Consider the following 57,671-nt stretch of genomic DNA (forward strand, 5'->3'; position numbering starts at 1 on the left):
AGGCAAACTTGATGTAAGAGCAGACGCATCAAAATTCCAGGGCGAATATAAGCAATTAGTTCAAGGATTAAATAGCATATTCGATGCTATTATTGGACCACTAAACGTCGCAGCAGAATATATCGACCGTATTTCCAAAGGCGACGTTCCACCAAGAATCGTTGATGACTACAAAGGCGATTTCAACGAAATTAAGAATAATTTGAATCTTTTAATAGACAGCACTCAAAAAATAGCAGACGATATTTTATCGCTCTCCAAAGGTGATTTAAATGTATCTCTTGCGGTTCGTTCTGAAAACGATGTATTAATAAAATCAATGAAAGTTATTGTAGAGAGTCTCAAAGCCTTAGCAAATGATTCAATAATGTTAGCAAAAGCTGCAAAAGAAGGCAAAATTACTCAAAGAGCCGACGCATCAAAACATCAAGGTGAATTTAAAGCAATTGTTCAAGGAGTCAATGACACATTAGATTCATTAGTTGGCATACTGGATAAATTGCCTATACCATTGATGGGTATTGATAAAGAGTTTAATATCCTATACATAAATAATGCAGGCGCTTCGCTCGACAACAAAACCGGGAAAGACTTCATTGGTAGCAAGTGTTACAATCATTTAAAAACTTCTCACTGCCAAACCAACGATTGTGCTTGCCATCTTTCGATGCAAAAGAAAATACAAGTTGAACAAGAAACAGATGCACATCCTGGCAATTTAGATTTAGAAATCAAATACATTGGTTTCCCAATTCTAAATGAAAAGGGCGAAGCCATTGGTTCGTATGAAGCAGTGATAGATGAAACAAACATTAAAAAATTCCTCAATACAGCAAAGAAAAAAGCTGACTATATGAATGAACAAACTAAAAAAATGATAGTAGCATTAGAAGAATTAGCAGCTGGCAATTTCAATGCAAAAGCTGATTTCGACGAACCAGACGAAGATACTAAGGATAACTTTGAATTATTAGCTCAAATAAGAAGTGCAATTAGAGACTTTACACATACTGTTTTTGCAATAAAAGATGATGTAATCAGACTTGCAAAAGAAGCTGCCGATGGTAATTTAAATGAAAGAGCTGACGAGACTCATTACAAAGGTGAATTTAAAAATATTGTTGAGAACCTCAATCTACTCTTACAAACAATTGTTGAACCGATTACAAAAGAAATAGAGATAATGCAAAAGTTAGCAAATGGCGACTTAACTGAAAGAATGACTGGTGAATATAAAGGTGAATTTAAAAAACTTCAAGAAGCAACAAACCACTCAATTGAAGCCTTAAACGAACTTCTCACCCAGGTTGCTGTAACTGTCGATGAAGTAACTCGCGGCGCTATGCAGGTGTCCGATGCAAGCACTGCACTATCGCAAGGCGCAACCGAACAAGCAGCCTCGCTCGAAGAAATTACAAGCTCTATGTCTCAAATCGGTTCACAAACAAAAACAAATGCCGAAAACGCCAACCAGGCAAATCTACTCACTTTCGAAGCCAAAGAAGCAGCCGAAAAAGGTAACCGCGAAATGCTCCAACTCAATAGCGCAATGGAAGAAATCACCGAATCAAGCCGCAATATCTCGAAAATCATCAAAGTTATCGATGAAATTGCCTTCCAGACCAACTTGCTTGCGCTGAACGCAGCAGTCGAAGCAGCTCGCGCAGGTCGCCACGGCAAAGGCTTCGCAGTTGTTGCCGAAGAAGTTCGCAACCTTGCCGCTCGCTCGGCAACCGCTGCCAAGGAAACCTCCGAACTAATCGAAAACAGTATCAAAGCAGTTGAAAATGGCTCTATGATTGCTGTCCGCACGGGCGAATCTTTGGAAGAAATCAAAAACAGTTCCGTTAAAGTTGCTGATATTGTTGGTGAAATTGCAACTTCCTCTAACGAACAAGCCCTTGCTATTTCGCAAATCAACGAAGGGCTCTCGCAAATCGACAAAGTTACTCAAACCAACACGGCAAGCGCCGAAGAAAGTGCTTCCGCCGCCGAAGAACTTTCCGGTCAAGCTGCTCAATTGAAATCTATGATTGCAAGATTCAAATTGAGCAATGAAAATGTTCAATTCAGTAATTTCGAAAGTTCACATTATGTTTCTGGACGCCGCAGCCGTTCACTTCCTCACCACCAGAGCGAACAACCCAGTCATAGTGAAGTCGATCTCGGCAGCGATATGGATTACACAAGCGACATTAATCCATCGGATATAATTAAACTCGACGAAAATGATTTTGGCCGGTATTAATACATTTAAAAATAATTCTCAAGGCTGTCTCGATAGACAGCCTTTTTTGTATAAAGTAATGCTTGTAATAATCAAATATCTATTATGGTAATTTGGGATAATCTAAGAAATCAAGAAATATTCAAAAATTCTGTCAATAAAAAGACCAAAAGGCTGCCCAATCTTTGAGCAGCCTTTTCTCAATAATCAAAAACAGTTTATTTCCAAAGTTCTTTAGATAACTCTAAATAGCAAAATTACTAATAGCTCATTTTGTTTAATTTTACTTTGCCTCGGAAAATCCAGTATATTGTAAATGTATAAGCCACTACAAATGGCATACCAATTAATGCGATAAGAAGCATAATACCAAGCGTTTTTTGCGAGGACGCAGCATTGTAAATTGTGAGAGAATTTGCTGGATCTGCCGCAGGAACAATGTTTGGGAAAATACCTATCGCAAACAAAGTAAGCAATGCCAAAATCGAAGCACAAGACGACATAAATGCCCGAAATTCTCGTCCGTGATGAATTTCACGTGGAATATTAGCAATAGCAAGCATATTCAACAACGGAACAACAAACAAAAATGGATATTCCTTGATGTTCTCTATCATTTGCGGGAAAAATGTTAATGTTACCATAGTAGTTGAAACATAACAAATCACAAAGAAAATAATTGTATTATTTACCCAGCCACGTACTTTAGCTTGAAGTTCACCTTCGGTTTTCATAACAAGATATATTGCCCCGTGCATCATAAACAATGCAACTGTCGTTATCCCAACAAGGATTGGATAAGGCGTTAGCAAACTGAACAAAGTTGTTCGCAATTCAAAATCTGATTGCACCGGCAATCCAACAATAACATTGCCCATAGCAACGCCCATTAGCAACGCTATCAAAATACTCGAAACCGAAAAAGCAATATCCCAATTACGGCGCCAGGTTTTTGATTCGTGCTTACTTCGGAATTCAATAGCAACTGCACGGAAAATTAGCACAAATAGAAGTATCATAAAAGCCACGTAAAACCCAGAAAAAACTGTTGCATAAGCGTGTGGAAAAGCTGCAAACAAAGCGCCACCACCTGTTACTAACCATACTTCGTTGCCGTCCCAGATAGGCCCGATAGAATTAAGAAGTATTCGCCTATCAGTATCATCTTTCACAAGCAAATACAATGAACCAACCCCAAGGTCGAACCCATCTAATATAGCGTAGCCGGTAAATAATATTGCAATCAGAACAAACCAGACAAAATTTAAATCTAAGAACTCAAACATATATTTTCCTCCTAATTTTTGTCAAAGATATATTTTTGTTGGGAATATACATCATCGGTATCTTCGTAAACATCTGGACCATGCTTGATTTTTCTATCAAGTAAGAACAAAAATAGCAAAAACAAAAGCAAATAAATAGCAGTAAATAAAATTAAGGAGAATAATACTTCGCTTGAGTTAACTGTTTTCGAAAGAGCATCTTTTGTACGCATAATTCCATAAACAATCCATGGTTGGCGACCAACCTCTGCTGCAATCCAACCTATTTGATTAGCCAGATGTGGCAAAAGCACGCTCCAAACTAAAATGTGATGATACCACCGAACATTTTCTAACTTGCCACGCCACCAGAAAAATATTCCAAGATATGCGATCAGTATCAATAGCATTCCAATTGTAATCATAATATGATATGCTTGAAAAACAATCTGAACGGGCGGCCTATCCTCTTTTGCAAATTCATTTAGTCCGGTAACAGGTGCTTTGCTATCTCCATAAATAAGCCATGAAAGCATACCGGGAACTTTCAATCCATACACTTTATTATTTTGTTCATCGACCCAACCGAAAAGATACAGGTCAGCTGGACCAGTTTCATAATGCCCTTCGAATGCAGCCATTTTAGCAGGTTGTGTTTTTGCAACTTGCACACCGCTCGCGTGACCGGTAAATAACTGCAACAAAGTAGCAAAAGCAGCTACAAGTAAGGCAATTTTAATAGATTGTTTTGCAAAAAAATGATGGCGATTTTTAATCAAGTAATATGCACTAACGCTCATTACAAGGAATGCACCAGTAATCCACGCTGCAGAAATAGTATGAGACAGTCTTTCAAGAGTTGATGGATTGAACACAACTTCCCAGAAATTTGTAACTTCGGCTCTTGCCATAGCACCTTCGCCAACAATGTGGAAGCCGGCGGGTGTTTGCATCCAGGAATTTGCTACCAATATCCACACAGCGCTAAGATGTGCCCCAAATGCAACCATAATAGTAGAAATAAAATGGGTTCTTGGTTTGACCTTATCCCATCCAAACACCAGAACAGCAAGGAAGCCCGACTCAAGGAAAAATGCGAATATTCCTTCTGCCGCCAACGCACTGCCGAACACATCCCCAACGAAACGCGAATATGCCGCCCAGTTCGTTCCGAACTGAAACTCCATCACAATGCCAGAAGCCACTCCCAAAGCAAAAATCAATGCAAACACTTTGACCCAGAACTTTGTCATGTTGTGGTAGCGAATATCTTTTGTTTTCATATACATCCCCTCCATTATCACAAGTAACAAGCCAAGCCCAATGCTCATAGGAGGGTAGATATAATGAAAACCAACCGTTAAAGCAAATTGAATGCGAGAAAGTAGTTCTACATCCATTAATTGACCTCCAGAATATTCAAAAATTAATGAAGACAAATTTTTGACGAAATATTCATTAAATTGTTTTGAAAATCGACGAAATTTTAACGAAATTGATAAGAATACTTCCCAAAATATAATTTCCAAAAACCTCGTTGCGTAGAGATGTAATGTATTTTGTACCTATCAAACAAAAAAGGCTGCCTCTATTTTTTCGAGACAGCCATTTTTAAATTAATATTTATTAATCTAAATTTACTTTAATTATTCGGTGCAGGAGTATTGGGAATTTGATTTGGAACTGGTGCTTGTTGCATCGGAACTTCTGTCCCCTCAATTACTGGTTTTTCGATAGTTTCTTTCGGACCGACAAGAAACATATTGATAACAATTACTATTATAGCAATTGCAGCTGCTAAACCTATTGTAATTTTTTGCAATAAATCCATTGCTCGACGACTGCCAAACATCGACGAAAAAGTACCGCTTAATCCTCCTAAACCCGCAATCATATCACCTTTCCCAGGTTGGATAAGCACCACAGCAATAAGCAAAATTGAAATTAAAAGCAATAGTATTGTCAAAAAAGTGTACATTTTTATACCCTTAATTATATTAATCTTATTAAGATAACAAATATAGCAAAAAATAATGAAACAGAAAAATCAATTTTCTCGTGCGCGCAATCCAATAGAATCTTTGAGGAAGTTCATAAATGATAATTCTTTGCTTTTGCTCTCTGTTTCCGGACTTTTCGATTTTTTTACTTTGCTTGCTATTTGTTTTAAATCAATGTTGGTATAATCGAACTCATCTCTTAATTCTGAAATAAGGTTGATACTTTTATCGGTAACTCCAACAAGCAAAGTTTTGCCATCAGCTTCTATCACACACAAAAAACTTTTCTGCCCAAGAGGGAGTTTAGCCACTATTTTTAGTGGGAATTTATTAGGCTGATTTATAAATTTATTCGAATATTTTTTTATAAGTGTAAGCACTAAAAAAACAATCGCCACACTTGCAAGCAAAATAGCAAATGATTTAAGAATAGCGCCATCCATAGCAATCTCCTTCCCTGATTCAAAAAATTAAATTACTTACGCAAGCCGCGTAGTCTATCGGTTGGATCAACCAAAGTTGTAATACGAATACCGAAGTGCTTATCGATAACGACAACTTCACCTTCGGCAACTTTCTTTCCGTTAATCAGAACATCAACTGGTTCGCTGACAAGTTTGTCGAACTCGATAACAGAACCACGCCCTAATCGCAGGATATCGCGAATTAGCATATTTGTCCGCCCCAACTCAATCGAAACTGGCAGTTGCAAATCATACAACAGTTCAAGTTTCGGGTCGAGCGGTGAATATATAGTATCGGCAGAGCCGAGTTTCAGTTCACCAAATTCGGCACTCTCGGCTTCCACTGCCTCTTGCTCTACTTCCGGGGTTTCCTCCGCTTCGATGGCTCCACCGGCAATGAGAGCATCGATTTCTTCCTGGGTCATTGTCATATATTCTATTCCTCAGGTTTATATGAAATATCTTCTTCAACAAGGTCCTCCTCAGTCAATGGACGAGTAACTCTGACAGCGCGTTTGCCATCGACCGAACCCGGACGCCCTGCGAGTTTGCGTTTCCCGCCTACGATAATCTCCATTTCTTCATTAATTCGCTTTTTTAATTTTATTACATCGCCCACCTTCAATTCCATCAAATCACCAACAGTAATGGACGTTTTACCTAATTCAGCAACAATTGGTAAATATGTTGTAGAAATTTGCTGATTAAGAATTTGCATATTTTCTCTCATACGCTTTGGTGACTGCCGCCCAACTGTCGTTGTTACCTGCTGTCGATTGAGCTTTGCAAGCACCTCCTCAAGTGCGAAAGTCGGGAAACACAGGTTCATCAAAAATGTATGCACCCCAACATTCACATCGAACGAAACAACGATTACAATTTCTGATGCAGGTGCAACCTGAACAAAGTCCGCTTCCATCTCTAATCTCTGGAAACGAAAATCTATCTCCGCAATCGAACGCCAAGCATTTCTCAAGTCGTATAAAGCATGCTCAATAATACCGCGAACAACCGCCTGTTCAATTGGTGTGATTGTGCGAGTTTTTGGCAATTGCTCTGCAGAACCACCAAGCAGACGCTCGACTATCGTCAGCGCAAGCTGCGGGCTTACTTCCAAAATACCACTTCCGTCTGTTCCGACTATATCAAACACGTAAAGACAACTTGGGTTCGACACCGACAGAATATATTCGCTATAGAAAAGCTGGTCGACTGATGTAACTGAAATCGAAACAACAGTTTGCAGTTTGGAAACAAGATAATACCCGAACACTTCTGCAAAGCTTTCGTGAACAGAACTTAAAGTACGCACTTGATTTTTTGAAATTCGGTTCGGGCGGCGGAAGTCGTAATTGGTAACATCACCCTTAGTGAATTTTCCACTAAGTACATCATCAACTGCAACTCGTCCACTCGACATTTCGCTGAGCAGACTGTCTATCTCGTGTTGTGATAATACATCCGACATAGTTTATTCTTGTATAATAAATTCTTGTATTGTTACATTTACTAATAGCAATTCATAATCACGAAAAATTGGACGAAGCTCTTTTTTTACCAGTTCAGTAATCTCAGGTCGTTTATTCAACAATTCTTCTTTTGTATATGACGCAATCATATTATTAATCGTACTACGTATTCTTGCCATCATTTTTCTAATAACAGGATGCTCCATATTTACAGCACCTTCATTAACCAGAGTTTTTAATTCTTTGTTCTCTTTATCCATTTTTTTGAACTCAAAGCCGAAATTCACTACTACAAAAACTGATGCTGCCCCTTTTGGATTTGTGGTTATTCGCCCGGTTTCCATTATTGCAATATCTTCCAGTTTAGACAAGTATTCTTCTCCCTCCTCTTCAGCAGTATCAGATTTAGCCACTTTCTCTGTTTTTCCTTTTTCAGGGGCGCCACCCGGATGCTGCACTCCCATAAATTTCGAAGCAAAGAACACACCTAATATAACACCCAGTATAATAATAACCAATATACCCACACCGGCACCAATCATCAAAGGTAGAGAAACGCCCAGTGACTTTTTCTCCTTTTTTAATGGCTCGTGAACAACCTCTTCGCCTCGTGGTTTTTCGTCTGTCATTTTATACCTCCAATTACATTTATCGTCAAATAGTTAAAAATCTTTATTTAGCAATTTTTGTAAGAAAATATAATGCCAAAAATTATTTCAAATTCTGCACTGCTACTAATTCTTTTTGCTTTCTTGCATTTACAACCATCAGCATTATATTTCAACAGTTATTCAATCAATCCAACTGTTTACTATTAGCATTCAAGTCGAAATATATACTTAATTATTTAGACGAAGGACTTTCTATTTTATTCATTTATTGTCGAAGTTAATCAAAGGTAAATGAAATTGCAAAATTATTCATATAATTAGATATGCAACGCTTTGCATCCCTTTTACTTTAAGCTTCGTGGCTATGCTGGTGAGTAAAATTGGTGAAATGTGTTGCAAAAAACAAAAGTGGCTGCTCTCTCGGAACAGCCACTTTCTCCTTAAAATATATAGCAAAATTTTATGCAATATCTTGAGCGACAAATGGCATCAATGCCAAATGGCGAGCGTGTTTAATCGCATTAGCAATTTGACGTTGCTGATATGCAGTAACTCCAGTGATACGGCGGGGAAGAATTTTTCCTTGGTCGTTTGTAAATTTTTGCAAAAGTTTCACATCAAGATAATCTACAACTTTTGCATCTTTCAATGGATTTTGCTTTTTGCGAACTGTACGTTGCTTGTTATTTTTAAAATTGCTGTTTGTTTGCATTGGATAGATTGCGTTCATTTTATTATTTCCTCCTTGCTTCCATCATTGATTTTGATTTTTCGAAACGCTTGTTGAAGCGGTCAACACGTCCTGCAGTATCTACAAGCACTTGCTTGCCGGTATAGAATGGATGCGATTTAGAGTCTATATCCAACACCAAGCGATCTTTATTAATGCAGGAACGAGTTTTAAAAGTTGTTCCATCTGTCATCACAACTTCAACAGTATGATAATATGGATGAATTCCTTTTTTCATTTTCTCGACCTATTTATTTTATTTACTAATATCAATATTATTAATCTGGTCTAACGTATCAACCTTTACGAATTTTTCAAGGAAACGTGTTGTTCCTGCTTCGCTGCGATAACCTTTGATAATTTTCACGCTTATCTTTTCGTCTACTTTCTTTTTCTTAAGTTTATCGCCAAATGTTTGCTGTTTAGCCATTTTTCGTTCTCAATTTTATTATTTACATAATTTTAAGACTACAAATATAAGTTTTTCATTTTATTTTACAAAAGAAAATTTTGTAGGTGTTAATTTTAATTATTATAATTTCTAATAAATTTTCATTATATTTTCATTATTTAAGTTTTAAGTTCAATAAAGTTTCATAATTATGTATGCTTGCTTTAAGCAGAAAAATTATTATCGAACGTGGGATTATTACTGAAATATCTCACTCTGACAATCTGGAAATTACAATTGATGGTCGCACCTTGAAATTCCCGCCAGAGGCTACGGCAGTTGCGGGGTTCGTTGATTGCCACGGTCATATCGCGGGATACGGGATGAGACTATCCGAAGTATCTCTCAAAGACTGCCAAAACATTCAAGACTGCATTGCAAAATTACGAAATACCCAATTATTTCGCGGGGAATGGATTACCGCATTCGGCTGGAACCACGAGAGCTGGACAGATAATTCGCTCCCTACAAAAGAACCGCTCGACGAAGCCTTCCCTGATACTCCTGTTTATCTAACTCGGCAGGATGGTCATTCTGCACTTGTGAATTCAGCCGCTCTCAAAATCGCTCATATCAACGAACTCACCCAAAACCCACAAGGCGGCGAAATTGTTCGCACCTACGATGGCAAGCCAACCGGAATGCTTATCGATAATGCTATGGCTCTTGTCGAAAAACATATCCCAGATTATTCTATCGAACAATACACCGAATTTATCAAAATTGCTCTGGCTGAACTTACTAAATTTGGCATCACCCAAGCTCACGATATGGATACTGAAACTCGCTTCGTACCAATTTTCAACGAACTGGAACTTGCCGGCAAAATGTCAATTCGTGTAAAATCTTTTGTTCGCGCTCAAAATAATGAATGGTTACGCGATTGTGTCCTCCCATACAAAGGTGATTTTTTCAAAGTGCAAGGACTTAAATACTTCCTTGACGGCGCATTGGGTTCTTACGGCGCTGCTCTTACTCGTGGTTACGACGATAACGAAAGGAAAAGCGGTTTTCTCCTGCTTGACGAAAATACACTTTTTAACTACGCCAAACGTGGAATTTTAAGTAATTTCGATGTTGCAATGCATGCAATAGGCGATGCAGCAGTAAATTTAGCTCTAAACGTTGCTGAAAAGCTCCGCACTGATAGTTTGGTCGGTGGTCGTGGAACAATTCGTATCGAACACGCTCAAATGGTCTTGCCAAATGATTTGCCTCGATTTGCCAAATTGAACGTAGTTGCTTCTGTCCAACCTTATCATTACACATCGGACACCAATGGAATGGCTCAGCGAAGAATTGGCTCACGTATGAGATTTTCTTATCTTTGGGAATCCTTCATACAAAATGGAGCAACAATCATCGCTGGTAGCGACTTCCCGATAGAACAACCTTCTGTTATCGACGGTGTTCGCTCGTTTATCACAAGAAAATCATCCCTCGATGGTGTGGTTTACTCTCCGAACGAAAGATTATCCATTTTCGAAGCACTTGACGCATATTGCGTCGCCCCTCACAGAATTCACAATGATATTTCTCTATTCGGTAGTTTAGAAATAGGTAAAATAGCAGATCTAACTATTCTTTCTGCCAACCCACTCCTGTTGCAAAATGATCCCGATATACAGATTGACGTTCTCGCTACTATTGTCGGCGGGAAAGTTGTTTTCTTAAACTCTTAATATTATTTTATATTATTTATAGAATATTTCCATATGTTAATACATTTTGATGTAACAAAATGTAATTCATTTGAATAGTTTTTCAATTCAAATAGTTATGGTTAAGAAATTAATTTAATCCCAACTCCTTTGGTTAGTTAGATAAATATGATTAATTTTGAAATTTATTTTGGCAGATTATTATGACTGATAGATTAGTTACAAATCTCGAACCTGAGCAAATCTTACGAGGGCTGAATGAGCAGCAAGCTGCCGCAGTAAAAGCAAAAAACGGTCCAGTGCTTATTGTTGCAGGTGCTGGCAGTGGCAAAACCAAAGTGCTCACCCACCGGATAGCTTACTTGGTTGCGGACGGTGTTTCGCCAAGAAACATACTTGCTCTTACATTTACAAACAAAGCCGCCAACGAAATGAAGCAACGTATCGCATCACTTGTGGGCGAACGTAATGCTGGATTAATTCGAGCAGGCACCTTCCACTCGATTTTCGCCCGACTTCTTCGTCAAAGTGCAGATTTCACAAATTATACATCTGATTTTACTATCTACGATTCGGAAGATTCTCTAAGCGTAATCAAAAAAATTTTCAAGGAAAAATCCTTGCCAGAAAAACCGCTTAGTCCGCAACAAGTTGCTTCGATTATTTCTAAAGCAAAAAATAGACTACAAACTTGGCAATCGATTTACGATAACGCTCGAAACCCACAAGAAAAGATTTTCGCTGAAATATATAAGCTTTACGAAGAACGCCTTCATGATAGTAATGCAATGGACTTCGACGACCTACTTTGGAACTTCATCCGTCTACTCGAAGAGCATTCTGACGTGCTTGAATTCTATCAGGACACTTTCCGCTACATAATGGTAGATGAATATCAAGACACAAATCACGCTCAATATGTTGCTATTCGCCTTCTTTCAAAAAAATATCAGAACATTTGTGTTGTCGGCGACGACGCTCAAAGTATCTACGGTTGGCGTGGCGCAGACATTCAAAATATTCTTGAATTCAAACGCGACTACCCGCACGCTAAAATTTTCAAACTTGAACAAAATTATCGTTCTACAAAAACTATTTTGGAAGCAGCTCATTCGGTTATTCAGAACAACACTTATCAAATTAAGAAAAAACTTTTCACAGACAATGAAACAGGTGATTTAATTGAACTTGTTGAATGTAGCTCGGACCGTGAAGAAGCCGAATTTGTAGTTTCAAGAATCAGCAAACTTTCCGAAAGCGGCCTCCCGCTTAATGATATCTGCATCTTATACAGAACGAACGCTCAATCGCTCGAATTTGAAAAATCTTGCAGAAAGTATAATATTCCTTATATAGTCGTTGGCGGCATGTCCTTCTATAAAAGGAAAGAAGTTAAAGATGTGCTCGCTTATTTGCGAACGCTTGTCAATCCACGCGATCGCGAGGCAATCCTTCGCATCATCAATGAACCTGCACGAGGTATTGGCGAAACTTCTTTAAAGCATATTAATTCTTATGCAATAGAAAATGGCCTTTCGTTCTACGATGCCTTGAAAAATGCAGCAAATATCGATGACCTTGTCCCAAAATCAAAAAGTGCAATCAAGCAATTCGTTGAGTTTATTGACAGTTACCGACAAAAACTCAACAGCGAAAACTACGCAAGTGTTGTAACTGAATTTATCAAAAAAACCGGGCTCATTGAATTTTATCAAGAAATTGGGACAGAAGAGGCTTACGACCGCATTGAAAATATTGAACAGGTCGTTAGCGACATCACTTATTTCGCCGAGGAAAATCCCGACAGCACTCTCAACGACTACATCCAACAAATGTCTCTGGTTGCCGATATCGACACAAGCGATTTAAACAAAGAACGCCTTCCGATTATGACGCTACATTCTGCAAAAGGACTCGAATTTAAGCATGTTTTCATCGCTGGAATCGAGGACGGAACGTTCCCAATTTCGCGTGCAACTTTCAACAAAGACGAAGAAGAGGAAGAACGCCGTCTTTTCTATGTAGGAATCACACGCGCTAAGGAAAAATTAACGCTTACATATGCACGTAGCAGAATGAAATTTGGCGATATTATTATGCAAAAACCCTCATATTTCCTTAAAGAAATAGACCCAAACTTAATTCGACAATTGGACGCTTCGGGAGCACCAATTAATTCAACAAAGTCAAACTACAGTGCTCAATCCTACAAATCCAATCACTACGAACAGCAAATTGACAACGATTATTCATATTCACAGATAGAAAAAACTGTTTATGACTTTCGCATAGGCGATTTAGTACGACACAACCAGTTCGGAGTTGGGAAAATTACTGGATTAAGCGGCGAGGGTTCAATGCGAAAAGCAACCGTCAATTTTGCGAATATCGGGAAAAAGCTTTTGCTGCTTCAATATGCAAAACTTGAAGTAATCAAACAGGCAGAGCAATGAAGAAAAATGTCGGATACGTGGATTGGCTTATACTAATTCCCGTCGTTGGGCTTATGTTGTTCAGTTTGGCGTTTGTTTATTCGGCAAGTGCAACCATAGCTGAGATGAAGTTTGGGATGCCGGAGAAATTGGTTCTCAATCACAGCATAAGAGTATTCACTGGAATAATCATAATGCTAATCATATCAAGAGTAGATTATCACTTTTGGCAAAAATTCAGTAAGCCACTGCTCATTGCAAGCGTTTTCCTGCTTGTGGTCGTGCTTTTCGCAGGGGAAGCAGCAAAAGGAGCATCGCGCTGGTTGCGACTCGGATTTTTTAGCTTCCAACCATCAGAACTTGCAAAATTTGCGATGGTACTGCATTTTGCTACGCTTCTTACGCGAAAACAAGATGTGATAAAGGATTTCAAGCAGGGATTTTTGCCGTTTATTGTCTGGACGCTTATTATTTGCGGACTTATCGCTTTGCAACCCAATTTTTCTACTATGATTGTAATTTTCTTTATCTCTATTGCGTTGATGTTCATAGGAAATGTAAATCTAATTCATTTATTTGCAATGGGCTTAATAGGCATTGCATCAGCTGGCGTTTATGCCATAAGTGCAACATACAGAATGAACAGAATTAAAGCATTTTTTGGCTTGGGCGGGGACACAAATCCGCTAGAAACAGTAAATTATCAGTTAAATCAAGCGCTTATCGCTATTGGGAATGGTGGGCTATTCGGTGTTGGTCCAGGCCAAAACCGCCAGAGCCATTTATTCCTTCCCGAGTCTTACGGGGATTTTATCTTCTCGATAATCGGCGAAGAATACGGGTTTTTCGGTTTGCTTGTTATTATTCTTGCTTTTGCAATTATTTTTTGGCGTGGAATGATTATCGCAAAAAAAGCACCCGACAATTTCGGTTACTTTCTTGCAGTTGGAATTATTACAACATTTGCCATCTATGTGTTTGTCAATGCAGGAGTTAATACAGGACTTCTTCCGACAACCGGTGTGCCGATGCCATTTATTAGCTATGGCGGAACGGCTGTAATTTTTTATTCGATTGCAATTGGTGTGCTGCTCAATATTTCAGCCCAGGCAGGCGTTTTCCCTAAAACAATAAAAAATAAACCAAAGGAGACCGAGGTTGAATAAATTTTCCGTACTGATTTTTCTTTTCTTTGCAGTTGTTACCTTTCTGCTGCATAGGTTCGAGCTTGCTGCGGCGAACTTTATAGCTTTCATCGGATTTGCAATGTTCGAATACAGGTTCAATTTAGTTGTGCGTTTCCGGCTACAACACATCTGGGAATATCGCTTCCGTCGCATTGGTTTAACTATCGGATATCTTGCCACAACTGCAATATTTGTGATGATTGCTCTTCGTTTTCTAAAAATTTACAACTTTTGATTATGCTTTTCCTTGATTTTTCTGAAATTCCGCAAAATGGTGATTTCTTTCGCAAGTTCATCAAAGGCGACAAATTTGCAAAATCGCGTTTTGCCTCAATTTCGAAAATCGAAGACATATCATACCTTCGCCGAAAAGCTCAAAATTTCGACAATCGGCAAATCACTCGGCGAATTATTTCAGACACAATGCAATCGCTCGATTTGTCCGAAATGCAAAAAAACAACATTTCTCTGGTAATTAATCCGAACACTTTGTTTGTTTCTACAGGTCAGCAGGTCGGATTTTTGGGCGGTGCTCTCTATACTTGCCTGAAAATAACAACCGTGATAAATATCGCAAAGAAACTTCAACAGCGACACACCAAACTTCACGTAATCCCAATTTTCTGGCTGGAAGACAATGACCACGACGCAAAAGAAGCAGCCGAAGTTTATGTTTTCGATGCTAATCACGTGCCGCGATTATTCCACCCTGATTATTCTGCTTACGAAAATACACCTGTTTCCGAACTCATTTTCGACGAAAAAATCGATAAAACTATAGATGAAGTAATCAACACTCTCCCCTTTTCGCAAAATAAGCAGCAACTTGCTGACGCTTTACACTCGATTTACTATAAGGGCAAGCGTTGGACTGATGCGATGCTCGAATTTTATCAAATGCTATTCAAAAGCGAAGGGTTGCTTTTTGCATCGGCAACGGCTGCCCGCAAAAGCGGTGCTATTGCCCGACTTGCAGAAGCAAATTTCACCACACAAAAAAATTTCGAGCAGTTGTTCCGTGTTTTTTCGCAGAACAAGGATTTGCTCAACTGTTACGGACACACGGTAAATATAGCTTTCGACTATTTCAATTATTGCAAGCATACTGGTAACAAAAGACATTCCGTTCGCACGGTTTCACTCGAAAATTCGCTTTATTCGATAAATCACACGCTACACACCTACGAAGAAATCGTTTCAGATATATTCCAAAACCCCACCTTTTACTCGCCGAAGGCAATTCTGCGACCTGTTTTTCAGGAAGTATGTTTTCCTTCGGCTGTCTGTGTGCTTGGCCCCGGCGAAATCTCATATTTTGCAATGCTCAAAGAATCTTATGAATTTTTTGGAGTAGATTTCCCGCCGGTAACAAATAGAGCAATGGCTTGCTTCATTCCTGAACGGCACATTCATTTCATTGAGCAAAACGGCTTCAGTTTAGCACATTTTTTCGAGTCCGCAAACAAATTCGAAAGTTTTTTAAGTAATTTAATATTAAATGATACATCGGACGAAATTTTTGAACAGGTGAAAAACGAAATTCAACAAAGTTTTTCGCATCTGACTTCTATTCTAAGCGAAACCGACATTTCTCTCATTAGAACTTTGGAGAGCTACTCCCACAAATCATCTGAGTTCGTTGACAACTTACATAAGAAGTATATTTCCGCTCTCAAAAAGAAAAATTCCGATTACATAGGAAAGTTTAGAAAAATTCGAAGTATTATTCTGCCAAACGAACGTTTGCAAGAAAGGCAAATTTCACCAATAAATTTCATAAATATTTATGGATTTGAAAATTTTTCTAAAATTTTAAATGAAATAGCCGATAATTACGTTAAAGGATTTATAATTTATTCATAATTCATGGATGAACTCATGCAAATTCTTAGCGTACAATCGCTTGAAATAGACGAGATACAAATTATTCGTTTCGAAAAGTTTATCGACGAACGAGGCTATTTTACAGAAACCTACCGCGAAGACGATTTCTACGGAATTGACGAGCTTGCATTTATCAGGCGGTATGATTTTTTGCAGTTCAACGAATCATTTTCATATAAAAATACATTTCGTGGCTTTCACTTCCAATGGAATCCTCATATGGGCAAATTAGTACGCTGCATAAGCGGGAATTTGCTTGATATGGCAATAGATATTCGCAAAGATTCAGAAACTTTTGGCAAAATTATTGCGTACGAACTTTCGGGTGCTCCAGATCTTGATTATTCAGAATGGATGTGGATACCGCCCGGATTTGCTCACGGAATGCTACTTACGAAGGATAGCTACGTGCAGTATCTTTGCAGTGGGACTTATAATCCACGTTGCGAAGGAGTTATTTCGCCGTTGGCAGAAGACATTGATTGGTCGTTGTGCGACAAACGAATTGCAAAGAAAATCAAGCAAGCGTTTAACAAAGATGTCTTAGTAAAAGAACGCGATTTGCAAGGTATGACACTTGCTCAGTGGAAGAGCAACAAGGCGTCTGATAAGTTTTTGAATATAGATTAGTATGGACACAAAAGGCATAATTTTAGCAGGAGGCAAAGGAACGCGCCTTTATCCGATGACGTCTGTAATCAGCAAGCAACTACTGCCGATTTACGACAAGCCTATGATTTATTATCCGCTTTCCACTTTGATGCTTGCTGATATTCGTAACATTCTTATTATTTCTACACCGCGAGACCTTCCTTCGTTCCGCACCCTGCTTGGCGATGGTTCGCAATGGGGAATTAATCTGCAATACGCCGAACAACCTCACCCCGGAGGATTGCCCGAAGCATTCATAATTGGTGCTGACTTCATCGGAGATAGCCAGAGCGTTTTGATTTTGGGCGATAATTTGTTCTATGGCGACCTTACATTTTTCCGTAAATCGCTTGAAAAAAACAATGGCGGAACAATTTTCGCTTACAATGTAGAAAAGCCACAAATGTACGGCGTAGTTGAGTTCGACAAAAGTGGTAATGTCCTTTCAATCGAGGAAAAACCGGAGAACCCGAAATCTAACTTTGCAATTCCGGGACTTTATATTTTTGACGAAAATGTTGTCGAAATTGCTCGCTCGCTTTCGCCAAGCAACCGTGGCGAACTTGAAATAGTGGACATACACAAGCACTACTTGCGTCAGAACAGGTTGAAAGTGGCACCCATTGGGCGAGGAGTTGCCTGGCTCGATACGGGCACGCCCGAGAATTTCACCGAAGCATCGCTATTTATTATGTCCATAGAGAAGCGTCAGGGCACAAAAATTGCTTGTTTGGAAGAAATCGCATTAAATCGTAGCTTTATCTCGCTCGAACAGTTTGAAAACACAATGAATGAAATGGCGGATTGCAATTACAAAAAGTATTTGCAAAAAGTATTTGAAATGATAAAATTATCATTGTGAAAATAATTATATTTTATTAATTTGTTAATTATATTGTTATTTATAGAATTGCTATGGCTAAAAAAAGAGTAATAAAGACAAACTACTTCGGCGAGTTGGAAATAGACGAGGAGTATATTTTTAAATTCAAAGATGGAATGCTCGGATTTGAAGATTTGCATGATTATATATTAATCAGCGAGGAATCAACCGCGCCTTTTAAATGGCTAATATCTGTTGACGAGCCAGAAATAGGGTTTCCTCTGCTTAGTCCATGGCATATAGACGTATATTACGATCCCGGGATTAATTATGACCTCGAAAAGCAAGTGCTTTTTGTGGTAATCACTTTGGAGGACGAAAACGGCGAGATGAGCGCTAATATGAAAGCGCCGGTTATATTCAACATCGAGAAGCAAACAGGAGAACAAATTATCTTGCCATCAGACAAATACACAACAAACTGTGTCATTGCAAAAAAGCAAAAAACTATAAAGGAATAGCAAAATGTTAGTTCTATCAAGGAAGATAGGAGAAGTAATCACTATCGGCAATTCAATTCAGATTACTGTTTTGAGTTACGATCGTGGGGTAGTGCGTTTGGGCATAGAAGCGCCCAAATCGGTGCCTGTGCACCGCAAGGAAATATACGAGAAGATAATCCAGATTAATCGTCAGGCAGCAAAAACTCAGCTAATGGCACTAAAAGATGCAATTGCAAATTCCAATATTAAGTTTTCGCACCTAATTGACGAAGATATTAATAGCATAGCCATAAAAAAATTAAATAACAAGGAATAATAACATGGCTGAATATTCTGCATTAATAATTGACGATGACGTTTGGATGCAGAGGATTTTGTCCAAAACATTAGCAAGTTATGGTTTCAAGACCTCATATCTGGCGTCCGATGGATATAATGGCATCGCACTTGCGGTGGAGCATCTGCCAACACTGATTATCATTGATATTCTTATGCCCGAACTGTCCGGACATCAAACACTGAAAATTTTGAAGTACATCAAAACTACTAAGAATATTCCGGTAATAATGGTTTCTGCTCTTTCCGACGTAGAAAATTTAGGTTTAGCGGTCAAAAATGGCATATCCGGGTTTATTTCCAAACCTTTCACCAAAGCAACTGTTTATGATAAACTTGTAGATATTTTTGGCACTGAAAAATTAGAATTGATAATAAAAGGTATCCCGATAGACCCAGAAGAATTGTATGTAAATGAAAAGGTATTAGCACAAAAACAGGAAGAGATGCTCGAAGCGATTTCAGGCACAAAAGAACCACCCCCAGCCGAGCCGACGCCCACTTCGGAAGAAAAACCTACACCCGTTGTCAAATCAGACACTATTTTGAAGCATTATCAAGAAGACGAAAAGAAAAGTATAGAATCTATCAAAAAGCTTCTGCTGAAGAACCGTAAGTAAACTATTCTTGTTTATCCAACTCATTCAAAATACGTTGAGCGGTTTCCCTCAGAACTTCCGGAGAATTATAGTAACCCGAAGAAATACGTGAAAAAATACGAGAGAGCTTTTGAGCTTCACTTGAAATAGATAATGTATCGCCTCCCAATGTAGCGGACGTTTTTCCCGATGAAGTTTTTGATTTGTCCTTCTTATCAGAAACCCGCTCGTTATCTTTAGGTCCCGACACTCCCTGCGGTTTTATTGAACTGATATCCATATCACACCTTGATTATTTTGAATAAATTAATACCGCTTTTTGTTTATTCAGTTGCTTTAATTTTTCTCCTGTATCCTTAGTCTTCTTTCGCAACAATTCTAAATTAACAGAATCCATTTTAACAATCAAATTGATTTTTTCATTCCATTCATCTTGTTGTTTAGCAACAAATTCCTTGCCAATATCTGTTTCGAGCAAAGATTTCAGATAAAGGATGTTTTTCTCTCTTTCTTCGTAAAGATAAGAAATTTTCTCGAGATCTTCGAGTTCGAAATTGCCATTATCCAGTGATTCGAAAATACTTCTAGTATTTTCGAGAACAAGTTCGATGTTTTTCAGTATTTCATTATACTTTTGCATTAGCTATTTGTCCTTCACCTTCGAGATGGCTAACAATTCTTGCAATCTTTAGAGCAATTTCAGACGGTAATTGCTGAATTACTTCTTTTGTTTTGTTATCAATAACACGTAAAATCATTTTGTTTGTATCTTTGTCTATGGAAAATTCGAGAAAAACATCGGATTCTTTAATGATATTCTTGAGTTTTTCCCCCAGTTCTTTTAAATCAGAATTCACTTTATTTTTAAATTCCTTTTCTTTCGTCTTAACTTCTTCGGTCTGGGTTTCCTTATCAAGTTTTGCACCGACAGAAGACCCTTCTTCCTTATCAGAGCTAAATTCTGCCTTAAACTGCTCGGCGAGCAGGGCAAATCGCTCTTTTTTGGTCTCCAGCTGCAAATCTTCGAGAGAGGTCTCTCTTATTGCAGCAGTGGGCTGAATTCCATTTATCATTTTGGACCTCTTTTAATTATTGTCCTAATGTTGCTTGTTGAGCAATCAAGCTATTATAGCCCGAGCTTAATGAAGAAGTTGACATTGTAGAAAGCAAAGAGTATTGTCCTTGCGCCTGTAAGAACACTTTCAGATAACTTTCATATTCTTTTCTGAGGCTTTGAGCTTGTTGCTCTATGCTTGCTTCAATAGAAGCAATTCTTTTATCTATATTAGTAATTTCTCTTGTAATAGACTCATTTCTTACCTTCAAAAGCCCGCTATTACCACCTTGTGGTTTGAGATTGTAAATAACTTCATTGATTTTTGCAACAAACCCCGTTTCGGAAGTGAAAAGTTTGGCAATATTTTCAGCCCCGTTATCTTTTGCGAGAAATTCTTTTAATTTATCTTTGTCGCTTAGAACTAAAGTACCATCATTATTTACTTTAAATCCAATATCAGTTAATCGCTTTGGAACATCTAAGTCGTTCGAGGGATTTAGAACGGATGTTCCAATAGATCTTAATCTTTGTTGCAGCGAAGAGATTGAAGTGTCTTGCCTTTGTATATCTTTATTTTGATTTAAATTGAACAAAACGCCGTTATATTCTTTAATCAAAGCATCGACGAAGCTTTCAAATCCATCTACATCTATATCGGTGGTAATTCCGATTGGTTGGGCATCGGCTGCTTGTGGTTTCAATAAGTTAATAGTAAGCCCCGGCAGCACATCTTTTACTTCGTTTGAATTTCTAGTAATAGCGATACCATTTGCATCGAAGCTTGCATTAAGGAGCGATGCATCGGATACTTTATAGCCAGCCGAAGCACCGTTGATAGTGGTTCGGGCGTTCGGATCTGTGAAAAGCGAAGTAGTCCAGCCAAGTAATTCAGTAGTTGATGTTTGAGTAAAAGTAATTTTATTATTTTCGCCGGTTTCTTTGGACATAAGAGAAATTCTTCCGGTTGTTTCGGTATCTTTCACAAGTGAAGCGCTAATTTTAACATCTTTAATTCCGTTAATAGCATTGACAATTTTTCTCATTGCTTCTTCGTTGGTTTCGCTTCCAGTGAAATTGACCGTAACGGTATAAGTTTTGTCGTTAACGGAGAGGTCGAAAGACTTTTCGCCAGCAGTTTCTCCGAACGAATTAGAAAGATTAAGTCTGTTGGAAACCAGCACATCATTTGTAGCGATGCGATTCACTTTAATGGAATTAGACCCAACTATGGCATTTCCGTCTGCTTTTACTGTAAAATAATCATTATCAGAGACTGTCGCTTTACGAGTTTTAAACTTGTCATTAATTCCGCTTGTAGGCGTAAATGTAAAATTATCGCCAACCTTCTTATATTCGCCAAATTTATCGAGTTGAGCAATAAGCGAGTTAAGCTTACTATTCAAATTATTATAAAACTTCTGGCGAGTTTGAAGCGTTTGTTTGCGCGATTGCAAACCTTCCGTGCGAGTTGCTTGCGATTTTTTATAGGATTCAACAAGCAATTCGCTATAAGATTTGTCGCTACCTGATATTCCAAATGAGTCTATTGCCATAGTCAGAGCCTCCTTCGCTATTCAAGATTAAAGGCTTTAGCCCAAGCGTTGCGAAGTTCGGAAATGATGTAAAGCGCTTCGTCGTATTTTTTCTGGAAAATACATCTTTGACAATATTCATAAAGCCGATAGAGACGGGTTGCAGTTTCTTCGTATTCGAAATTAAGAGCACCCATAAGTTCAACAAGCACTCTGCTCATTTTATTAACATCCTGTCTTTTGCAGCTTACAATGAATAAATCATACATTTTAAGGATAATTTTTTCTTTGCTCCACGAAAGGACTTCCTGTTCGAGATAAGCAGGAATTTTTTTGTCTTTTCCGCCACCATACATTTTCGAGGCGGCAAGTTGTTGTGCTTGTGTCAACATAAATTCATCCTCACATTTTGTTTTTTAAATGGAGCGGTATCTTCCTGATACCGCTCTTTAGTTAAAGCAAAAACTATGCCCAATTACCTAAACAATTGCAAGAATTGTTGTGGGTTTTGGTTCGCTTGGGCAAGCGAAACAAGCGATGCTTGCTGCAAGAACTGAGACTTAATTAGCTCCATTTGTTCTGTTGCAACATCTGCATCTTCAATACGTGATATTGCAGCTTTGTAATTTGTAATTTGCGATTTAAGCACATTTTCCTGTGAATTGATACGAACCTCAATTCCGCCGAGGTACGATGCGACTTTGTTAATATTATCAATAGCCATAGCAAGCGATGAAATTGTTCGAGTAATAGCAGAAGTAGCCCCTACGTTATTAAATATACCAAGGTTAGATGCTGAAACAGAGTTTAGGTCTTCAAGATTCAGTCCTGCAACTCCAGCAAAGTTTGTTGCAGCACCAGTTGTAGTGCCACGGACAGCAGTTGCTTCGCTTGTGGCATTCAAATCGAAGATACCATTAACATTAAAATCAGGATTGCTTGTAGTTAAGTCAATTCTAATTTTCATTAAGTTGTTGTTTGCGTAGTAACCAGTAACCCACTCACCTGTAAAGTTACCTTGAAGTAGTTGCTTGCCGCCGAACACAGTTGAGTCTGTTATAAACTGAATTTGCTGAGCAAGGCGGTATGCACCTTTTGCGAGAGCAACTTTTTCGTCAGTTCCCAAAGCTCCTGATGATGCTGTTGCAGCGGCATCTTTGATTTGGGTAACAAGGGTACTAATCTGGTCAAGAGCATCTTGAGCTATTGATGTAACGTTTTTCGCATCGCCTGCTGAATTGAGTGCAGCTTTCAATGCACCATTGCGAGCTTGCAATGCACGTGATGTAATGTAACCAGAAACGTCGTCAGCGGCAGAGTTAATTCTCTTGCCTGTCGATAAACGTAGTTGGCGCAAAGCAATATTATTGCTGGACGCCGTTAAAGAGTTGTAAGCATTTTCCGCGGGAATATTCGTCCGTATTCTTGAATCACCGCTAATTGCTGTTGGCATAAGCCCCTCCCAAAGTAAAGTATTATTTTGGTGCCTCCTCCACCAAAAATTTACATCCTAATCTTATTTATATTATCGGCAATTATAACAAAAACTTTAATAAAAAAGGACGGAAATTTTTCCGTCCCGAAAAATTATTTTTCTTAATTTTCTATCCAGCTAATTCAAAATAATTTTATCTGAATAGCTGCAAGAACTGTTGTGGATTTTGGTTGGCCTGGCTTAATGATACCAAAGAAGCTTGCTGCAAGAATTGTGACTTAATGAGTTCCATTTGTTCTGTTGCAACATCTGCATCTTCGATACGCGAAATAGCTGCTTTGTAGTTTGTGATTTGAGATTTCAACATTGCTTCCTGCGAGTTGATACGCACCTCAATACCACCAAGATATGATGCAACTTTGTTAATGTTGTCAATTGCCATTGCAAGTGATTGCAAGGTTCTAACAACATTGGACTTACCAGTCGAATCATTTAAGTAACCGAAATAGCCCAAATCTGAGGAACTGATATTGTTGAACTCTTCCAAATTTAAGCCTGTAACACCTGCAAAGTTATTCGATGCGCCAGATACTGAACCACGAACGGCAGTTGCTTCGCTTGTAGCATTCAAGTCGAACAATCCATTGACGTTAAAGTCCCTGTTGTTCACAGTGAGGTCAATGGAAATTTTCATCAAATCGTTGTTTGCATAGTAACCAGTAACCCACTCACCTGTAAAGTTACCTTGAAGTAGTTGCTTGCCGCCGAACACAGTTGAGTCTGTTATAAACTGAATTTGCTGAGCAAGGCGGTATGCGCCTTTTGCGAGAGCAACTTTTTCGTCGGTGCCCAAAGCTCCTGATGATGCAGTTGCAGTAGCGTCCTTAATTTGAGCCATTAATGAGTAAATCTGGTCAAGAGCATCCTGCGCAATAGATGTTACGTTCTTTGCATCTCCGGCAGAGTTGAGAGCAGCTTTCAAGGCACCATTGCGAGCTTGCAATGCACGTGAAGTGATATAGCCCGATACATCATCAGCTGCTGAGTTAATGCGTTTGCCTGTGGAAAGGCGCAGCTGGCGTAGAGCTATGTTACTGCTTGATGCTGATAATGCATTATAGGCATTTTCTGCCGGGATGTTGGTACGAATGCGGCTATCTCCGCTAATTGCTGATGGCATAATAAACCTCCATGTAAATTAATTGTTTTTTCGGGCATCCTGCCATCAATATTTATTTTTAGTCCTATCTTCTTATTTTATTTTTCGGCATTTTTCTGAAAAACTTTAATCCTTCAATGTTTTTCAGATTTGCATTTTCCTTTCATTCATATTATCGTCAACTTTTTTCTTTACTTTAGCATTTTTTTTAAAAATTCATTATTTTTTTTACTGCATCGAATATCTTTTCAGGTAGAAGGTGTTCTAAACAGAAGTACTCATCGTTTACACATTTCGGGCTAAAAAAGCATTTGCACTCTTTATCTGGCTCAACTATTATGCCTCGACCATAAAGTTCAAATTCGTTTTTATTGAATATATTATTTATTAGCACAACTTTTTTTCGCAGTCCAATTGCGATATGCAGCCCCATTGTTACAGCAGTTACCACCAAATCGCATTGATTAACAAGCGAAATGAACGTGTTTAAGTCAAAGAAACCAAAATACTGTGCTCCGCTCTTTTGCGATATTATCGTGTTCTGCTCGTGCTCTTGCTCCCCACCTAATAGAATTACCTTGTAACCCTCATCTTGCAGATGTTTAGCAAGTTCTATCCAATATTCTTGTTTCCATAGTCGTGAAACCCAGCGAGCGCCACATCCGGTATTCAATCCGATTACACCTTTCCCTCGATCTGAGATATCCCACTGCTTATCAGTTCTAACTTCCAACTCGTATTCTTCGCCGGAAAATTCATAGCCGCATATTTCGAAAATTTCTTGAAGATAATTTTTTGTGTTTGCTTTGTTGACATCGTCGAAAAGCCCTGTTAAATATTTGTGCATAGCACGTTGGTTTGCGGGCATTGGCTTGCCTTCGACAAGTGTGAAGCCATCGATATAATCTGCATTCAGTTGCGACGCCAACGCACAAGCGTGATAGTCTTTGTCAAGATTGATTACTTTGAAAAAATGCACGCTGCGCAAACTTATTACAGATTCAAGATTAAATAGCAACACTTTATCGACTGAGGACGGAATAATTTCAGGCGAGTTTGTTACCCACCAAAGCATACATTTTGGGAACTCCTGTTTTATGCGTTTGATAAGAGGTGTTGTTCGTATTACATCTCCAATAGCACCAAGCTTTATTATTAATATATTTTCTTTCGATGGTGAATATTCGGGACAATTTTGGCAATGGTAGCCATTTTTTTTATGCGGACGGCAGGGAATATCGCCGCGAAAATACCTGCAATCTTCTTTGAACAGCATTTTCTCACCTATAATGAGTATTTCAACAAAAGCATAAAATTAAAAACAGGAACTATCTGTTCTTTCTTTTCAAAATATCGAAGCGGGGTTAGCAATTCTCCGCGATTATTGTCTCTTGGAAAGAGGTTCAATACCCCAACGCCAATAGAGGCATCAATTTTTAATTTAGATTTAAGTTGCCCTTCTATTCCCAATCGGGCAAAGCTTCCAATACGAAACGCCCCGTATTTTCTATTTACTACATAGGAGGTATCACGATTTACGTCGTTCCGCCAGTGGTCGCGGTAGGTCAGTTCTGCTCGAGTTATTATATTACCACGCAAATCTGCACCGACATAAATATCGGTTTTTGCCCAATCTAAATGAGTAAGTACATAATAAAACCCTGAGCCAATCGAAAGATTGTGCACCTCGTGCCAATAATAAATCGTAAGCAAGCCACTCACAGGATAGCGTTCGCCTGATGAATATATAGTAAAATCAATATCAACAGGAACACGTATTTTTTCGCCCTTGTACATAGTCAGTCGCGCAGCAAATCCTGATTGGACAGCATCAAAACTACCACCATAAACAAATCTCTTTGCCGTATCATTTTGTATTATCGGCAACTGGGCTGGATTGTCACCTAATATTGAAAATGTTGATATTCCTGCTCCAATAGAATATGCATCGAATATCTCGGCTTTTACTGCTGTAGCAAAGAGAAATATCCAGAGTGCAATTGAAAGTAATTTTTTCATATTATTGTTTGTTTGTGTAAAAATATCATTCATAATAACAAAAAAGAGTGCTCTTTTGCTACAATTTTTCTTTTATTGAATAATTTTTTGTCTTTTCGAAGTTCTGCTTTACTATCATCTCCCCTACCAGCCCGATTGAAAAGAACTGTACACCAACAATAATCAAAGCGATGCCAAAATTCGCAAGCGGGCGATTGCTTAAATACGTACTACCAAGAAACCATTCGACAGTCAGGTATGCATTAATTGCAAATCCTATCAACGTGAAAATCGTCCCGAATAGTCCAAAGAAGTGCATTGGTCGCTTCATAAACCGTGTGATGAACACAAAGGTAAGCAAATCCAGAAATCCATTAATAAATCGGGACAATCCAAATTTGGATTTGCCATACCGCCGAGCGTGATGAACTACAGGAATTTCTGCCACACGGAAACCTTCCCAGTAGGCAAGTGCAGGCAAATAGCGATGCATCTCTCCATATACTTGCAGTGTATCGGTTACAGACTTCCGATATAGCTTAAGCCCGCAGTTAAAATCGTGCAATTTTATACCGCTTACCATTGATGTTACAAAATTGAATAGTTTTGAGGGGATTGTCTTCGATATTGGGTCCTTGCGGTTTTGCTTCCAGCCAGTAACAAGGTCGTAGCCTTCTTTCATTTTCTTTGCTAAATTTTTAATTTCGGCGGGGTCGTCCTGCAAGTCTGCATCCATTGTTGCAACAAATTTTCCGCGAGCAGCTTCGAAACCAACAGCAAGAGCGGCACTTTTTCCATAGTTGCGTCGGAAACTAATATAGCGAAATCGTTTATTTCGACGATGTATCTGCTTGATGTAGTCAAGTGAACCATCTGTAGAGCCATCATCTACAAAAATAACTTCATAGCGTCCGTGTGTGAGTTCTTGGAGTTCTTTTTCTAATTGCAATGCAAGCTCGGGAATTGATTCTTCTTCATTATATAGTGGAATTACAACAGAAATCAACAGTTCGCTTTTACTGTTTTTTTGTTGGCTCTGTTGGTTTTGATTAGAACGCTTTACGTTTTGCCCTTCTTTTTGGTTGATTTTTTCTTTTTTTTGGCTTTCTTTTCTATTGTTGCTATTTTTTTTGTCCATAATCTATCTGTTAATTATTAATTTTTTAAAATAAATATTGTTGTTGATGTCTAAAATTTTAATAAAATAAATACCATTCTTTAAATTTACAAGATTAATTTTTTCGCTTGTAGGTAAATTGGTATTAAACATTAGTTCAGATAATTCATTATAAATTTCAATCTTACTGACTTTTGTGCTATTACTTACGGAAATCCAGCTATTAGATGGATTTGGAAAAACTTCAAAAATTTCTTTGTTTTCTGGAATAGAAGTAGGCACTTTTGTATATACTACATCAATATAAATTGGCACTTTCGGTAGGTTTTCATTGTTAATTACAACAGAAGTAGTCTTTGTCATATCTGCCGAAAAGAGAAGTCCCAGTTCATCATAAATTCTTGCAGATTTAATGTAATTTGGCAACTTATTCCACGAAATAGTTGCAACAGAAGGGACTCGTTTGTTTAAATCAATTTTGTAACGGTGGTGGAATTCATTTTCGTCGGCGGGGACACTTCTAAAATCCTTGTAGCTGTATAGGCCTTCTATATTTATGGTATCTAAATTGAAAACAGCAAATACATCAAATGCTGGTGGTGGAAATGGCGGTATTTCTATTTCGCCAAGATGAGTATCTAATCCGTCAGTAGCCGACGAAACCGCCCCAAACACAAGAAGCGTATCGATAGCGAATGTATTATTAATTGTAAGCCGAACTTTCACATCAAATTCGTCGGCTGTTGCTTCTGAATACATAAGTATCGTAATTATTGCAATAGCAAACAGTTTTATTTTCATATCTACCTTCCTTATTATAAACTAAAAACAAATGGGCATCATTTGTTGTAGATGCCCATTTGTCTTGGAAAAGATAATTAGAAAATTATCTTACAATATTGATTTTAGCTACTTCTGTGCGGTCGCCAGCAACGATTTTAACGATATAATTACCAGTTGCAAAGCGAGAAGCATCAAAAGTATATGAATGATTGCCAGCATTCAAGCTGCTGCTGAGCAATGTAGCTACTTCATTTCCAAGTGCATCGAACAACGAAATTGTAACATTTGCATTCATCGGAATTGCAAAGTTAACGGTTGCAGTCGATGAAACTGGGTTTGGATTAACGCTCAATGTAGCGTTCAAAGTAGCATCAGTTTTTACAAGCTTGAATACATTGTAAGTAGCACGGTTGATAGTTATTGAGTTGTTGAAGCGATTGATTTCGCCAAATACTTCGCCAGTAACTACATCAACCACTTTGTATGCGCCTTTTACGTTGTCAATTGATACAGTAAGAGGATATTTAACGCCTTGAACGCGAACAACGCCCTCGTTCTCAGTTGTCAGGTAGCTATTATCAGCAAAGCGAACATCGAACATTTCAGCAAGTGGTGCAGGTGGAAGTTCGAATGTATTGCCGCTGATAGCTAAATCATTGGATAAGTATAATGTTCCATTGTTGTTGTCGCTGTCTTTGATGCTCAATACTGATGAGTTTGCAAGGACAGACTTCTTAACAACAGAACCATCGATTGAGTTAAGCTTGAAGCCAAAGCGTAAGTTCTGTGGAACATTTACTTTCAGATAACCAGTTGTATTAACTTTAATCCAGTATCCAAGACCAGGAAGAATTTCGGATACTTCTTTATATCCTCTGTTAGTTTCGTAAGCCCAAACACCATATTGGCGAGTGAAGGTTACATCAGGTGCATCTTGACCAGCACTTAAAGCGTCAAATTTAATGTGGTCAATACCCAGTGGAACGGAAACCGAACCAATTGTATTCCAGCCAGTGTATAGGCGGATACCATTGAATGGAGCAACATTTTTATCAAGGTCGTAGATAAATGTACCTGGGAATTTAGTATCAACGATTGAATCGTATTTTACAAAGTAGCCAATACCAGGTTGCAAAATACCATCTGGTGGAGTTTGATATTGGTTCTGAGTAAACAATATTGGGATATTGATTGCATTCTTATAGAAGTTCGAATAATATGGATTAACAGGACGAACTGGCATTGAGAGCAAGTTCCAACCTTTCTTAATAATAGGTTCGCCAGCTTTGTTCACGTAATCAACAACAGTAGGCAATGTATACTCAATCACAAATTCTCTAACTCTTGGATCAAGAATTGTAAATGAGAATTTACCATCGCCCAATGGAGTTGCTTCGCGCATATTAACTGCTGGGAAGTATAGTCCATTTTGTCTGTCGTGAATATAAAGTTGTGAGCCAGGATAGAAATCAGTTGTATCCCAAGTTAAAATTACTGGAGTTCCATTGTTAGCTTCAAACTTGCAATAGAAGATATGTGATTTTGCAGTATAATTAAAATCACGAATATCGCGTGAGTTGGAACGACGTTGAGCTTCATTTGCTGCAAAGTCCCAGAAACCATTTGGATATTTAGCTGCCAATACTGGGTTTACAGGGAACCAACGAGCATCAAATATTGAATTGCCTTGTGGGTCTTGACCTAATGGCCATTCGTATGGGCATTCGCCATAAAGCGTATCAATATCGTCCGATGCGCGTGTGCCAGTACCGAAGACCAACAATTTGCTTTCACCCTTGCTGTTTGATACTGTAAGTTTGATACCTGGAACGATATTCGTTTTAACAATTGGTTCAACAGGAGTTTTGAAGAGAATGAAGTTTACTTCAAGTTTAGTTGGGTTCTCATCAATGTATGGAGTAGTGAATGTAATATGACCAGTGTAGATACCTTCTTTTTCATTATCAACTGGCGAAATAGTAAGTTTAGAAGGGTCACAATCAACTAACAGATAAACTTCAGGATCAGGGCCAATTGGCTGACCTTTTGGATCTTTAAAGTCTTGCGAACCAAGGATTCCTACGTCGATATAGTTAATAAAGCCTTTTCTTGTAAGTTGTGGTATAGGATTTTTGGAAATTGATCCGACAGTAACAGTTTGGAAGTTCAACCAAGGTTTGTCTGATTCGACAACGATATCCTGAATACGTGTCTTTGAAAGAGCATCAGGAATTCTAACGCGTACAATGCGTTGAGCGCGACGTGGTTGAATATCTGCATTGTCAACCGTAAGTGGAGTATATATTTTCCAATAGCCTTCGCTAATCTTCATAATTGAGTCGCTGGAAGTTGGGCTTGTGCTTTGAACAACACCAGGACCTGGCATAAAGCGGAATTCAGGAATTTTTTCGAAAATAGTAACCCAAATTGAGCCAGGGATATATCTTTCAGGATATGTTTGCCAATCAATAACTGCAGCAGGCAAGTTATCATTGCGCATACCTGTAAGACCTGTAATAGGCAATTGATTGGTGGTTGTTCCTTCAGCGTTTGTGAATGCAAGTGATTGAGGAGTACAAGGGAAGTTATTTACAGTAAATACGTATTCACGAATATTGATGCCGTTATATTTAATAATGTCTGCATTGATGTAGATTGGAGTATTAACTGGCAAGTTTGGATTTTCTTTGTCTACCAATACTTCAAATACTACATAGAGCAATACATTGTATTTACGGTTAGCAACAGTAGTTGCTGGGAGTGGTGTTGTCGAAGCTCCAACGATTTTGAATTTTCTACCAGCAGAAGGAATTGCGTCTGTTCCTTTTCTTGTTGGGAAAAGATTTTTAGTATAGTTAGTATCACGCAAATCGAATGTTTGGAAATTGAAGTTTTTAGCAAGAGGTTCTACGTAAGGAAGGAACCTATTGTCGTTTCTTGCCTGAGCTTCTTGAGCAGTAACAGGATGATGAGTTTGAATACCAACTGCTTTGAAAACATTACCATTATACGAAAGAGAAAACTCAAAACTTTTGATAGGAGCAAAAGTTTGGTCTGTTACTTCTATAAATACTGGCAAAAGGAATTCACGCTTCGATTTCGATGAAGGCGGAATCCAAATTCTGCCATCGGGATACCAAGCTGTATTGTAACCGCTTAAATCGCCGGTTAAATTCAGCTGTGGTATAATTACATCGCATTGAGCCTGTGCTTCAACATATGTTGTAAGTCCAAAGACTACAACTAATATGCCGAGTAGCATTCGACTTACCCTGCGAGTTAATAAGAGTTTATTCATGATACCCCCAAATTAATAAATTAATATTTTATTAGATTTTTTATAATTTTCTCTGCTTTACTATCTATTTCTACAATATAGATACCACGTGCAAATTTTTCTGCATTAATTCGTATGTGATTTTCGTATGTATTTTCTAAAAATATCATTTTACCATTAATATCGTATATTCTAACAATTTTTTCATTGTCGTTGTCTGTTTTTATTGTTATGCAATCACAAGTTCGGTTGTAATAAGCAATTGCTTCTGCACTTTCTTCAACTACTGTTGTTGTATCTGGGATATCTGATACAAGTTCCAGGTTGTTGTTTTCATATTGAGTAACACAGTCGCAATCGCCAACTATGGCATTATCAACTGAAATCCAGCCACTTGTCCTGCCAATATCGCTATTATTCATTATGTCAATAATCAATGTGTCTTTTAGAACTTGATTATTAACTGATATAGCCATCTTTACCAAGCCATTTTCTTGTGAAATACTATTTATCACAATATTATCGTTGCTTGGCTCAATACGAGAGATTTCAAATGAACTGCCCATTTGCATTAAATCCAGCTTAACATTGCTAACCTTTTTCCCGTTGCTATTCAATACGAGCTTCGTTTGCTTTGTACCTTTATCATTGAAACTCAGCTGGTTATCACTAAATAGCACTGTGAATTTTCTATCAGGTTTATCTGCGATAACAGCTTCGACCATTGCGTTCTGTGGTTCAGCGATATCTTTTTTGAATTCCTCGGTAAATGCAATGTACGAAAGACTTACTTCCGAGGTATCGAAGCAATCGCCGAGCCAAATGCCTTGAATAGCAAGCAGTGGCAAGTCGCCTTCCACAGGTGCAAGGAACGGATTTAGATGCCCTGCAGTCCCATAAATAGCGCTATCGGCTGCCGAAATTGTAAATTGCTTTATTTCAAAGAACTCTGACAATGTACCAAAGGTACTGACAAAATTGAATTTAATTTTCGAAGGGTCATACTTTATTTCGAAATTATAACCGAATAAAGAATCTGCCTTCGTAATCTTACCAATTGTCAAAAGAACTAAAACTTCGTGTTCGTCAATATTTTCGCATACATCTATTTTTTTAACGCTTTTAAGCGTTGGCACTATCGTGTTATTTTGGGCTACAAGGCTGCTGAACAAAGTAACTATCAGCAGCCCGATGCCGCAAATTCTTTTCAGCATTATCTCGAAACAACAACTTTGTTCGAAACAGTGTTTCCATTACCAGTCAAACGGTAAATATATACTCCGTTCCCAACTTTCTTGCCAGCTTCGTCTGTCAAATTCCAGTTGAATGAATATTGTCCAGCTTTGAGCGTACCTTTGTGCAATACTTTAACCAAGTTACCTTGTGCATCAAAGATTGCCAATTCGTAGTTGCTGGAATTATCAATGCTAACAGCAATATTAGTAGTTGAATTTGCAGGATTTGGATATGCAGCCATTATCAATTCATCGCCTGCAATACCTTCTGCAAGTTTAATTTTTACGCTTTCAATATCACGTTCGTTAAATCTAATATTGCTTGCATTAATTTCATTATTATTTGTTGCAACAGTAACATAAGCGAATGGTTTATTAGCAGCAAATTCTCCAACACCGCTAATTACAACATTATTTTTACCATTCATTGCAATAACATTTTCATCATTTGTGTTAACTGCTACAACTTCACCGTCTAATTGAAATTTAGCACCAATTGGACCAGCAAAATTAGCATCCACATAAACTGGGATATTGTAAGTGTTTTCATTTACTCTTGTCCATTCGCCGAAACGAATTGATGCAATTTCATTATTAACTTTGCCGTATTGAGGAACTGTGTCCCAAATCCAAGGCAAATATGGGATTCTGCCTGAGATGTAAGCAATAATCAATGCTGCATCATATTCATCTGCTTGGAACATAATTTGTTTGAGTGAGCTGATGTCTGTAATTCTATGCATACTATCAGCATAGTTCATTGTTCTCCAAGGAATAGATTTTCTATTACCTAATGTATCATAGTAGAAGCGACCATTATGATTGACATCAGCGTGATATGCTGCACGGCGGCGAATTGAATCGAGAGGAACGTTTGTAGCAATTGCTCTCATCACAAGACGAGCATCGTTGATTGTTACAAAACGATTTTGTGGTTTATTGTAGTGTGGTTCACCGGCTGCTTTCGAAAAATCAACATCACCGTCTCCCCACCATTCAGCTATGTTGAAGCGTTTTTTAGCACGGAGGAAAATTGATAGCGCATTGTTTCTTGTTGGAGTCCATTCAGTTGTTTTAACTGTATCAGTAACAACTTTTACTGGATCGTATGGTAGATATCCGCCATTAAACAATGCGTTCATAAAGTCAGCTTTCTGCAAAAAGCCTTTCCCTTCGCCTTTAATACCAACAGCACAGTTGTTAGTAAACAATCTTTCGTCGAACCCTGGCAGACCTGTTTGCCAGTAAGGGATTTGTTCAGTACGTTTACCAACTGTACCATAGCGGAATTCTATATCGCCTTGTGCAGAATATGGGTCAGTTGACTTATAAAGAATCAATTGGAAGTCAGCAACACTTGCTTTGAAATCTGGGAAATAGTTAATATTTAAATTTTTCCATTCGATTGTAAATTTATCTGGTTCGCTCTTGTAAGAAATTGTAGTAGGAGCATAACCTTTGAACTTCACGCTGTCTGGACGGAAATAGTGGTCTCCCCAGAAAGGAGCAATAACGTTAACTGGATATGATGGATCATCATAGAACATAGCATTAGGATTCTTTGTCCCAGCGATTAATGTTGGAGGACCTTCCAATGTCCCGTTGATAGTAACTTTACCGAAAGTAACAAAACCATTAACGTTAATCCAAACTTTTGTGAAAACTTCGCCATTAAACTCGAATGGGAATGGAAGTTGTACTTCTGCATATCCATCATCGAGATCTAATGTATTATTAGGTGGGACCACGAAATTTTGATAAGGAATTGCAGTGCCACCTTGGAGGAATTCAAAAGGACGATTCACCAATTGAACGCCTTCGAACTCACCAAAAACTTGCGCTTTCAATTGCTTACCCGGGAATACAGTCATCATCAGAACCAAAATCCCGGTAGCAAGGAAAAATAATCTTCTCATTTTAACTCCATTATTTATTATGTATATCTTTTTCATAAGTTAATTTCATATGGCTTCCCCGATTTCTCGGGGAAAGCCATACGACAACATATTATCTTACTACAACAACCGGGAAGACTGATACTGATTCACCGGCTACCAATCTTACGTTGTAAGTACCGCTTGGCAAGAGCGAACCTTTCACATCAACTGCATTCCATTCAACGTTGTAGCTGCCAGCATTGTATGGAGCATTGATAATTGTAGCGACTTTGTTACCAAGATTATCAAATACTTCCATTGTAACATTTGTAGCGTTAGCAATGTTGAAGTTAATGTTTGTAGCTGCTCTTACTGGGTTTGGTGAAACGCTATTTATACGTGATTCAGTAATATCGTTTTGACCATCTACGCTTGTTGCCATATCATAGATAATGATGAAGGCATCGATAGCGTCCGAAAGAATTGTGATGCGTGCCAAATCTGGATTACCGCTAACTGAGCTTTCAACAATCACGTTCTGGCTATTTCTTACAGCACCTGTCTTCATATCAACTGAGAACAAGTTACCGTTTGAATAAGCATCACGGATGTACCAGCTTGCGCCTGTTGGGTTAACAGGATCGTTCTTAGCAGGAACAGCGCTTTTTGGCCAAGTAATAGTTACTGGGTAGAGGAGCGAGCCACTGCCAGTTGTTCTTTCGCCACCAGCTTGGAAGCGACCACGATATACTCTTTCACCACTTTGACCAGTCAGTGCTCTTGGATAGATGTTGCGGTGCAAACCATTGCGCGATGGGATTGACCAGCGAGCATCAAATACGTCGTTTGGTGGATATGGTGGGATTTCGAATTCGCAGAGGTCATAGTCAATTGTTCCTACGTTATCGCCATCTGTTCCATCACCAGTAGTTGCACCATTTGGAGCAGTACCAAACACAAGAGTTTGATTAGCACCCATTGCGTTTGCAACTGTAACAGGTACTAAGAAGTCTGTTGGCAATGAAAGCTGCAATCTGAATTCAAGAACAGCAACTTTACCAGCTCTGTCGCGAGCTTCAATGCGAATAGTAACCTTACCGTCTGGATCGCGATTAAGGTTAAAGTTGTTTGTCCAGATACGGATTGTTGTATCAGCTTTGCTCAATGGTCCACGAATTGACGAAGGAGTAATATTGAGCTTAGTTGGATCGCTTGGTTTAACCAAAGTTAATGTAATAACTTCGTCTGAATTTGTGCGAGCCAAATCTAAGTCTTTCAATGTGATGAATGCCTCCCATGGTTCGCCTTGGTCTATGCACTCTACTGCTGGTACGCCAGAAAGTTCTGGTGTATGGTTCATTGGGAGAACCTTCAAGTTAAGTGTTTTAACAGCAGACAATCCATTTTCATCAGTAACGATAACAGTTACTTTTTCATCTTTTGGAGCGTCCTGCATACCAGGAGTACCATAGAGCAAGCCACTTTCTGCGTTAATCTTCAACCATTTTGGCGTCTTTCTTTCTACATAGACTTTGCCTGCTTCTGGGAAGCATGGATCTATTGCTATAGAATCTGTTGGATAAGTATCGTAAGCAAGTGCAAATATTAAGCGTTCACCAGTATTAGCATCGAACACTTTTACTATTCTTGTGCTATCCATCATTGATAAGTTGTAGTCAACACCTTCTTGTGCATTTGGTAATGCATCAGTTAGGATTTCAGGTGCGTAGTTAATATATACATCTAATAATTTTTCAGTTACTCCACCATGACCATCATTTGCAACGATTGCAAATACTGTATCGTTAATTAATGATGTTGGATTTTGGTCGTTACGTCTCAAAAGACCCAAAGCAGTAGTTCTATCAATGCTGTAATGCAATTGACCTTTCGAGAGGAAGTCAAATCCATAAGGATCAGCAACTGTTGGATTATCGTATTTAACCATATACTGGTTGGACATCCAAATTGGACGCAATTGTTTCATACCGAACACAACTGTATCAGGAGCATCGCCGCCACGCATTGCAACATTCATAAATCCGTATGAAGTTCTGCCGTAGCGATAATCCCAATCCAATGCCCAGCTATCTTCTAATTCGTCGTCAGTGTTGAAGTCAACTTTGAAGCGTAATCTATCAGTTAGATTTGCTTTTAGTTTACCAGTTGCTGTCTTACCGCAAGTGTATACAGTAGGTAAGTAGTCTTTCATTACGAAATCGCTTGAGTTCTTATTAACTTTAACCATAGCTGCACCAAGTGTAGTTCCAGGCTCTAAGAAACGTGGAGCGCTGTCAACTACAAACACTTTTACGGCTTGGCGAGTTAAGTAGTTCGAAGCAAAATCGATCGTATCTTGTTGCAAGTAACGAGCATTTGTTACATCATAGATTGGATTGCTAATATATTTCGGGAATATGTTAACAAATTGGTCTATAATGTCTTGTGGAGTATTGAGAGCTTTCAACACATCAACACTACGGTAGTGTGGTGGGAAGCTACGTACTTCGAGATAGAGATCTTCACCGCCTGGCACTACGTATGGGTTAAGCGGTTGACCTTTGAACATAAAGTAGCCACTTGCATTATCTTTTTGATATGTAGCTGCTAGTGTATCAACCAACAACCATCTCTTAAGACCTGAGTTGTCATCAACTAACCAATTATAGAGCAAGTTGGAGTATTGATTTGGGTGCAGCAGTGAGCGTGGATCGTAGAACATATTGCTATCAATTGCTGTAACAGTCAAGATAGAATCGCGACCGCGATCATATCCACGACCAGTGTATGTACCGTTTGCAGCTGGGTATGTTCTATCTTCTGTAACGAATATCTTATTGATAAAGTCAGTTATAATTAATGTGTCCTTCTGACCAGGATTGAATTCAGAGTCGACAATCTTAATCACTGTATCTTGTGCTAAGCGAGCAAGATCGCCAGTAAATACTGGTGGCATTGTCGAACGAGTTACCTTAAACACAATACCATCATTGTATGCAGCCAATACGCCTTCGCGCCATAGAACTGTACGTGAAATGATGCGTACTACGTCGCCTGTATCAACTGGAAGTGCACGGTAACGTTCGCCAGCAAAGTAAGTTGTATTGGAAACAGGAGTTGTTCCAACAAATGTTCTATTGTTGTTTGGCATCGAAGGACGGTTGCTGAACAGATTGAATACTTTTGCTAAAGCGTTCGAATCTGCGTGGTATTTACGTCCTTGCAATGCTGCTGCATCTTCGTTATAAGCATCACGATATAATTTTTCAAGAAGAACTGGATTTGAATATGGAGCAAATGGGAACAAACCATTTGAACCAAGGTTCAAAAGACCTTCAGCACTTCTTCTAATTGACGAGTTTGGATTTCTATTTGATGAGTCAGGTACTAATTCAACTCTTGCGCGGAAGATTTCGCGATAGTTTGCATCTTCGCCAACTTGCTTGAAGTTTACGCGGATATAGTCGCCAGTTGTTTCGTTGATTACAAAGAATACTGATTCATTGAGCATTCTTGTGTCGTGGTTGTTCTTTTCAACTTCACCAGTGTTGTAATCAATCATTGTTTCGAGGAACAATGGATAGCCAATTGGGTGATAGTAGCGACCTGTTTCATCTGGTTTCCATTCGCCTTGAACTTGTGATAAGAATGGATACTTCAAGTTACCTTGGTCGTCGCGAGCTTCTACTGCGAATGGATCACGCAAGTAACGTTTTATGTATTTACCATTAGATGGAGCGTTAGCAACGCTGTATCTCTTAACTTTTGGAGCGATACCAACTGCAAAGTCTTCAATCGGGCTCATACGGCGTTTTGTATAGTCAGCTGTCTTAATATCAGTTCCTTTATCGTAAATATCATAAATATGACCGCTCATTAAGTATTTTTCAGCAATGCTGTTGTCGCCAACTGTATTTTCATCTTGTCCGTTCTTGAGAACAATTGGAGTATAGTTGTATTTATCAATTGATTCGAATGGACCTTGTGTTCTTGGGTCTGAACTTGTTTGGAACAAGAATGGCAGATAGTTAGCATCAGCATTAACTACATTATATTGATCTGCTGGAGCAATATTTACAAAGAATGTTTCCATTCTTGCAAGTTCTGGTGAATTATGATTGTTTTCAATGTTCAAAAGAACATTAGCTTCGGTATGACCCCAGTAGTTGCCACGTAATGTATCAGTACCGCCTGCACCGATACCTGTTGTTCCAGCAAGAACGCCCTTAGTGTTTGGTGCGTCTGGCAGACGGATCATAAAGCGAGCTGTGTTGCCATAGAATGAGTTTGCAGCCTCGCTGAAAATATATGATGGCAATGGACCTTGTACTTCGCCATAGATTGTAGCAGGAGCCAAATCTGAAGAAGCAAAGTTGCCAATTGTTGTGTTCGATGCATCTTTAATCACTGGACCGCTAATGTAGTTCTGGCTCATACCAATTGTATTGCGTTCATCAGTCTTGTTGCCAGTTACAAGTGAGCGGTTAAAGATAAGTTTAAGGTCGTAGTTATCTGAATATATTGCAGAACCAGTAAATGCAACGTTGTTTTGAATTCTAACGCGGTTGAACAATACTGCATCAATACGGTTAGTTCTATCGAGTGTAGCTTTATCTAATAAATAGATTGCACCACCAAGACCAACGCCATTCTCTGGTAAGTTAGTTTCTTTATGCCAACGTTTTACATCGATAAGTGCCATATCAGCAGGTGTTACTTGCGACCAAGTTGCACCAGCGTCTTTTGTTGCGAGCAACAATCCAACATTACCTGATACGAAACCTTCGTTGTTATTTACAAAATATACGCTATTGAGTGTATTTGTAGTTCCTGAGGTAAGAGCTGTCCAGTTGTTACCACCGTCAGTTGTCTTTACGATAGTACCACTTGCACCAACTGCATAACCAATATTTTGACCATAGAAGAAGATTGATTTAAGTTCTTGGTCTGTTCCGCTATTTACGAAATCCCAAGTATTCCCGCCATCGACAGTTTTAATCATCACACCAGCTTTGCCAGTAGCAAAACCAACTGTTGCGCTCTTGAACATAATGTAGTTGAGGTCCGAAGTAAGACCAGGCATTATCTGGACGTCCCAATTATCACCGCCATTAGTTGTGTAGAGAATTAAGCCTCTATCGCCAACTGCATAGCCTTTGTTTACACCAACCCAAGCAACTGATTGTAAATTGCGAGTTGCAGGACGTTTTACTGTCCAGTTTCCACCAGCGTCTGTGGTCTTCAAAATATAACCTTCGTCAGCAACAGCATAACCTACTTGCGTACCAACGAACAATATATCATTAATCTTAGGATCATTAGTAATTGATGGAACTGTTAATTTAGTCCAGGTTTGACCTTTGTTAGTTGTCTTCAAAATTGTTGTGTACGCACCAACTGCGTAGCCAATATCATCACTTGTAAAGTATATGTCAGTTAAATCAACGTTGGTGTTGGATGGCATAAAGTCCCATTTAGCACCGCCGTTGCTGAATTTAACGATCATACCATTGTTGCCAACAGCATAACCTTCTTTGTTATCAAGCCAGTAGATAGCATTGATATGATCGCTTGGAAGAGGTGTACCTTTACCAATTTGAGTTGTTCCGCTTCCCATTTGTGAATCAATAATTCCATTGTCAAGAATGATTGTATTATCAAGGAAGCGAGTAAGCATACGAACATCAGCAACGATTGGAGCATTTGAATATGTAAATGGTTCATTTACTGATGTATATCCAATAGCAAAGCCATCTTTAGCATCATACATATCGTAATGAACTACATCAAGGTCGGTTACGAAAATTTTATGAATAGTAGTAATTGGATTTGCAAGAGCAATTGCACCACCATTACCATTATATACCTTATTATTGATAAAGAGCGAACCTTTTACTAAGTTCAAGTCGCCATTGAGCGAGTATATTGCACCACCACCACGGATATCTGGCTTATTAACATCAGCAACGTTTTCGCCAACAATATTTCCGTCGAAGTTAGCGCGAACCACTTGGATTAAGCGTTTGAATGGATCCATTCCAACATTATTAGGAATGTTGAATGCAAGAGCGCCACCATAATATCCAGCTTTGTTGTTCTGGAATATTACAGGATATTTGCCGCCATAGAATTGCAAGGAGCCATTGACGCCACCTGCACCAGTGATGATTGTATTTCTCTTTGAATATACAGCTCCACCGAATGAAGAAGCTATGTTATTTACAAATTTAATATCAAACCCATAATCACGTGTATTCCAAGTGTTGTCGTGACCACCGATAACAGGGGATACTAAATTATAAACATTACCATCAACATAAATTGCACCACCAGCACCAGCTTGGTTGTTTACAAAGTATGTTTGATTAGCAATTGTCAATGCAGCATCAACATCTGATCTTACTTTGAGTGCATCGCGTTGACCGCCACGAATTTGAATGCGGTTCAGCGTGTTTTCAGCGAATATAGCACCACCCATCGAGAAGAAGCCGTTTCCAGATTCTGCATTGTTTGCACTTACAAGGAATGGAGCTTTAGTTTGGTTGTTTTCAAACTTACCGCTGAAAATAACGCTTGTATTAGCACCAACATAAATTGCACCACCACGAGCACCGAATGAGCTCATATGTCCTTGATAGTTTGAAGCTTCGTTGTTGGTTACTTCTAATGCGTCGTTATAACCAGGGTCTAATTCAACAACGTTTCCGTTGATAAGTAATCTGTCGTTCAAACCCAATGCAATTTCCATGCGGCGGTTTTCATTAGCTTCGTTACCTGCAATGTAGAGTGCACCGCCGAAAGCTTTATTGCCATAAGCAAATGGATAATCTGCGGCAACGTCGGTAAGTTCAGTTACAACTGTAACAGGAGGAACAGTATTTAATACTTTTTGTCCAACTTTTGCAAGGATAACTTTATTTCTGTCGAATTTCACATTACGGACACGACCTAAATAAACTGCTATACGAGCGTCGTCCCAAGCCATACGTTCAAGATCGAGAAGAGGTTCTGCAGTCGGATCGTCAATATTGTCAATTAATGGAATTTTGTAGCTTTTATTGATTTCAGAAATGTTTCCATTGCGATCAGTTAACTGTGGGTTTTTAGCATCTGGATAGTATGCAGTAGGTGTATTATAAACTGGGTAACCCTCTGGGGCTTGCAAAATTTGCAATGCACCGCCCCGAACACGAGCAATATTATCTTTGAAAGTTACATTAATAAGCCAAGTTCTTGACGAGAATGTAGTCAAAGCACCGCCAGCACCATTAGCCAAACTCTTAATTCTATTCATCAAAGCGTTATATTCAAATGTATTCAAGCCTGGAAGGTCGCTTTGAGCATAGTAAGGATGACGGTCAACAGTTGTATCTTTCTTGAAGTTTTCAAATACTACATTACGGAAGAATGCAGCGCGAGCGCCTGGAAGCACAACGATATGTCCCCATTCACGTGAGAAATTATTCACTGGCTGGCCAATGAAGCGGATTCTTGATTGTGTGAAAGGAACTGCTGCGCCACCAAATCTCTTCCAAGGTGATGTTTTCAGGTTTGGATCATTTCCTGGATTTAAGTATAAACGAGCTGCCTGGAATGCGATTGCATATTCGAAAGGAATAATCACATAACGTGGGTCAGTAGGCAAATTGTTAGGATCCAAGTTTACAATCTTGCGAGCAACTGTGTCCAATACAACATTGAAAATATGGTTGTATTTACTTGGATGAACGGTTGGGTCGCGACGTGTGTTATACGATAATGTTCTTGTCATACCATCATCGTATAAGAAATAGCGCATATCAGCATAACCAAAACCACCTTGGTCTGCTGGATATGTTGTTACAGGATCTGGAACTGCAGTTTGGTCGTAAGTAATACGAGCAAAACCGTCAGCAATGATACGACCGCCTGTTGAGTCGATTAAGCAGCTGTTGTCAAGGAATTTTACTGTTGTCCCTGGTTCAATAATAAGAGTACCGCCGACAACAAGCTTTTTGTTGATTACGTAAATTGAGTCTCTTTGGAACACTCTTACTTCTCCGGGAGCGATGCTGCCGGAAACGTAAGCAGTTGGCAACTGTGCATATCCTTCAACGCCAAGGAATATGCATAGTAACGCTGCCAAGAAACTCATACGAAAAAATCGTTGCATGTTACCTCCAAAATGTGAAAATTTTGTTATAAAATCTATGTTGCTTAAAAAATCTATGTTCATTTTGCATCATATAATATTAAATATACATAAATACGTTTTATTCAATAATCGTGCCAAGTCGAGCAAGTTCAATTTTAGCTGTATTTGCAAATTCTGCGAAATCACGATTTTTTGCAATCATTGTTAGATGCTCTATTGCGCGATCTTTTTCTCCCATACGTGCATAGCAAATACCAGCAAACAGCATATAACGTCCTTTCGATGTTGGGTCGATAGCTAATCCTGCTGCTTTTTCGTAATTTTCCGCTGCATCGCTTAAATTATTGTTCTTCTCACTGCAAACAGCCAGCCCAGCGTAACCACCTTTTGAGACTTCATCGGATTTTGCTTTTGCAGCAATTTCAAAGTATTTACGCGCTTCTGATATTTTGTCCAATGCAAAATAAGCATCTCCTGCGAGCAATGCAGCAATTTCCCCTGACGGAGTTGATGAATATTCTTCAACAATTTTCACAAGACCTAATACTTTCTCTCCTCTAACGGTTGGAACAGAGTCGCCTCCAAACAATGCGCGAGCATATTCTTCTTTGTCGAAATACGGTCTAATTCTCGAAAGCGCCAAAGCTGCTTCTTCTTTATTTTTATTGCTCGTATATGTAAAATAATATGCAATAGCTACTATTGCTACCACTGCAACCGCTGCTATTGCTATCAATTTACCATACTTTTGAATAAAATTAACCTCGCCGCCTTCTTCCTGAACCTGATTTTCAAGTTCGTCATCTAAATTCTGTTCATTTTTGTTATTAATCTTGTCGCTCATAAATCCTTTATTTTATTAATGATACTAATTTTCTTTGCACGCCCGAAGGGACTCGAACCCTTAGCCTTTGGAACCGGAATCCAACACTCTATCCAATTGAGCTACGGGCGCTCGTAACAATGAGAAACTATTCGACCCTTTGGCATACAAATATATTATTATTGAATTTTTCTACCAAGTTTTAATAGTTTTTTTTAATCCTAATTTTAAATTTTTTCTTAAATTTTCCACAATCATTTGACTATTTTTAAAACACTGTCAGATTTTTTTCACACTTTTTTGACACATTATATAAGAAAAGAAAAGGGAGCTATAATCTCTTACAACTCCCTTTTCAATTTATTAATCTACGCTATTTCACAACTTTTAGGGTTGTTGTTGTAGAATAGTTACCAGCATTAACAACAACAGTGTAGGTGCCTGCTGTCAGGTTTCTGAGGTCCAATCTCAATTGATTTTCACCTGCGGCAATCGAGCCAAACGATTCAGCAAAAACTTTGCTTCCAGCAATATTATAAATTCCTACTAATGCTGAACCTTCAACAGGTGAGTAGAACGAAACGTATGCATAGTCTTTCGCAGGATTTGGCGAAATTCCAGAAATTTCGAATGCACCATCACCCTCAATTGTTACTACTCTTGTGTTGCTATATGAAAATTCACCATTTTGGTCAATCATCTTCAATCTATAAGCATATGACTTACCAGCAGAAACGCTTCTATCGATAACTGGACCATATTCAGTAGCAACTGCTGAATTACCTTTTGCCTTAACTTCATCAATTTTAGCAAATGCACCAATACCGAATTCATTAACTTTTGCTTTTTCAATATCAAATCTTGATGAATTTACTTCTGATGCACTTACCCAGTTAAGTTCGACACGTTTTCCAACAGCATTAGCATCAAACGAGAACAGTTCGATTGGAATAATTGTTCCGCCATTGTTCTGAACATAGTCCATCGAAGCGCGAATGAGAGCATCTGCCATTGGGAAATGTCTCCAATCAAGCCCGAAGTAAATCACATTTGTAAACAGCGATGATGATGCAATACACATAATTTTTTGATCGAACATTATTGTGTCAGGATTGATATAGAACATACCAACACGTGCAACACCTACACCGCTTTCAGTCATATTCACTACGTCGCCAACAGGTTTCGGATCGCCAAGGAAGCCAGTTGGAACTGCTGCAAAATCGATATTGCGAGCAACTGCGAAACCACGAACCACTGATAATGAATCGAACGGACGTGTTACCTTTGGAGTTGCTCTTAATATCTTTTCTGTGAAGTATGTTCCATCAAGGTATTGAGGAATACCATTTTGACGAACAACATCTTGGCTTGCAATGATAAAGTTGCTCTTATCGTTCAATTTCCCTTTGTTTAAGAATTTCAAAACATCGCCGATTACGTAGGTTGTGTACATTTTATCGTTAGCATCACCAAAGAAGAGCGAACGATACATTGTATAGTTTACCGAACGTTCTTCCCAGCCGCGGCGATCGAAAATATCGAAGTCGTGGTCTGCTTCACCCTTCATCTGGAACCATCCGATTCTACGGAATGCAGTAATCAAAGTATCAGCATTCAAACGTCCAGCAATTTGGTCCATCTGCTGTGGTGTCGGGTTCGAAACGGTATCGATATTCACAAAGCTATTTTCTACAGATAAGAGCAAATCGAGCTTAGCACGTTTCAAATAGAAGCGAACAATTTTATCTTCGAGCACATTGTTCGAAGTCATTTCATCTGGTTGAGCAAGGCTTACTCTTATTCTATAACGAGGAGTAACATTAGGCAGCATTGTAGAGAAGTGTTGAGGAACATTGTATCCAACAACTTGCGAGTAAGTGAGTGGAATAAAGTCGTCGTTGTCTTTACCATCACCCAATCCGAATACTACAACAGCATCATCAGTTGGGCTAATCTGAGCAGTAACGATTTTAGGAGCAACTGCTGGAATAACGAAGTTGCCTAATGTATCTTCGCGGAATATTTCTACTTTTATTTGAGCAGCTGATTGGAGCATATTACCATTGTTGCGAACAATTGCTTTGACTTCAACCGGCGACTGCGTCATAATGTATTCAGCATCATTGAAAAGCGATGTTAGACGTAGGTCTTGATAAGCACCAGGAGCTACGATCGAGTGAATTTCTATATCGTTATTGAGCAATCTACCATTGAATTCGCAAGCGCCAATATCATAACGTTGATTTGCAAAACCACGTAAATTACCATCAATATCAGAGCTTAATACATCATATCTTGTACCACGGTTGTTAATCTTAGAGTTAATTGGAGTTGGGTTCGATTTTACTCTCAAATTGCCAGGATTGGAACCAATCATTTCGTGATCTTGCAAGAAGTTGTAGTCAACAGAATAAATATCGCAACCAGTCCAATATCTCCATTGGTTCAATGTTTTGAATTCTCCAGTAAAGCCAAGAGTGAGCAAGTTGCGTTCAACATCTACTTCAATATAGCGATAATAGTCAATTCCGCTTGCAAGCCAGAACGCATTACGTTCAATTTTAGTACCATCTTCTTTTGGTTTTTCGTTGTAATAGAATACAGCGGTTTTTGTTTCAACAGAACTTGCAATGTTATCGTCCAGAATTGCAATAGCGTTGTTGCCCATAGTCAAATCTTTGTTCTGCATTACAGCAATGCCAGCAATATTACCAGTGTTGGCAAACTGATCGTTTGGAATAATTATAGTATTGTTAATAATTTTATCTTCACGAGTAAAGAAACCAGCTTTTGCTGGTGAAAGTATTCTATCGTTAAAGTTTGGCACATTAATGTTACGAGCAGTAGCAAGATAAATACCTGCAATGTGAGCAGCAGCGTTATTAACCTTCAAATCGTAGATCATATTATTTACAACTACGAATTTTTCTTTGTCTTTCGGGAAGAATTGAGTGCGTGTTGCACCTTCCTGCAGTGTATAAGAAGCCTGTTCAATTTTCACGCCGAAAGTAATAAACGATGATTTAATATTGCTGATTTCGTTACCATCAATTCTAATATTGTTATTGTGATATCCCAAAAATCCTGCTTTGTCTTCGCCACCGACAATAATACCTGCTGCATCGCTTGTTGTAGCATTAATATTATATATACGGTTCTGAGCAATCAATGTATTTTCTTCGTAGCCAACAAAAATACCAGCACGTCCAACATCATAAATTTTATTCTTGATAAATTTGTTATTGTTGTTCAAATACTTGGTAATTGTTACTTCTGGACCTCTAATTTTATCCAAAACGCCCAAGCCAAGAGAAACAATACCATAACCGAATTTTGTAATTTCGTTGTTCTCAATTACTATATTATTAATGTTAAGAGTATCCAGCTTGTAATAGTTATTTTGAGTGCTGGTGAAGAATGGTGGAGTGTTCCTTAATACAAAGCCAGCAGAATAAGTCCCAGACGTACGAACATTTTCTTCGAATGTATAAAGGCTACGGTCTGCAATAAATTCGAATTTTACATTTGGGAGACTCGAAGCATACGAAGTTGTGCTGCTTTCGCCATCAACAATACAGTTCTTAACAGTAATGTTGCGAGAACCATTGCTGAAATAGAACGGAACGCGGAACATTACAGATGGCGGAGTATGCATTTTGAAGACAAGTGATTTTTGAGGACCACCGTCAAATACAATATATCCATCGCTTGCTGCATAATCGTTCTTATGTTCGTTCAATACCGAATTAATCGGAGCAAACGCAGATGTTTGATTATGATTCTGACCAAACAAAATCCCAATACCTGATGCGCTATAAAGATTGACGACCACACTTGCACGATTTGCCATTTTCTGTTGCGAAGGACGAATAATTATTTTAGCGTTTTCTGAAGCACCAATAATCTTGGTTCTCAAATCAAGTGCAGGGTATGATAAATTTATATCCCCTAAATTGTATGTATCATCTTCTAATTCCAATACAACTTCGCCAGAAATACCCTTTTTGTAAATTTCGTCAAATGCTTGAGAAAGGCTTGTAAAATTATTGCTTCCTGTGCAACTCGAACAAACTTTGTACGTTCCAACCAATCCAGATTTAACAACAAACGTTGTTGTATAAGTATTGTCAACAGGATTACCTTCTGATGGATGGTCTATCATTATTGTTGCTGTATATGTCCCAGTAGCAGTTGGAACAAACTCATTCGGGAAACGAACTATTTTATATGGTGGAAAGGTCGAAGGAATGATATCGATATCTGTTTGATCCTGGAAAACAACCTGCCCCTGTGAGTTGGTAATAGTAATAGTTGCTAATGCACCAAAAATATCTTCGAAACCATTGTTCTGCACTCTAATAACCACAGGTTGTGGACGCAATTTGTAGTTATCGCTTGCAGTAGGTGAAAACAATGTATCAGGCTGAGCATCAACACCGTAAGTAACCTTAAATATATGTGGCGTTCCACCCATCGGAGGGAAGAAATCGTTTGATGGATTTAGATCCTGCGAGTTAAGCAAGTATACTCTTACGCGAACTTCATACTCGCCAACTTCTGTTGGAGCAAAATTCTGGAAGAAAATTGTTGTGTTTGTCCCAGGTTGTAGCGGTGCAGTTTTATTTACCCATATCACATTTGGTGGCTGATGAACTAAAACGTTATTTTTGTAAATTCTGCATTCAACGCGGAACGAATCAACAGGATTAATTCCAGAGTTTTGAACTGTAATTCCAAGAGGAATTGTTGTACCAGAAAGTGGATATTTTGTGAACTCTTTTTTAAGCGGATATGGTATGCCCAATGCAACCAAATCCCACGGTAACGCAATATAAAACTTTTGTTGGAAATCTTGTGTCAGATCAGGTCTTCCTTCTACTTCAAATCGAGAATAAATAGTATATTCACCACTCGCAATACCAGGATTTGATAGGTCAAGCTGACCGGTTGGACCCTCCAGCGGATCAACATTTGCTGCAATACCTTTTGCATGAGTAAATCTATAACGAACAGGGTTAGGATCTCCAACAATTGTCAATGGAATTCTTGTTACACTCAAATTACCTTCTGCTGTTGCAACATAAATAGTATCTGGATTTGGACTTGTCGATGGGCCTACAATAGCATAACTTACGTAAACAGTTGGTTGAATAGAAGCACGTTTAATATTTACAGATGGATGATTGTTGTGTTCAAATGGGATTACTGAACCCGCTGTCAAAACTGTTGAAGCAGGCGGATAAACAGCTGTCATTTGAGGATTTGAAAGAATTTCTATTCTTGCATTGGGACGTGGTACTGTTCCAGCGCTTGTCCCAGAAAAAGTCAAAGCACATCCGTCGCCATCTCCGTAGCGAACATGGGCTCGCCCAGAAATATTAGTGCCATATACGTTTGTTATCGCTCCATAATTTGAGTTATTATAGCAAATTTTCACTAACAAGTTTCCGCCAGTATAATTAAAGTAATTTGCTGGCTGAAAACTAAATTTATTCCACCCAGAAGAAGTTACTGTGTATGAAGGAGTGGAATATACAAGTTGCCATCCAGAAGCAACAGGAGCTGATATCGAGGTCAACGTTGTATTCTGCATATATATGGAAAATCCAGCATAAGAAGCATATGTAGGACTTATCACATTAATCGAGAATCCTCTAATCAATCCAGGATTGCCACCGGCACCAATGATTTCAGCAGCCGTATACAAATAAAAGCAAGCTGCATCTGGATTATCATTAAACGGATAAAAACTTGTAACTGTTCCCGTTCCAATCTGGATTTCTTGAGAACGAACAGTCCCAGCAAGCACTGAAAGCACTATTGCTACAATGCTAAACCATCTTAAAAATTTTCTCATTAATAACCTCTCAAATAGTAACAAAATATATTTTTATGCTCACTAAATAATTGCAAATAGCAAGTTACATTAAAATTAACAATTTTTATAGAAATAAATATAATGATAATATAACAAATTTATAATAAAATTGTTACAAAAGAAAAATAAAAATAAAAAAACCGTTGCTCTGTAAAAATTTTTTAACAAGGGGATGACATTTTCGCTGATTTTTAATCGGCGGGATACAGAGCAACGGTTGCCGATTTCATCGCTTTTGCGATGTTTTTAAATACACATTTTTTCTTGATACAAAATAATCGATTTTTTTTCTAAAAAATTATAGTCTAAAATGTGATTTTATTGTAGTAAAGTACCACTTCAATTTGTAGTGCTTACCACTACAAAATTTCCCTTCTATTTTATCATTATTTTTGATAATTTTGTATGATTTATGTTTAACAAACATTTGAACGAAATGTCCAAATCTGATGATCCTGGCAGTTGGGTTATCTCTTTAATTAACGAAATTATGTAGTTGCGGGGATGGTTTTGCAGCTATCTCCGCCTAAAGTGTGGAGGTAATATGCAAAACATCATCATTCTTCCTGAGCTAAAAGAACTTATCGAAGCTAAGGAGTTCGATGTAATCAAAGAAATTTTTTATGATTCTCACTCCGCCGAAATTGCAGAACAAATCTCAGTCCTCGAGCCAGAAGAAGCCTGGCAAATAATTGAACTATTCGACAAACACCGCCGTGCTGAAATTTTCAGTTTTTTAGACCTTCAGATACAGGTCGATATTGCCGAAATTATTGAACGCAGCAAACTTGTCGACCTGCTCACCGAAATGTCCTCCGACGACAGAGTTGACCTTTTCAAACGCTTCCCCGAAGAAAAGCAGGAACTCATTCTCCCGTTGCTCGCACAAGCCGAACGCGAGGATATTCGCCGCCTTGCGGAATACCCCGAAGGTAGCGCCGGTTCCGTTATGACCTCGGAATACGTCGCTATCCCAGATAACATCACTGTTGATGAAGCTATCCGTAGAATTCGATTAGAAGCATCTCAAAAAGAAACTATCTTTTATATTTATGTTATAAATGAAAAGCGACAACTTATTGGGTTTGTCTCTCTTACCGATTTGATTATGGCTCATCCCAACACCCGCATTAAAGACATAATGAAAAGAGATGTAATCTACGTTACAATCGACGAGGACCAGGAAAAAGTTGCTCGCAAAATCCAAAAATACGACTTAATCGCCATACCCGTTGTCAATGGCAATAATGTGTTAGTCGGTATCGTTACCCACGACGACGCTATCGACATCATCACACAAGAACAAACAGAAGACCTTGAAAAGTTCATGGCTATCGCCGGTGCTCACGCTGCCGCCGCCTACAACAAAACACCCGTTATCACGCATTTTAAAAATCGTGCCGTGTGGGTTGTTTCGCTTGCGGCAATTGGGTTAGTTTCAGGTATGATTATTCATTCATTCGAAAATACCCTGATGAACCTAATGATATTGGCTCTTTATATGCCTATGGTTGCTGATACTGGCGGCAACGTAGGTAGTCAGTCTGCAACGGTTGTTGTGCGTGCATTAGCTCTGGGCGAAGTTACCTCCCGTGATTTTTTCAAGGTTATCTGGAAAGAATTTAGAATTTCTCTTCTGCTTGCATTGGCATTAGGTATGCTTTCGTGGATCAAAGTCGTTTTTCTTTCATCCAATTCAGAAATACCTGTAAACTTTTCTTTACAACAAATTAGTATAGTTATTGCGATTGCTCTCTCACTTCAAGTTGTTACTGCAACTTTAATTGGCGCTATGCTTCCGCTGATTGCAACTAAATTTAAGCTCGACCCCGCTGTTGTTGCTAGTCCAGCGCTTACTACTATCGTTGATATTACTGGGCTTTTGATATATTTCTCAACTGCAAAATTTTTGCTTGGTCTCTAATTTTTCAGATTACTATTTACAAAACAAGGCTGTCTTCTGCAGACAGCCTTGTGCATTTATTCTTAAATTTTATCTTGCGGCTAATACTTCTTTCTTGCTGCCATCTGTGAATTCAATACTCATTGGCGACCAAATTGCTCTTAAATTCTTTGAATTACGGAAAACTTCATCTCTCTGGTTTGTCTTATCGTGTATAAACGGCATCGCGAAACGTTGAGTTTCACCGGACTTAATTGGACGGTCGCTTGCTATATTAAATGCTTTTAGCAGTGTGTTCTCTGGTGTGTAGAAATCAAGCTCACCTTTGACAAAGCGTATTTCTTTATCTGAAAGATTTGTAACTTCGAAAATTATCACATTAAGTTGCTGGCCGTCCTTTTCAAGCGGTTGAAATCCAACATATAAAAACTTATGATTTATTGCTAAATCTACTCGCTTAGCCGTTGTTTCGCAGAATGCTTTGGATTGCTGCATCACATACTCTTTTTGCGACTTGATAATATCAAGCACTGTTTTCCCAACTACAGAATCTTTGAAAGTCCCTAAGCGAACCAGTCCATTTGTGAATAATTCTACTTCTTCTTTGGTCAAAGCCGATTCTGCTTTCACTTTTGCGGCAATTTCAGGTAGATTGTGCAATGTGATTTTTTCGCTCATCACATTTGTGTTAGAATATTCTTGTTTTGTGCAAGCACTCAATACAATACCAAAAATTGCAAATAATAATAACACTTTTCTAAACATAGTAACTCCAATTATTATTGAAATAATCTAATTCATAAGTTTTATATTCACAAAAATAATAAAAATTTTTAGTTTTATATATCATTTTGAATTTTATGCTCTCATCAACGCAGCTACATCTACCCGTCGCGCACCTGCTTCAAGAAATACACCCGCAAGCGCATTCACAGTCGAACCCGTTGTAAGAACATCATCTATTATTAAAATAATTTTGTTTTTAATTTTTTCTGCTTCAATAATCTCAAAAATATTTTTTACATTGAAAATACGCTCACGAACACTTAATTTTGTTTGAGAGCAAGTATATTCTTTCCGCCGGGCTAATTCTAATTCAAGTTTGCTTTCAAGCACTTCGGCTACTGCTTTTGCAATAAAGACAGATTGATTATATCCTCGCTCACGCTTCTTTGCCGAATGTATTGCCACAGGCACAACATAATCGTATCCAACATCGGAATTTCGCTTTACCGCCTCCCCAAGCATCGAACCAAACTTCTGCCCAATGTCTTTTACTCCGCGATATTTCAAAGCATAGATTAATCTCTCAAATGGGAACTCATCTGTCGATGAAAACAAACAATAGGCATTGATAAAATTTAAATTATCAAACCCGTGTATCTCTGCAAGCTTGTTTATCGTTTGTTCGCTACTTTCCGGCAAGGGCAAAGAAGATAAGCACCGCAAGCAAGCAAACTGCTCCGCATCACCCACAATTTTTCCCCCACACACATAACAATGCTCTGGGAAAAATAAATTCTCGCCTAATGAAACAATTTTCGAAACTGTTCTAAAAATTATTTTAATGATTGCCATAATTAAAGAAAAGAACATCAAGAACGCAGAATACTTTTGGTAGAGAGGTTCGGTTTGCCGCTAAATTTAGTGGGGAACCTCTCTACAAAAGAACAAAATTAAAATACAGCAATAGCCTCAATTTCAATCAATACATCCTTCGGCAAACGAGCTACTTGAAAAGCAGCGCGAGCAGGCTTGCTTTCGCCAAAATATTCGTTGTAAATTTCGTTCATCACAGCAAAATCATTCATATCTTTGAGCAAAACTGTTGTTTTCACAACATTTTCAACTGTGAGCCCAGCCTCTTTTAAAATAGAAATTATGTTCTTAATAGCTTGGTGAGTTTGAGTTTTAATATCCTCTCCTGCTAAATTCCCTTCAGCAGTGAATGGAATTTGCCCCGAGATGAACAAAAATTTACCTTCTGCTTTAATCGCTTGTGAATACGGACCAATTGGTGCCGGCGCTTCTTTCGAAAATACAACTTCTTTCATACTAAAACCTCACATATTAAATTAATAATGAACATAGGCATCAAAATTTTACTTCAATTAATGATTTCCCAAGTAATGCAGCCCCTCTTACACCGGTATCACTCAAATACCGAGCCGATCGCAATTCAAATTTTTCTGCAAGTGGCGGAAGCAGATGCATTCGCATCACTTTTTTTGCACTCTCAAACATCAGTTCTCCAGCATTTGCAACACCACCACCAACAATAACCGTGCTAATATCAAGTAAATTCATCGCACTCGATAAGCCATAACCTAATATTTCACCTGCTTTTTGAAGAACCTTCCTGCCTGCTGTATCGCCTTCTACTGCGAAATTATAAATATCAACAACATCTAAATTACTTTTTATATTCAATTTCGAGGACTTATCCTTTGCTGCTTCATCACTTGCAATTGAAAGTATAGAATTTTTACCTAAAAACGATTCAAAAGTACCTTGCTTGTATTTAATTTGAGTTTTGGAGCGACAATTATAATCAATTATTGTGTATCCAATTTCCCCGGCTCCGCTGCTTTCCCCTCGAATCAACTCTTTGTGGTAGATAATCGCCCCACCAACTCCTGTGCCAAGGGTAACGTAGATAAAAGAATCTTTGTCTTTGCCAGTTCCTTCATACATTTCAGCAAGTGCAGCCGCATTTGCATCATTTTCCACAGCCAATGGCACATCTGAATAATTTCGCAAAAATTTGAGCAGCGGAATATTTTCCCAATCCGGCAAATTAGGTGAAACAAGCACATTCCCCATCGCATCAACTACACCGGGTACACCAACCCCAACTGCTCTAATTTTCGGATATTCTCCAAAATACTCCCTTATGAGCGTTCTTAACTTTATCAAAACGCTTGCAGCACCAAGATTTGCTTCTGTCGGAATAGTTCTTTGGGCGACAAGATTTTCGCCATCTAAAATTGCCGATTTTATGCTTGTCCCACCAACATCAATCCCAAGATACATTTATTTTTTCTCTCTTTCAATAATAATCACTTCTTCATTTGGTTTGGTCATACCATATTTTTCGCGTGCGATCCGTTCTATTTCAGTAGTATCGTAGAGCAACTTCTTAATTCTTGTGTTGAGCGAATCTTTTCGCTTCATTTCTTCTTCAATCTTTTCTTTTATCTCGCGTTTATCCATTTCGAGTTGAAAACGCTTATATAACCCTGAATCCGAGAAAACAACAAGCAGCAACACCAAAAGCAAAACAAGCCAGAAAGTGTATTTTCGCTTTCTGGCGTTGCTTCGAGTTTGTTTTTCTTGTTCAGACATTATTATTTTGCAAATTTCTGCAAAAACCCAACAAATTTATTCATTTCGTCTATTGTGCGTTTTTCAGTAACAGCCACAAGCAGCCCTTGATGGCATTCAGGGAAACGGCTTGTATCAATTCCAGGCATAATTGCAACTTTCGAAGCTTCTTCAATGATTTGTGACGCTGGAACTGGGGGAATAACCAAAAATTCATTGAAAAATGGCTTATCGCCCAACAATTTAAAGCCACTGATTTTTTTGATTTGTCCTGCTAAATAATGTGCTTTCTGCATAGACTGTTCGGCAACTTCCTTTATTCCCTGCTTGCCCATAGCTGCCATGTAAACAGTTGCAGCTAACATAAACAAACCTTGATTTGAGCAAATGTTCGAAGTTGCTTTTTCGCGTTTGATTTGCTGTTCGCGAGTTTGCAGTGTCAACACAAATCCGCGTTTGCCTTCCAAATCTTCTGTTATGCCAGCAATTCTGCCGGGCATTTTGCGAATAAATTCATTTTTGCAGGCAAATATCCCAAGATAAGGTCCGCCAAAACTTAATGGAATGCCAAGCGGTTGACCTTCGCCAACAACAATATCAGCATTGTATTCACCAGGTGCAGCAAGCACACCTAACGATATTGGGTTTATTACTGTAATAAACAGCGCTTTTTTTTCGTGTGCAATTCTTTCTATTTCAAAGACATCTTCTAAATTTCCATAGGCATTTGGCTGCTGAACAATTACAGCCGACGTTTTGTCGGTAACAAGCGAACGAAGACTTTCGAGGTCGCAAGTGCCATCTTCTAATTTAGCCTGGTGGAAAGTATAATTCTTGCCAGCAGTAATTGTATCTACCACACGTCTATAATTTGGATTGACTGTGCCGGCATAAACAAATTCTGTTTTGCGGTTATGTGCGTTTGCCATCATACAAGCCTCGGCAAGAGCAGTAGAACCATCATACATCGACGCATTAGCCACATCCATTCCTGTAAGAGCGCATATCATAGACTGATATTCATACATTGCTTGAAGTGTTCCTTGCGAGACTTCCGCCTGATATGGCGTGTAGGCTGTTTTGAATTCAGGACGCTCTATAACTGCACCAACGATGGACGGAATGAAATGGTCGTAACTGCCGCCACCCATAAAACAAGTATGAGATGAAGTTGTAATATTTTGATTTGCCAGTTCGCCCATCATTTTTACAACTTCGTATTCGGACATTGCCGTAGGGAGATTAAGTTCTTTATTTAATCTGATTTCTTCTGGAATTGCTGCAATAAGTTCTTCAAAATTTTTTACACCAATACGTTCGAGCATTTCTTGACGCTCTCTATCTGTATTAGGAATGAAAGGCATAATATAACTCCAAATAATAATTATGTTTATACAAAACACAAAATTAGTTTAATTATATGAGTTTTCAAAAAAATATTGCATTGTATTCGCAAATAGAAATATACAACAAAATAAAATCAAAATCTATCTTGTATTGATATGATCGGAGTAGCTCCCAACTAATAAAGAAAAGTCTATCGATTAATAACAAATTGTTCTATAATTAAGTGTAATTAATAATTTATTACTTTAAATAATAGGTCGTTCCCTTCTAATTCGTATTCAACATATTTTATTGGAACACATCTATTATTCATATCATTGAAATGCTTTAAACTTTCTATTATTTTTTTATAATTTTCTGAAGTTTTGTTAAGTATTTTTTTAGAAATCAATACTGGTTGAATATCGCTAATTCTATTAGGGACATAATATTGCTCTAACCAATCAACATATCTTTGGATTTGAAGAGTATTATCTATTCTCGCTTCAGTCGCTTTAAGTTCGATAAGCAAAACAAGTCTTCTGTTGTCACCAATGAGAGAAAGCATTATACCCATTTTTTGCATACCAACACCACAAGCAACCTCATTTCCTAACCATTCTTAAACCTCAAAAGTTTCAAGCAAAGTTCTAAATGTTAATGACTTGATAAGTTCACTTTTTAAAAATTGATTGGAATCGTTATTATCCAAAAAAGATAAATCTTCTTTGGTTTTAAAAATACCATAGAATTTACCTTCTCATACTTTTTCAGAGTAATTTTGTTGTAAATAGAAAACGACAAAATCACCCTTTCTGATTCTTTGAGAGTCAGCAATCATTCCAACCAGATTATTTTCTGTTGAGTAATTCAACTGTGATCTCGGGTTATCATTAAAATCAATATAGTTTTCTTTTGCTCCTGTCCCAGCAAATTGGTATTCTAAATGATACTTAAATGTGTTAGTGTCAACAATGAAAACATGCGTTGTGCTCATCTTTTTACCTTTTTAAACAAAAAAATATATTCGTGTTTGAAAATATAAAATCCACCGACTAAAGCTCTATATCGCCATAATTCCTTTTGGTTCTTTTTTCCTTTTGTTTCTTCAAAATTTTTAACAATTGTGGATTTTAAAATATATCCTCTTTTCAGGACTTCATTCATAGTATAAAATGCCAACGGTATCCACTCACCTTGCGAATACTTGTCTCCAATTACAATTGCTAAATATCTTCCATAATCTAAAATATTATAAGTATTATCCAAAACCTTGCTAAATAAACTCAAGAATTCTTCTATACTTGAAGCATTTGATAAATCTTTCTTGTTATTGCTAAATTTTATTATATCCCAATAGGATGGATGCATAATTAAGAACTGAACAGATTTGATATTTCTTTTTTCTAATTCCTGTCTAAAATTTAATTCTGCACTGTCTGCATTTATTACTTCTGTTCTAACATTTAATATATTTTCCTCTGCAAAAATATTTTTCTTGGCAACTTCCACCACTT

The 57,671-nt window shown here is 38.2% G+C and carries 47 protein-coding genes, 1 tRNA gene and 1 pseudogene (1 of these 49 running past the window's edge); 12 read left to right on the forward strand and 37 right to left on the reverse strand.

Features of this window, described 5'->3' with window-relative positions; translation table 11 throughout:
• The coding region (locus tag AC6QZF_RS06860; RefSeq protein ID WP_499799140.1) for a methyl-accepting chemotaxis protein at nt 1-2,248 on the forward strand (2,248 nt) is incomplete at its 5' end.
• 239 nt (nt 2,249-2,487) lie between these two features.
• On the opposite strand, the gene cydB is transcribed toward AC6QZF_RS06860, so the two are convergent.
• The 10 genes and pseudogenes from cydB to AC6QZF_RS06910 all read right to left on the reverse strand — a co-directional run bounded on the left by cydB (nt 2,488) and on the right by AC6QZF_RS06910 (nt 9,196).
• Nucleotides 2,488-3,513: a cytochrome d ubiquinol oxidase subunit II gene (gene cydB / locus AC6QZF_RS06865; protein ID WP_499799141.1), complete on the reverse strand. Its 1,026-nt coding sequence runs from the start codon at nt 3,511-3,513 to the stop codon at nt 2,488-2,490.
• An 11-nt stretch (nt 3,514-3,524) separates the two neighbouring features.
• Nucleotides 3,525-4,892, reverse strand: coding sequence for a cytochrome ubiquinol oxidase subunit I (locus tag AC6QZF_RS06870; protein ID WP_499799142.1), 1,368 nt, complete (start codon nt 4,890-4,892; stop codon nt 3,525-3,527).
• A 242-nt stretch (nt 4,893-5,134) separates the two neighbouring features.
• Nucleotides 5,135-5,470 (reverse strand): preprotein translocase subunit SecG, encoded by a 336-nt coding sequence (gene secG / locus AC6QZF_RS06875; RefSeq protein WP_499799143.1) that lies wholly within the window; start codon nt 5,468-5,470, stop codon nt 5,135-5,137.
• 69 nt (nt 5,471-5,539) lie between these two features.
• Nucleotides 5,540-5,935 (reverse strand): flagellar biosynthetic protein FliO, encoded by a 396-nt coding sequence (gene fliO, locus AC6QZF_RS06880; RefSeq protein WP_499799144.1) that lies wholly within the window; start codon nt 5,933-5,935, stop codon nt 5,540-5,542.
• 32 nt (nt 5,936-5,967) lie between these two features.
• Nucleotides 5,968-6,228, reverse strand: a pseudogene (gene fliN / locus AC6QZF_RS06885) (flagellar motor switch protein FliN); the annotation flags it as partial.
• Nucleotides 6,229-6,392: 164 nt separating this feature from the next.
• Nucleotides 6,393-7,424, reverse strand: a complete 1,032-nt coding sequence (gene fliM, locus AC6QZF_RS06890; RefSeq protein ID WP_499799145.1) for a flagellar motor switch protein FliM — start codon at nt 7,422-7,424, stop codon at nt 6,393-6,395.
• 3 nt (nt 7,425-7,427) lie between these two features.
• Nucleotides 7,428-8,054 (reverse strand): flagellar basal body-associated FliL family protein, encoded by a 627-nt coding sequence (locus AC6QZF_RS06895; protein ID WP_499799146.1) that lies wholly within the window; start codon nt 8,052-8,054, stop codon nt 7,428-7,430.
• Between the two features lie 442 nt (nt 8,055-8,496).
• Entirely contained in the window at nt 8,497-8,766 is a 270-nt protein-coding gene (gene rpsR, locus AC6QZF_RS06900; RefSeq protein WP_499799147.1) for a 30S ribosomal protein S18, read from the reverse strand.
• Nucleotides 8,767-8,770: 4 nt separating this feature from the next.
• On the reverse strand, nt 8,771-9,004 hold the full coding sequence (gene rpmE / locus AC6QZF_RS06905; protein ID WP_491814775.1) for a 50S ribosomal protein L31: 234 nt from the start codon (nt 9,002-9,004) through the stop codon (nt 8,771-8,773).
• Between the two features lie 18 nt (nt 9,005-9,022).
• The gene (locus tag AC6QZF_RS06910) at nt 9,023-9,196 is read right to left on the reverse strand and encodes a hypothetical protein (RefSeq protein ID WP_491814776.1); all 174 of its coding nucleotides are present in this window, start codon (nt 9,194-9,196) and stop codon (nt 9,023-9,025) included.
• Between the two features lie 176 nt (nt 9,197-9,372).
• Between AC6QZF_RS06910 and AC6QZF_RS06915 the strand changes: the two genes are divergently transcribed.
• From AC6QZF_RS06915 to AC6QZF_RS06960, 10 genes are all read left to right on the forward strand, one after another.
• Nucleotides 9,373-10,899, forward strand: a complete 1,527-nt coding sequence (locus AC6QZF_RS06915) for an amidohydrolase (RefSeq protein WP_499799148.1) — start codon at nt 9,373-9,375, stop codon at nt 10,897-10,899.
• 182 nt (nt 10,900-11,081) lie between these two features.
• Nucleotides 11,082-13,331 carry a UvrD-helicase domain-containing protein gene (locus AC6QZF_RS06920; protein ID WP_499799149.1) on the forward strand — a complete coding sequence of 750 codons (2,250 nt, stop codon included), beginning with the start codon at nt 11,082-11,084 and terminating at the stop codon, nt 13,329-13,331.
• Complete coding sequence (gene ftsW / locus AC6QZF_RS06925) at nt 13,328-14,476, forward strand: putative lipid II flippase FtsW (protein WP_499799150.1); 1,149 nt, start codon at nt 13,328-13,330, stop codon at nt 14,474-14,476. The genes AC6QZF_RS06920 and ftsW overlap by 4 nt, the downstream gene beginning before the upstream one ends.
• On the forward strand, nt 14,469-14,732 hold the full coding sequence (locus AC6QZF_RS06930) for a hypothetical protein (RefSeq protein ID WP_499799151.1): 264 nt from the start codon (nt 14,469-14,471) through the stop codon (nt 14,730-14,732). The genes ftsW and AC6QZF_RS06930 overlap by 8 nt, the downstream gene beginning before the upstream one ends.
• A gap of 2 nt (nt 14,733-14,734) precedes the next feature.
• The gene (bshC, locus tag AC6QZF_RS06935; protein ID WP_499799152.1) at nt 14,735-16,360 is read left to right on the forward strand and encodes a bacillithiol biosynthesis cysteine-adding enzyme BshC; all 1,626 of its coding nucleotides are present in this window, start codon (nt 14,735-14,737) and stop codon (nt 16,358-16,360) included.
• A 15-nt stretch (nt 16,361-16,375) separates the two neighbouring features.
• Nucleotides 16,376-17,011: a dTDP-4-dehydrorhamnose 3,5-epimerase family protein gene (locus AC6QZF_RS06940; protein WP_499799153.1), complete on the forward strand. Its 636-nt coding sequence runs from the start codon at nt 16,376-16,378 to the stop codon at nt 17,009-17,011.
• A 1-nt stretch (nt 17,012) separates the two neighbouring features.
• A complete protein-coding gene (rfbA, locus tag AC6QZF_RS06945) occupies nt 17,013-17,894 on the forward strand; it encodes a glucose-1-phosphate thymidylyltransferase RfbA (RefSeq protein ID WP_499799154.1) in 882 nt (293 codons plus the stop codon).
• Between the two features lie 53 nt (nt 17,895-17,947).
• Nucleotides 17,948-18,376: a flagellar assembly protein FliW gene (fliW, locus tag AC6QZF_RS06950; protein ID WP_499799155.1), complete on the forward strand. Its 429-nt coding sequence runs from the start codon at nt 17,948-17,950 to the stop codon at nt 18,374-18,376.
• Nucleotides 18,377-18,380: 4 nt separating this feature from the next.
• A complete protein-coding gene (csrA, locus tag AC6QZF_RS06955) occupies nt 18,381-18,674 on the forward strand; it encodes a carbon storage regulator CsrA (protein ID WP_499799156.1) in 294 nt (97 codons plus the stop codon).
• A 4-nt stretch (nt 18,675-18,678) separates the two neighbouring features.
• A complete protein-coding gene (locus AC6QZF_RS06960) occupies nt 18,679-19,314 on the forward strand; it encodes a response regulator (RefSeq protein ID WP_499799157.1) in 636 nt (211 codons plus the stop codon).
• A gap of 1 nt (nt 19,315) precedes the next feature.
• On the opposite strand, the gene AC6QZF_RS06965 is transcribed toward AC6QZF_RS06960, so the two are convergent.
• From AC6QZF_RS06965 to AC6QZF_RS07050, 18 genes are all read right to left on the reverse strand, one after another.
• A complete protein-coding gene (locus AC6QZF_RS06965; protein ID WP_499799158.1) occupies nt 19,316-19,573 on the reverse strand; it encodes a hypothetical protein in 258 nt (85 codons plus the stop codon).
• Nucleotides 19,574-19,585: 12 nt separating this feature from the next.
• Nucleotides 19,586-19,933 (reverse strand): hypothetical protein, encoded by a 348-nt coding sequence (locus AC6QZF_RS06970; RefSeq protein WP_499799159.1) that lies wholly within the window; start codon nt 19,931-19,933, stop codon nt 19,586-19,588.
• Nucleotides 19,920-20,366, reverse strand: coding sequence for a flagellar protein FlaG (locus AC6QZF_RS06975; RefSeq protein ID WP_499799160.1), 447 nt, complete (start codon nt 20,364-20,366; stop codon nt 19,920-19,922). The genes AC6QZF_RS06970 and AC6QZF_RS06975 overlap by 14 nt, the downstream gene beginning before the upstream one ends.
• Nucleotides 20,367-20,382: 16 nt before the next feature.
• On the reverse strand, nt 20,383-21,903 hold the full coding sequence (fliD, locus tag AC6QZF_RS06980) for a flagellar filament capping protein FliD (protein WP_499799161.1): 1,521 nt from the start codon (nt 21,901-21,903) through the stop codon (nt 20,383-20,385).
• A gap of 17 nt (nt 21,904-21,920) precedes the next feature.
• Entirely contained in the window at nt 21,921-22,274 is a 354-nt protein-coding gene (locus AC6QZF_RS06985) for a flagellar export chaperone FliS (RefSeq protein WP_499799162.1), read from the reverse strand.
• Nucleotides 22,275-22,357: 83 nt separating this feature from the next.
• Nucleotides 22,358-23,335, reverse strand: a complete 978-nt coding sequence (locus AC6QZF_RS06990) for a flagellin (RefSeq protein ID WP_499799163.1) — start codon at nt 23,333-23,335, stop codon at nt 22,358-22,360.
• Nucleotides 23,336-23,510: 175 nt separating this feature from the next.
• Complete coding sequence (locus AC6QZF_RS06995) at nt 23,511-24,497, reverse strand: flagellin (RefSeq protein ID WP_499799164.1); 987 nt, start codon at nt 24,495-24,497, stop codon at nt 23,511-23,513.
• Between the two features lie 187 nt (nt 24,498-24,684).
• Complete coding sequence (locus tag AC6QZF_RS07000; protein WP_499799165.1) at nt 24,685-25,752, reverse strand: glycosyltransferase family 9 protein; 1,068 nt, start codon at nt 25,750-25,752, stop codon at nt 24,685-24,687.
• A gap of 8 nt (nt 25,753-25,760) precedes the next feature.
• The gene (locus AC6QZF_RS07005) at nt 25,761-26,495 is read right to left on the reverse strand and encodes a hypothetical protein (RefSeq protein WP_499799166.1); all 735 of its coding nucleotides are present in this window, start codon (nt 26,493-26,495) and stop codon (nt 25,761-25,763) included.
• Between the two features lie 58 nt (nt 26,496-26,553).
• Nucleotides 26,554-27,612, reverse strand: coding sequence for a glycosyltransferase family 2 protein (locus AC6QZF_RS07010; protein ID WP_499799167.1), 1,059 nt, complete (start codon nt 27,610-27,612; stop codon nt 26,554-26,556).
• 3 nt (nt 27,613-27,615) lie between these two features.
• A complete protein-coding gene (locus AC6QZF_RS07015; RefSeq protein ID WP_499799168.1) occupies nt 27,616-28,392 on the reverse strand; it encodes a T9SS type A sorting domain-containing protein in 777 nt (258 codons plus the stop codon).
• Between the two features lie 85 nt (nt 28,393-28,477).
• Nucleotides 28,478-31,672 (reverse strand): T9SS type A sorting domain-containing protein, encoded by a 3,195-nt coding sequence (locus tag AC6QZF_RS07020; RefSeq protein ID WP_499799169.1) that lies wholly within the window; start codon nt 31,670-31,672, stop codon nt 28,478-28,480.
• 20 nt (nt 31,673-31,692) lie between these two features.
• Nucleotides 31,693-32,865: a T9SS type A sorting domain-containing protein gene (locus AC6QZF_RS07025; RefSeq protein ID WP_499799170.1), complete on the reverse strand. Its 1,173-nt coding sequence runs from the start codon at nt 32,863-32,865 to the stop codon at nt 31,693-31,695.
• Nucleotides 32,865-34,802, reverse strand: a complete 1,938-nt coding sequence (locus tag AC6QZF_RS07030) for an NIDO-like domain-containing protein (RefSeq protein WP_499799171.1) — start codon at nt 34,800-34,802, stop codon at nt 32,865-32,867. Before AC6QZF_RS07030 ends, AC6QZF_RS07025 begins: the two co-directional genes overlap by 1 nt.
• 91 nt (nt 34,803-34,893) lie before the next feature.
• Nucleotides 34,894-42,915: a YCF48-related protein gene (locus tag AC6QZF_RS07035; RefSeq protein WP_499799172.1), complete on the reverse strand. Its 8,022-nt coding sequence runs from the start codon at nt 42,913-42,915 to the stop codon at nt 34,894-34,896.
• A 100-nt stretch (nt 42,916-43,015) separates the two neighbouring features.
• Nucleotides 43,016-43,741: a tetratricopeptide repeat protein gene (locus tag AC6QZF_RS07040; protein ID WP_499799173.1), complete on the reverse strand. Its 726-nt coding sequence runs from the start codon at nt 43,739-43,741 to the stop codon at nt 43,016-43,018.
• A 37-nt stretch (nt 43,742-43,778) separates the two neighbouring features.
• Nucleotides 43,779-43,852: transfer RNA gene (locus AC6QZF_RS07045), tRNA-Arg, on the reverse strand.
• A 241-nt stretch (nt 43,853-44,093) separates the two neighbouring features.
• Entirely contained in the window at nt 44,094-49,580 is a 5,487-nt protein-coding gene (locus AC6QZF_RS07050) for a T9SS type A sorting domain-containing protein (RefSeq protein ID WP_499799174.1), read from the reverse strand.
• Nucleotides 49,581-50,145: 565 nt separating this feature from the next.
• Between AC6QZF_RS07050 and mgtE the strand changes: the two genes are divergently transcribed.
• Nucleotides 50,146-51,525 (forward strand): magnesium transporter, encoded by a 1,380-nt coding sequence (mgtE, locus tag AC6QZF_RS07055; protein ID WP_499799175.1) that lies wholly within the window; start codon nt 50,146-50,148, stop codon nt 51,523-51,525.
• Between the two features lie 69 nt (nt 51,526-51,594).
• On the opposite strand, the gene AC6QZF_RS07060 is transcribed toward mgtE, so the two are convergent.
• The 9 genes from AC6QZF_RS07060 to AC6QZF_RS07100 all read right to left on the reverse strand — a co-directional run.
• The gene (locus AC6QZF_RS07060) at nt 51,595-52,269 is read right to left on the reverse strand and encodes a hypothetical protein (protein WP_499799176.1); all 675 of its coding nucleotides are present in this window, start codon (nt 52,267-52,269) and stop codon (nt 51,595-51,597) included.
• Between the two features lie 93 nt (nt 52,270-52,362).
• Complete coding sequence (locus AC6QZF_RS07065) at nt 52,363-53,082, reverse strand: ComF family protein (RefSeq protein ID WP_499799177.1); 720 nt, start codon at nt 53,080-53,082, stop codon at nt 52,363-52,365.
• Nucleotides 53,083-53,180: 98 nt separating this feature from the next.
• Nucleotides 53,181-53,558, reverse strand: a complete 378-nt coding sequence (locus AC6QZF_RS07070) for a RidA family protein (protein WP_499799178.1) — start codon at nt 53,556-53,558, stop codon at nt 53,181-53,183.
• 40 nt (nt 53,559-53,598) lie between these two features.
• Entirely contained in the window at nt 53,599-54,537 is a 939-nt protein-coding gene (locus AC6QZF_RS07075; protein ID WP_499799179.1) for an ROK family protein, read from the reverse strand.
• The gene (locus AC6QZF_RS07080) at nt 54,538-54,849 is read right to left on the reverse strand and encodes an FtsB family cell division protein (protein ID WP_499799180.1); all 312 of its coding nucleotides are present in this window, start codon (nt 54,847-54,849) and stop codon (nt 54,538-54,540) included.
• A 2-nt stretch (nt 54,850-54,851) separates the two neighbouring features.
• Entirely contained in the window at nt 54,852-56,192 is a 1,341-nt protein-coding gene (gcvPA, locus tag AC6QZF_RS07085) for an aminomethyl-transferring glycine dehydrogenase subunit GcvPA (protein WP_499799181.1), read from the reverse strand.
• A 212-nt stretch (nt 56,193-56,404) separates the two neighbouring features.
• Nucleotides 56,405-56,740 (reverse strand): endonuclease NucS domain-containing protein, encoded by a 336-nt coding sequence (locus AC6QZF_RS07090; protein WP_499799182.1) that lies wholly within the window; start codon nt 56,738-56,740, stop codon nt 56,405-56,407.
• 174 nt (nt 56,741-56,914) lie between these two features.
• Nucleotides 56,915-57,151, reverse strand: a complete 237-nt coding sequence (locus tag AC6QZF_RS07095) for a hypothetical protein (protein WP_499799183.1) — start codon at nt 57,149-57,151, stop codon at nt 56,915-56,917.
• Nucleotides 57,148-57,671 carry the 3' portion of a TRM11 family SAM-dependent methyltransferase gene (locus tag AC6QZF_RS07100; protein ID WP_499799184.1) on the reverse strand. Its footprint extends 88 nt past the window's final position, so only the last 524 of its 612 coding nucleotides appear in the window; its start codon lies beyond the right edge, outside the window; the stop codon is at nt 57,148-57,150. Before AC6QZF_RS07100 ends, AC6QZF_RS07095 begins: the two co-directional genes overlap by 4 nt.

It is taken from the genome of Eximiradius sp. (genome assembly GCA_937127445.1).
Classification (GTDB): domain Bacteria; phylum Bacteroidota; class Ignavibacteria; order Kapaibacteriales; family UBA2268; genus JAKIZO01.

What these genes read in the sequence shown, in the direction of transcription:
- AC6QZF_RS06870 (WP_499799142.1), bottom strand. Translation starts at nt 4,892, where the DNA reads ATGGATGTAGAACTACTTTCTCGCATTCAATTTGCTTTAACGGTTGGT.
- gcvPA (WP_499799181.1), bottom strand. Translation starts at nt 56,192, where the DNA reads ATGCCTTTCATTCCTAATACAGATAGAGAGCGTCAAGAAATGCTCGAA.
- AC6QZF_RS06990 (WP_499799163.1), bottom strand. Translation starts at nt 23,335, where the DNA reads ATGCCAACAGCAATTAGCGGTGATTCAAGAATACGGACGAATATTCCC.
- fliD (WP_499799161.1), bottom strand. Translation starts at nt 21,903, where the DNA reads ATGGCAATAGACTCATTTGGAATATCAGGTAGCGACAAATCTTATAGC.
- AC6QZF_RS06915 (WP_499799148.1), top strand. Translation starts at nt 9,373, where the DNA reads ATGCTTGCTTTAAGCAGAAAAATTATTATCGAACGTGGGATTATTACT.
- AC6QZF_RS06985 (WP_499799162.1), bottom strand. Translation starts at nt 22,274, where the DNA reads ATGTTGACACAAGCACAACAACTTGCCGCCTCGAAAATGTATGGTGGC.
- AC6QZF_RS07070 (WP_499799178.1), bottom strand. Translation starts at nt 53,558, where the DNA reads ATGAAAGAAGTTGTATTTTCGAAAGAAGCGCCGGCACCAATTGGTCCG.
- AC6QZF_RS06965 (WP_499799158.1), bottom strand. Translation starts at nt 19,573, where the DNA reads ATGGATATCAGTTCAATAAAACCGCAGGGAGTGTCGGGACCTAAAGAT.
- AC6QZF_RS06920 (WP_499799149.1), top strand. Translation starts at nt 11,082, where the DNA reads ATGACTGATAGATTAGTTACAAATCTCGAACCTGAGCAAATCTTACGA.
- AC6QZF_RS07065 (WP_499799177.1), bottom strand. Translation starts at nt 53,082, where the DNA reads ATGGCAATCATTAAAATAATTTTTAGAACAGTTTCGAAAATTGTTTCA.
- AC6QZF_RS07030 (WP_499799171.1), bottom strand. Translation starts at nt 34,802, where the DNA reads ATGAGAAGATTATTTTTCCTTGCTACCGGGATTTTGGTTCTGATGATG.
- AC6QZF_RS07000 (WP_499799165.1), bottom strand. Translation starts at nt 25,752, where the DNA reads ATGCTGTTCAAAGAAGATTGCAGGTATTTTCGCGGCGATATTCCCTGC.
- AC6QZF_RS06910 (WP_491814776.1), bottom strand. Translation starts at nt 9,196, where the DNA reads ATGGCTAAACAGCAAACATTTGGCGATAAACTTAAGAAAAAGAAAGTA.
- AC6QZF_RS06960 (WP_499799157.1), top strand. Translation starts at nt 18,679, where the DNA reads ATGGCTGAATATTCTGCATTAATAATTGACGATGACGTTTGGATGCAG.
- AC6QZF_RS07075 (WP_499799179.1), bottom strand. Translation starts at nt 54,537, where the DNA reads ATGTATCTTGGGATTGATGTTGGTGGGACAAGCATAAAATCGGCAATT.
- fliM (WP_499799145.1), bottom strand. Translation starts at nt 7,424, where the DNA reads ATGTCGGATGTATTATCACAACACGAGATAGACAGTCTGCTCAGCGAA.
- rfbA (WP_499799154.1), top strand. Translation starts at nt 17,013, where the DNA reads ATGGACACAAAAGGCATAATTTTAGCAGGAGGCAAAGGAACGCGCCTT.
- AC6QZF_RS07035 (WP_499799172.1), bottom strand. Translation starts at nt 42,915, where the DNA reads ATGCAACGATTTTTTCGTATGAGTTTCTTGGCAGCGTTACTATGCATA.
- AC6QZF_RS07040 (WP_499799173.1), bottom strand. Translation starts at nt 43,741, where the DNA reads ATGAGCGACAAGATTAATAACAAAAATGAACAGAATTTAGATGACGAA.
- secG (WP_499799143.1), bottom strand. Translation starts at nt 5,470, where the DNA reads ATGTACACTTTTTTGACAATACTATTGCTTTTAATTTCAATTTTGCTT.
- AC6QZF_RS07090 (WP_499799182.1), bottom strand. Translation starts at nt 56,740, where the DNA reads ATGCAAAAAATGGGTATAATGCTTTCTCTCATTGGTGACAACAGAAGA.
- AC6QZF_RS07095 (WP_499799183.1), bottom strand. Translation starts at nt 57,151, where the DNA reads ATGAGCACAACGCATGTTTTCATTGTTGACACTAACACATTTAAGTAT.
- AC6QZF_RS07050 (WP_499799174.1), bottom strand. Translation starts at nt 49,580, where the DNA reads ATGAGAAAATTTTTAAGATGGTTTAGCATTGTAGCAATAGTGCTTTCA.
- bshC (WP_499799152.1), top strand. Translation starts at nt 14,735, where the DNA reads ATGCTTTTCCTTGATTTTTCTGAAATTCCGCAAAATGGTGATTTCTTT.
- mgtE (WP_499799175.1), top strand. Translation starts at nt 50,146, where the DNA reads ATGCAAAACATCATCATTCTTCCTGAGCTAAAAGAACTTATCGAAGCT.
- fliO (WP_499799144.1), bottom strand. Translation starts at nt 5,935, where the DNA reads ATGGATGGCGCTATTCTTAAATCATTTGCTATTTTGCTTGCAAGTGTG.
- AC6QZF_RS07005 (WP_499799166.1), bottom strand. Translation starts at nt 26,495, where the DNA reads ATGAAAAAATTACTTTCAATTGCACTCTGGATATTTCTCTTTGCTACA.
- AC6QZF_RS07015 (WP_499799168.1), bottom strand. Translation starts at nt 28,392, where the DNA reads ATGAAAATAAAACTGTTTGCTATTGCAATAATTACGATACTTATGTAT.
- AC6QZF_RS07080 (WP_499799180.1), bottom strand. Translation starts at nt 54,849, where the DNA reads ATGTCTGAACAAGAAAAACAAACTCGAAGCAACGCCAGAAAGCGAAAA.
- AC6QZF_RS06975 (WP_499799160.1), bottom strand. Translation starts at nt 20,366, where the DNA reads ATGATAAATGGAATTCAGCCCACTGCTGCAATAAGAGAGACCTCTCTC.
- AC6QZF_RS07060 (WP_499799176.1), bottom strand. Translation starts at nt 52,269, where the DNA reads ATGTTTAGAAAAGTGTTATTATTATTTGCAATTTTTGGTATTGTATTG.
- AC6QZF_RS06995 (WP_499799164.1), bottom strand. Translation starts at nt 24,497, where the DNA reads ATGCCATCAGCAATTAGCGGAGATAGCCGCATTCGTACCAACATCCCG.
- AC6QZF_RS06895 (WP_499799146.1), bottom strand. Translation starts at nt 8,054, where the DNA reads ATGACAGACGAAAAACCACGAGGCGAAGAGGTTGTTCACGAGCCATTA.
- rpsR (WP_499799147.1), bottom strand. Translation starts at nt 8,766, where the DNA reads ATGAACGCAATCTATCCAATGCAAACAAACAGCAATTTTAAAAATAAC.
- csrA (WP_499799156.1), top strand. Translation starts at nt 18,381, where the DNA reads ATGTTAGTTCTATCAAGGAAGATAGGAGAAGTAATCACTATCGGCAAT.
- AC6QZF_RS06970 (WP_499799159.1), bottom strand. Translation starts at nt 19,933, where the DNA reads ATGCAAAAGTATAATGAAATACTGAAAAACATCGAACTTGTTCTCGAA.
- AC6QZF_RS07010 (WP_499799167.1), bottom strand. Translation starts at nt 27,612, where the DNA reads ATGGACAAAAAAAATAGCAACAATAGAAAAGAAAGCCAAAAAAAAGAA.
- rpmE (WP_491814775.1), bottom strand. Translation starts at nt 9,004, where the DNA reads ATGAAAAAAGGAATTCATCCATATTATCATACTGTTGAAGTTGTGATG.
- fliW (WP_499799155.1), top strand. Translation starts at nt 17,948, where the DNA reads ATGGCTAAAAAAAGAGTAATAAAGACAAACTACTTCGGCGAGTTGGAA.
- ftsW (WP_499799150.1), top strand. Translation starts at nt 13,328, where the DNA reads ATGAAGAAAAATGTCGGATACGTGGATTGGCTTATACTAATTCCCGTC.
- AC6QZF_RS06940 (WP_499799153.1), top strand. Translation starts at nt 16,376, where the DNA reads ATGCAAATTCTTAGCGTACAATCGCTTGAAATAGACGAGATACAAATT.
- AC6QZF_RS07020 (WP_499799169.1), bottom strand. Translation starts at nt 31,672, where the DNA reads ATGAATAAACTCTTATTAACTCGCAGGGTAAGTCGAATGCTACTCGGC.
- cydB (WP_499799141.1), bottom strand. Translation starts at nt 3,513, where the DNA reads ATGTTTGAGTTCTTAGATTTAAATTTTGTCTGGTTTGTTCTGATTGCA.
- AC6QZF_RS07025 (WP_499799170.1), bottom strand. Translation starts at nt 32,865, where the DNA reads ATGCTGAAAAGAATTTGCGGCATCGGGCTGCTGATAGTTACTTTGTTC.